The 56,528-nt window shown below is 51.2% G+C and carries 49 protein-coding genes and 1 rRNA gene; 21 read left to right on the top strand and 29 right to left on the bottom strand.

The window, feature by feature from the left end; all coding sequences use genetic code 11:
• Window positions 1–277: hypothetical protein (locus VNQ80_RS03690; RefSeq protein WP_325636101.1), on the top strand; the 277-nt coding region annotated here is incomplete at its 5' end.
• Window positions 278–300: 23 nt separating this feature from the next.
• On the opposite strand, the gene recG is transcribed toward VNQ80_RS03690, so the two are convergent.
• The 12 genes from recG to VNQ80_RS03630 all read right to left on the bottom strand — a co-directional run bounded on the left by recG (window position 301) and on the right by VNQ80_RS03630 (window position 13,165).
• Window positions 301–2,409, bottom strand: coding sequence for an ATP-dependent DNA helicase RecG (gene recG, locus VNQ80_RS03685; RefSeq protein ID WP_325636100.1), 2,109 nt, complete (start codon window positions 2,407–2,409; stop codon window positions 301–303).
• Between the two features lie 23 nt (window positions 2,410–2,432).
• Window positions 2,433–3,332: an EamA family transporter gene (locus VNQ80_RS03680; protein WP_325636099.1), complete on the bottom strand. Its 900-nt coding sequence runs from the start codon at window positions 3,330–3,332 to the stop codon at window positions 2,433–2,435.
• On the bottom strand, window positions 3,333–3,722 hold the full coding sequence (locus VNQ80_RS03675) for a RidA family protein (RefSeq protein WP_325636098.1): 390 nt from the start codon (window positions 3,720–3,722) through the stop codon (window positions 3,333–3,335). It lies immediately after the preceding gene.
• Window positions 3,723–3,739: 17 nt separating this feature from the next.
• Window positions 3,740–3,880, bottom strand: a complete 141-nt coding sequence (locus VNQ80_RS03670; RefSeq protein WP_325636097.1) for a DUF6728 family protein — start codon at window positions 3,878–3,880, stop codon at window positions 3,740–3,742.
• A gap of 7 nt (window positions 3,881–3,887) precedes the next feature.
• Window positions 3,888–4,757, bottom strand: a complete 870-nt coding sequence (locus tag VNQ80_RS03665) for a cupin-like domain-containing protein (protein ID WP_325636096.1) — start codon at window positions 4,755–4,757, stop codon at window positions 3,888–3,890.
• A gap of 168 nt (window positions 4,758–4,925) precedes the next feature.
• On the bottom strand, window positions 4,926–5,900 hold the full coding sequence (locus tag VNQ80_RS03660) for a gliding motility protein GldN (protein ID WP_325636095.1): 975 nt from the start codon (window positions 5,898–5,900) through the stop codon (window positions 4,926–4,928).
• Window positions 5,901–5,909: 9 nt separating this feature from the next.
• Complete coding sequence (gene gldM, locus VNQ80_RS03655) at window positions 5,910–7,445, bottom strand: gliding motility protein GldM (RefSeq protein ID WP_325636094.1); 1,536 nt, start codon at window positions 7,443–7,445, stop codon at window positions 5,910–5,912.
• 40 nt (window positions 7,446–7,485) lie between these two features.
• The gene (gldL, locus tag VNQ80_RS03650) at window positions 7,486–8,283 is read right to left on the bottom strand and encodes a gliding motility protein GldL (RefSeq protein ID WP_325636093.1); all 798 of its coding nucleotides are present in this window, start codon (window positions 8,281–8,283) and stop codon (window positions 7,486–7,488) included.
• A gap of 36 nt (window positions 8,284–8,319) precedes the next feature.
• Entirely contained in the window at window positions 8,320–9,627 is a 1,308-nt protein-coding gene (locus tag VNQ80_RS03645; protein ID WP_325636092.1) for an SUMF1/EgtB/PvdO family nonheme iron enzyme, read from the bottom strand.
• A gap of 347 nt (window positions 9,628–9,974) precedes the next feature.
• Window positions 9,975–10,748, bottom strand: coding sequence for a uroporphyrinogen-III synthase (locus VNQ80_RS03640; protein WP_325636091.1), 774 nt, complete (start codon window positions 10,746–10,748; stop codon window positions 9,975–9,977).
• Between the two features lie 10 nt (window positions 10,749–10,758).
• Window positions 10,759–11,733, bottom strand: coding sequence for a DUF4271 domain-containing protein (locus tag VNQ80_RS03635; RefSeq protein ID WP_325636090.1), 975 nt, complete (start codon window positions 11,731–11,733; stop codon window positions 10,759–10,761).
• A 43-nt stretch (window positions 11,734–11,776) separates the two neighbouring features.
• Entirely contained in the window at window positions 11,777–13,165 is a 1,389-nt protein-coding gene (locus VNQ80_RS03630; RefSeq protein ID WP_325636089.1) for a DUF1080 domain-containing protein, read from the bottom strand.
• A 373-nt stretch (window positions 13,166–13,538) separates the two neighbouring features.
• Between VNQ80_RS03630 and VNQ80_RS03625 the strand changes: the two genes are divergently transcribed.
• Window positions 13,539–13,883, top strand: coding sequence for an MGMT family protein (locus tag VNQ80_RS03625; RefSeq protein ID WP_325636088.1), 345 nt, complete (start codon window positions 13,539–13,541; stop codon window positions 13,881–13,883).
• A 3-nt stretch (window positions 13,884–13,886) separates the two neighbouring features.
• Here the strand turns inward: VNQ80_RS03625 and VNQ80_RS03620 are convergent, their stop codons facing one another.
• The 3 genes from VNQ80_RS03620 to VNQ80_RS03610 form a co-directional block, all read right to left on the bottom strand.
• Entirely contained in the window at window positions 13,887–14,306 is a 420-nt protein-coding gene (locus VNQ80_RS03620; protein WP_325636087.1) for an HPP family protein, read from the bottom strand.
• Window positions 14,307–14,444: 138 nt separating this feature from the next.
• Window positions 14,445–14,990, bottom strand: a complete 546-nt coding sequence (locus VNQ80_RS03615; protein WP_325636086.1) for a phosphoribosyltransferase — start codon at window positions 14,988–14,990, stop codon at window positions 14,445–14,447.
• Between the two features lie 7 nt (window positions 14,991–14,997).
• The gene (locus tag VNQ80_RS03610) at window positions 14,998–17,073 is read right to left on the bottom strand and encodes a transglycosylase domain-containing protein (protein WP_325636085.1); all 2,076 of its coding nucleotides are present in this window, start codon (window positions 17,071–17,073) and stop codon (window positions 14,998–15,000) included.
• A gap of 129 nt (window positions 17,074–17,202) precedes the next feature.
• Here VNQ80_RS03610 and VNQ80_RS03605 point away from each other — a divergent pair, with 129 nt between their 5' ends.
• Entirely contained in the window at window positions 17,203–18,264 is a 1,062-nt protein-coding gene (locus tag VNQ80_RS03605) for an Mrp/NBP35 family ATP-binding protein (RefSeq protein WP_325636084.1), read from the top strand.
• A gap of 14 nt (window positions 18,265–18,278) precedes the next feature.
• On the top strand, window positions 18,279–18,608 hold the full coding sequence (locus VNQ80_RS03600) for a SelT/SelW/SelH family protein (protein WP_325636083.1): 330 nt from the start codon (window positions 18,279–18,281) through the stop codon (window positions 18,606–18,608).
• A 134-nt stretch (window positions 18,609–18,742) separates the two neighbouring features.
• Here the strand turns inward: VNQ80_RS03600 and VNQ80_RS03595 are convergent, their stop codons facing one another.
• Window positions 18,743–19,636 carry a hydroxypyruvate isomerase family protein gene (locus VNQ80_RS03595; protein WP_325636082.1) on the bottom strand — a complete coding sequence of 298 codons (894 nt, stop codon included), beginning with the start codon at window positions 19,634–19,636 and terminating at the stop codon, window positions 18,743–18,745.
• 257 nt (window positions 19,637–19,893) lie between these two features.
• Here VNQ80_RS03595 and VNQ80_RS03590 point away from each other — a divergent pair, with 257 nt between their 5' ends.
• The 7 genes from VNQ80_RS03590 to pgl all read left to right on the top strand — a co-directional run bounded on the left by VNQ80_RS03590 (window position 19,894) and on the right by pgl (window position 30,835).
• Window positions 19,894–23,196: a UvrD-helicase domain-containing protein gene (locus VNQ80_RS03590; protein WP_325636081.1), complete on the top strand. Its 3,303-nt coding sequence runs from the start codon at window positions 19,894–19,896 to the stop codon at window positions 23,194–23,196.
• Window positions 23,193–26,093, top strand: a complete 2,901-nt coding sequence (locus tag VNQ80_RS03585; protein WP_325636080.1) for a PD-(D/E)XK nuclease family protein — start codon at window positions 23,193–23,195, stop codon at window positions 26,091–26,093. Before VNQ80_RS03590 ends, VNQ80_RS03585 begins: the two co-directional genes overlap by 4 nt.
• Before the next feature lie 81 nt (window positions 26,094–26,174).
• On the top strand, window positions 26,175–27,167 hold the full coding sequence (locus VNQ80_RS03580) for a sugar kinase (protein ID WP_325636079.1): 993 nt from the start codon (window positions 26,175–26,177) through the stop codon (window positions 27,165–27,167).
• Between the two features lie 44 nt (window positions 27,168–27,211).
• Window positions 27,212–27,853 (top strand): bifunctional 4-hydroxy-2-oxoglutarate aldolase/2-dehydro-3-deoxy-phosphogluconate aldolase, encoded by a 642-nt coding sequence (locus VNQ80_RS03575; RefSeq protein WP_325636078.1) that lies wholly within the window; start codon window positions 27,212–27,214, stop codon window positions 27,851–27,853.
• Between the two features lie 170 nt (window positions 27,854–28,023).
• Window positions 28,024–28,512, top strand: a complete 489-nt coding sequence (locus VNQ80_RS03570) for an RpiB/LacA/LacB family sugar-phosphate isomerase (RefSeq protein WP_325636077.1) — start codon at window positions 28,024–28,026, stop codon at window positions 28,510–28,512.
• Window positions 28,513–28,533: 21 nt separating this feature from the next.
• Window positions 28,534–30,036 (top strand): glucose-6-phosphate dehydrogenase, encoded by a 1,503-nt coding sequence (gene zwf, locus VNQ80_RS03565; protein WP_325636076.1) that lies wholly within the window; start codon window positions 28,534–28,536, stop codon window positions 30,034–30,036.
• Between the two features lie 82 nt (window positions 30,037–30,118).
• Entirely contained in the window at window positions 30,119–30,835 is a 717-nt protein-coding gene (pgl, locus tag VNQ80_RS03560) for a 6-phosphogluconolactonase (RefSeq protein ID WP_325636075.1), read from the top strand.
• A 31-nt stretch (window positions 30,836–30,866) separates the two neighbouring features.
• On the opposite strand, the gene VNQ80_RS03555 is transcribed toward pgl, so the two are convergent.
• Window positions 30,867–34,253, bottom strand: coding sequence for a DUF7133 domain-containing protein (locus VNQ80_RS03555; protein WP_325636074.1), 3,387 nt, complete (start codon window positions 34,251–34,253; stop codon window positions 30,867–30,869).
• Between the two features lie 214 nt (window positions 34,254–34,467).
• On the opposite strand from VNQ80_RS03555, the gene VNQ80_RS03550 reads away from it, so the two are divergent.
• Window positions 34,468–34,596 carry a twin-arginine translocation signal domain-containing protein gene (locus VNQ80_RS03550; protein ID WP_325636073.1) on the top strand — a complete coding sequence of 43 codons (129 nt, stop codon included), beginning with the start codon at window positions 34,468–34,470 and terminating at the stop codon, window positions 34,594–34,596.
• Here VNQ80_RS03550 and VNQ80_RS03545 read toward each other — a convergent pair.
• Genes VNQ80_RS03545 through VNQ80_RS03535 form a run of 3 tightly spaced genes read right to left on the bottom strand, consistent with a single transcriptional unit; the run spans window position 34,574 to window position 35,842 of the window.
• Window positions 34,574–35,065, bottom strand: a complete 492-nt coding sequence (locus tag VNQ80_RS03545; protein ID WP_325636072.1) for a hypothetical protein — start codon at window positions 35,063–35,065, stop codon at window positions 34,574–34,576. The two genes, VNQ80_RS03550 and VNQ80_RS03545, sit on opposite strands and share 23 nt — an antisense overlap.
• Window positions 35,066–35,075: 10 nt before the next feature.
• Complete coding sequence (locus tag VNQ80_RS03540; RefSeq protein ID WP_325636071.1) at window positions 35,076–35,423, bottom strand: DUF488 domain-containing protein; 348 nt, start codon at window positions 35,421–35,423, stop codon at window positions 35,076–35,078.
• Between the two features lie 23 nt (window positions 35,424–35,446).
• Window positions 35,447–35,842: a group III truncated hemoglobin gene (locus VNQ80_RS03535; protein WP_325636070.1), complete on the bottom strand. Its 396-nt coding sequence runs from the start codon at window positions 35,840–35,842 to the stop codon at window positions 35,447–35,449.
• Between the two features lie 304 nt (window positions 35,843–36,146).
• Between VNQ80_RS03535 and hflX the strand changes: the two genes are divergently transcribed.
• Together hflX and lipB are read left to right on the top strand one after the other, a co-directional pair.
• On the top strand, window positions 36,147–37,358 hold the full coding sequence (hflX, locus tag VNQ80_RS03530) for a GTPase HflX (protein ID WP_325636069.1): 1,212 nt from the start codon (window positions 36,147–36,149) through the stop codon (window positions 37,356–37,358).
• Window positions 37,358–38,062: a lipoyl(octanoyl) transferase LipB gene (gene lipB, locus VNQ80_RS03525; RefSeq protein WP_325636068.1), complete on the top strand. Its 705-nt coding sequence runs from the start codon at window positions 37,358–37,360 to the stop codon at window positions 38,060–38,062. Before hflX ends, lipB begins: the two co-directional genes overlap by 1 nt.
• Here lipB and VNQ80_RS03520 read toward each other — a convergent pair.
• The 3 genes from VNQ80_RS03520 to VNQ80_RS03510 form a co-directional block, all read right to left on the bottom strand.
• A complete protein-coding gene (locus tag VNQ80_RS03520; protein ID WP_325636067.1) occupies window positions 38,052–39,488 on the bottom strand; it encodes a S41 family peptidase in 1,437 nt (478 codons plus the stop codon). The two genes, lipB and VNQ80_RS03520, sit on opposite strands and share 11 nt — an antisense overlap.
• 123 nt (window positions 39,489–39,611) lie before the next feature.
• Window positions 39,612–40,451: an MBL fold metallo-hydrolase gene (locus VNQ80_RS03515; RefSeq protein WP_325636066.1), complete on the bottom strand. Its 840-nt coding sequence runs from the start codon at window positions 40,449–40,451 to the stop codon at window positions 39,612–39,614.
• 67 nt (window positions 40,452–40,518) lie between these two features.
• Window positions 40,519–41,946 (bottom strand): L-serine ammonia-lyase, encoded by a 1,428-nt coding sequence (locus tag VNQ80_RS03510; protein WP_325636102.1) that lies wholly within the window; start codon window positions 41,944–41,946, stop codon window positions 40,519–40,521.
• A 190-nt stretch (window positions 41,947–42,136) separates the two neighbouring features.
• Between VNQ80_RS03510 and VNQ80_RS03505 the strand changes: the two genes are divergently transcribed.
• From VNQ80_RS03505 to VNQ80_RS03495, 3 genes are read left to right on the top strand one after another with little or no spacing between them, the layout of a single operon-like run.
• Complete coding sequence (locus tag VNQ80_RS03505; RefSeq protein ID WP_325636065.1) at window positions 42,137–42,634, top strand: DUF5684 domain-containing protein; 498 nt, start codon at window positions 42,137–42,139, stop codon at window positions 42,632–42,634.
• On the top strand, window positions 42,597–42,980 hold the full coding sequence (locus tag VNQ80_RS03500; RefSeq protein WP_325636064.1) for a DUF2752 domain-containing protein: 384 nt from the start codon (window positions 42,597–42,599) through the stop codon (window positions 42,978–42,980). Before VNQ80_RS03505 ends, VNQ80_RS03500 begins: the two co-directional genes overlap by 38 nt.
• Before the next feature lie 54 nt (window positions 42,981–43,034).
• Window positions 43,035–44,594, top strand: coding sequence for a glycoside hydrolase family 10 protein (locus tag VNQ80_RS03495; RefSeq protein WP_325636063.1), 1,560 nt, complete (start codon window positions 43,035–43,037; stop codon window positions 44,592–44,594).
• 4 nt (window positions 44,595–44,598) lie between these two features.
• Here VNQ80_RS03495 and VNQ80_RS03490 read toward each other — a convergent pair whose 3' ends face one another.
• Together VNQ80_RS03490 and VNQ80_RS03485 are read right to left on the bottom strand one after the other, a co-directional pair.
• Window positions 44,599–46,281, bottom strand: a complete 1,683-nt coding sequence (locus VNQ80_RS03490) for a glycoside hydrolase family 3 protein (protein WP_325636062.1) — start codon at window positions 46,279–46,281, stop codon at window positions 44,599–44,601.
• Between the two features lie 136 nt (window positions 46,282–46,417).
• The gene (locus VNQ80_RS03485; protein ID WP_325636061.1) at window positions 46,418–46,972 is read right to left on the bottom strand and encodes a TetR/AcrR family transcriptional regulator; all 555 of its coding nucleotides are present in this window, start codon (window positions 46,970–46,972) and stop codon (window positions 46,418–46,420) included.
• 190 nt (window positions 46,973–47,162) lie between these two features.
• On the opposite strand from VNQ80_RS03485, the gene VNQ80_RS03480 reads away from it, so the two are divergent.
• Window positions 47,163–49,982: an outer membrane beta-barrel protein gene (locus tag VNQ80_RS03480; RefSeq protein WP_325636060.1), complete on the top strand. Its 2,820-nt coding sequence runs from the start codon at window positions 47,163–47,165 to the stop codon at window positions 49,980–49,982.
• Here VNQ80_RS03480 and pncA read toward each other — a convergent pair.
• The 3 genes from pncA to VNQ80_RS03465 all read right to left on the bottom strand — a co-directional run bounded on the left by pncA (window position 49,979) and on the right by VNQ80_RS03465 (window position 52,743).
• Window positions 49,979–50,575, bottom strand: coding sequence for a bifunctional nicotinamidase/pyrazinamidase (pncA, locus tag VNQ80_RS03475; protein ID WP_325636059.1), 597 nt, complete (start codon window positions 50,573–50,575; stop codon window positions 49,979–49,981). The two genes, VNQ80_RS03480 and pncA, sit on opposite strands and share 4 nt — an antisense overlap.
• 43 nt (window positions 50,576–50,618) lie before the next feature.
• Window positions 50,619–51,626, bottom strand: coding sequence for a hypothetical protein (locus VNQ80_RS03470; protein WP_325636058.1), 1,008 nt, complete (start codon window positions 51,624–51,626; stop codon window positions 50,619–50,621).
• Window positions 51,627–51,753: 127 nt separating this feature from the next.
• Window positions 51,754–52,743: an aspartate-semialdehyde dehydrogenase gene (locus tag VNQ80_RS03465; RefSeq protein ID WP_325636057.1), complete on the bottom strand. Its 990-nt coding sequence runs from the start codon at window positions 52,741–52,743 to the stop codon at window positions 51,754–51,756.
• 148 nt (window positions 52,744–52,891) lie between these two features.
• Between VNQ80_RS03465 and VNQ80_RS03460 the strand changes: the two genes are divergently transcribed.
• The 3 genes from VNQ80_RS03460 (at window position 52,892) to VNQ80_RS03450 (ending at window position 56,204) form a co-directional block, all read left to right on the top strand.
• A complete protein-coding gene (locus VNQ80_RS03460) occupies window positions 52,892–54,493 on the top strand; it encodes a lamin tail domain-containing protein (protein ID WP_325636056.1) in 1,602 nt (533 codons plus the stop codon).
• Between the two features lie 116 nt (window positions 54,494–54,609).
• Window positions 54,610–55,335, top strand: coding sequence for a YebC/PmpR family DNA-binding transcriptional regulator (locus VNQ80_RS03455; RefSeq protein ID WP_325636055.1), 726 nt, complete (start codon window positions 54,610–54,612; stop codon window positions 55,333–55,335).
• Window positions 55,335–56,204, top strand: a complete 870-nt coding sequence (locus tag VNQ80_RS03450) for a hypothetical protein (RefSeq protein ID WP_325636054.1) — start codon at window positions 55,335–55,337, stop codon at window positions 56,202–56,204. The genes VNQ80_RS03455 and VNQ80_RS03450 overlap by 1 nt, the downstream gene beginning before the upstream one ends.
• Before the next feature lie 211 nt (window positions 56,205–56,415).
• Here VNQ80_RS03450 and rrf read toward each other — a convergent pair.
• Window positions 56,416–56,527: ribosomal RNA gene (gene rrf, locus VNQ80_RS03445) — 5S ribosomal RNA — on the bottom strand.
• Between the last annotated feature and the right edge of the window lies 1 nt (window position 56,528).

Genomic DNA, 56,528 nt, shown 5'->3' with positions numbered 1-56,528 from the left:
GGCGATCACCGAGATCGAAGCATTGTATGTGAAGAAGCACGAGGCGCGCGACGCGTATGAAGCGGCGAAACTTGCCAAGTTGCAGGGACAGCTGCGGGCCGAATTGAAACGGGAGCAGAAGCAATTTAAGAAAGCCAAACGCAAGTATGCCGGCGTTGTAAACGGAGAGACCCTTCCGTTGTTGCAAAGTGTGGAACAGTATTTCTCGAAGGCGATAGACCAAGCCGAGAACGCCGACGCGGACCACATGACAATCGCCTCACGGTACCAACGGTAGCCAAAGGATGCCGCTCCGGGGGGTTAGGATATCTTCTGCCAACCAATGCCGGGTTCGGTCTGCGTGAGGTAGTCGCGGAGCCGGCTGTTTTCGGGCTTGGCGAGCCGAGGGTCTGCCTCGAAGATAGCGATCACCGTGTTGCGTACGGTGGTAAGCAGTGCTTGGTCGGTGGTGAGGTCGGCCAGCTTGAGGTCGAGTACGCCGCTTTGCTGTGTGCCCGCCAGATCGCCGGGGCCGCGCAGCTGAAGGTCTACCTCGGCGATTTCGAACCCATCATTGGTACGTACCATGGTTTCCAGCCGGAGCTTACTGTCCTTGCCGAGCTTGCTGCCCGATAGGAGGATGCAATATGACTGATCGGCGCCCCGCCCTACGCGCCCCCGCAGCTGATGCAGTTGCGATAAGCCGAAACGCTCGGCATTCTCGATCACCATTACCGACGCATTGGGCACGTCGACTCCCACCTCGATTACCGTGGTGGCTACCATGATCTGCGTCTCGCCCTTGATAAACCGGCGCATCTCGAAGTCCTTGTCTTTTGCGGGCATTTTGCCATGTACGATGCTGATGCGATACTGCGGTAGCGGAAATTCCTTTTGCAGCGTTTCCAGGCCAGCTTCGAGGTACAGGAGATCCATCTTTTCGCTCTCCTTGATGAGGGGATAAACGATGTATACCTGGCGGCCCTTGCCGATTTCCTCTTTCATGAATCCGAACATGCGCAGCCGGCTGCTTTCGTAGAGGTGCATCGTTTTAATGGGTTTACGGCCGGCGGGCAGTTCATCGATAACGGATATATCCAGATCACCGTAGAGTGTCATGGCGAGGGTACGCGGTATGGGGGTGGCAGTCATCACCAGCATGTGGGGCGGGATACGGTTTTTGCGCCATAACTTGGCCCGCTGTTCCACGCCGAAGCGGTGCTGCTCATCGATAACGACAAACCCCAGGTTATGGAAACGCACGGCATCTTCGATGAGGGCATGGGTACCCACGAGGATATCGAGCGTGCCGTCTTCGAGCTGGCTGTGGATGATCCGGCGATCTTTTTTGGGCACGGATCCGGTGAGCAGCTGTACGGATACCATGCCACTGCCCAGCAGCTTGCTGATGCTGTGGTAATGCTGCTGCGCGAGGATTTCGGTAGGCGCCATCAGGCATGCTTGGAAGCCGTTGTCGATGGCCAGCAGCATGGCCATCAGGGCCACTACGGTTTTGCCGCTGCCTACGTCGCCCTGCACCAACCGGTTGAGCTGCGCCCCCGACGCGGTGTCCCGCCGGATTTCCTTGATGACCCGTTTCTGCGCATTGGTAAGGGCGAAGGGGAGCCGCTCGTTATAAAAGGTGTTGAATGTATCGCCTACCGTGTCAAACCGATGGCCCTGGAACTTCTGGGTGTTCAGCAATTTGTTTTTGAGAAGCTTCAGCTGGATAAAAAAAAGCTCGTCGAATTTCAGTCGATGGATGGCTTGCGCCAGCGCTCCGCTATCACGCGGGAAATGGATGGCTGCCAATGCTTGCGGCAACGGCATAAGCCGGTGCTGCAGCATGACGTGCTCGGGTAGTGTTTCGCCCAATTGCGGGGCGATGCTTTCCAGCAGGGCGGCCTGGAGTTTTTGGATACCCTTGCTATCGAGTGCGAATTTGCGCAGTTTCTCAGTGGTGTTGTATACAGGCTGCAGGCTGAGGTCGCCCTGCTGCTGGGGGCTACCTGGTTTGTATACTTCCATCTCCGGGTGCGTCATGGAGAGCTGGTTGCTGAATACGCTCGGCTTGCCATAGATGATGTAGGCTGCGCCAACCTGCAGTGCTTTTTTGAGCCAACCGATGCTTTGGAACCATACCAGTTCCATGGTGCCTGTATCGTCCCTGAAGTGACCAACGAGCCGCCTGCCTCGGCGTTCGCCCAGCTCTTCGATGTGCACGAGCCGTCCGATAACCTGTGCAGCGGCCATATCGGCGTGGAGCTGCTTGATTTTATGGAACTGTGTACGGTCGATATAGCGAAAGGGGTAATGCCTCAGGAGGTCGCCGAACGTATGGATACCCAACTCATTTTTAAGCACCTCGGCACGGGCAGGCCCCACACCTTTGAGGTATTCAATGGGGGTTATGGTACTGAGTGGCGCCACAGGGGATTTCTACATTCAACGGGTTATGCGAATTTATGGAAAACTTTCTGAAGTGCACCCCAGTTGAACAGGAATACGGCGAGGAATAATACCAGGTAAGCCAGCAATTGGTAGGTATAGACGGGCTCGTTGAAATACACAACGGCTACTGCAAACGCAATGATGGGATTGATATAAATGAGCACGCCTACGGTGGTAGATGAGATGCCGTTGAGCGCGTATAGGCTCATATACAGTGGGATGATGGTAAAGATAACCGCGATCACGGTGATATTGATCCAGAAGGTGGTGTCGGTGGGCAGTGGGTGGTGCTGCCAGAGCAGGAGCGGCAGGATGAGCAGGCTGCACAGCGTGAGCTGCACCGCCAGTACAACCAACCGGTCTACGTGTTGGATAATGCGCTGGGCCACCAGGTACAGTGCATAGCACGAAGCGATGCCCACCGACCAGATGACGTCATGCAGGGAGCCGCGGGCCAAAAGGATGACGCTGGCCAACGCAATGGCGATGGCGACTTTTTTGATGCCTGTTAACCGTTCCTTAAGGATGAGGAATGCCGCCAGGGTAGTAAGTAGCGGACATACAAGGTAGGCAAATGCGGCCGATTGGATGCTCACGTAGTTTACCGCGTAAATGAAGGTAAACCAATTGCCCATGATAAGCAGCGAAGCGATCACGGTAAGCGCGATGAGTCGCTTGCGAAGGGCTGGCGGTGCGGATTGCAGGTAACGGACGGACGCGGATAGTTTCTTATGGCGGAACAGGAAGATAAACGGCCATATCAAAACGGTCGACACAAAAATCCGGTAATAAAGAATGTCTTCAGCGGGCCACTCCTGGATGGCACGGAGCGGGAAGGCCATGAAGCCCCAGAGCACGGCTGCAAAAAACGCCGCCGAGAAGTATTTCAAACGGCCTTGCATTTATGCTTTCCACGCTATGGCGGAAATTTCGACGTTAACATTTTTCGGCAGTCCGGCCACGGCCACGGTTTCGCGTGCGGGGGCCTGCCCGGTGAAGTAAGTGCCATATATGTCATTCACGGCGGCGAAGTCGCCCATGTCGCGAAGGAAAATCGTCGTTTTCACCACATCGGTGAACGTATAGCCCGCTTCGGACAGGATGGCCGAGAGGTTATCAAGCACTTGGCGGGCCTCTTCGGCTATCGAGCCATCAACCAGCTCGCCCGTTTCGGGCGATAGGGCAATCTGCCCCGATATATACAACGTATGACCCGCCTTTATGGCCTGGTTATACGGGCCAATGGGTGCGGGTGCCTTGGTGGTATTGATGATTTCCTTCGTTGTAGACATAACGTATGGATGTAAACTTAATTGAAAAAGAGCCAATCGACAATTTTGTAAAGTATGGCCAGCAGAAATAAAATGATGGCCGTCGCATTGATGATATGCATCACCCGCAAGTTAAAGCTGGTGGGTCTATTGGGATCCTTTTTCCGGAAAAAATACATGATGCCCCTACCTCGCGACTCGCTTCAATGCCCGTTCAGCACGCTTGTTCGCCGCATTTATTTTGTAATTAAACCAGCGGTCTCTGAAGATTTTGCGCATGGTATTGTCGAAGTGACGCGTGATGACCAGGTTGCGGAAACCACGCCACTTGTCGTAAACCTTGGAGGGCAATGCCCGTACGCTGATGGAATAACCTTCGGTGACATATTGGATGTAATGCCACCAACCCGACGGCATAAACAACGTCTCTCCCGGGTGTATCTCCGCTTCGTACCCATCGAGGTACTTCAATGCAGGGAACTTTTCGTAATCGGGGTTCTTGATGTTGGCGATGCTATGGAAATTGTAGGGCAGTTTATACATCAGGTCCGACTGCTCCAACGGGAATAGCCAGATTTTCTTAACGCCTTTGTATTGGGTGATAAAGACATGCGACATATCGATGTCGAAGTGGTTGCGTGTGCTGGACCCCTCGCCACCGAAAAAGAGGTAGGGGAGCCACTGCAATACCTTGCCGCCCGTTACGTCGTTATAGACCAGGTCATGATTGAGTTCGGGCTTCAGCTTCATGAGGTTGAACAGGAAGATCCGCAGATCGGTCGGCTCACGCTCGATCATGTCCAGGTATTCGCTGAATTTCATTTTCGCAACAGGAGCGCTCGCTGCGCGATCGTTCGATGCGTCTTCCCGCCCGTGTAAGGAAATGATGCTATCTCCGGCTATTTCCTTGAGATAGTCATAGTTCCATTTGGTCCATGCTGGACTGTCTTTGGCCACGAAATCATCCATAACTACCGGGATCCCCTTGTTGAGGTAGTCTTTGATGAAGTCAGCCGAGCTGATTCCGGAGATTTTGTTAACTTTTTTGAGTTGCACGACTTAATAGCTTGAACTGTTAATTATGCTTATGCAAACTTACGTAATCTTCGTATGTGCCCACACGATGTCAACCAATTTTACATTTGCATTATAAATAGGCCTACAACGATTTACGTGCCAAAATAGCAAAATTTTCGGCGACCTGACGAAAATCATTTTTTGTGGCTAGTATGACCACAGATCCTGCTCGAAGTCGATGAGGGTTTTTTTGATACGTTGGGCTTCATACAGGCGATCTAGTCCGTTGTCTACGTAGTCCCGGATACGGAGGTCTTCAGGATTGGACTGCTTGACAATGTAGCTGGAAAACAGTCGCTTGATGAAAAGGTCATCATAACTCAGCCCGGTAGCATCGTTGTGCCGTGAAGCGACTTCCTTGTTGACAAAGATGTGCCTGGCTTCGGGAAAATAAATCCAGAACGCCGGGTAGGCGTCGGCCGCGACGGATGGGGTACTGCCCGCCAGATCGAGCCCGGCGATATCCTCTACAGCATCCATCCCGTCCATGTCGACCGGTGCATCACCCGTAATTTCGTCCATCTGGGGGGTCACCAAGGGAGCTATACCGATGATGCGCGGCTCGAATACGGAACGTTGCTTGTCGAAAATCCAGTCCTCTTTGATACGGAAACGAACCACATCATTCGGGTTGAACGCGGTGGCTTCGAAGTGCGACGCGATGACGTTGCCTTCGTCGTCATATTCTTCCACCAAGGTGCTGTCTGAGCCGAACCGGCCCAGTACTTGGTCGGGCGATAGGCGGGTTTTGAAGCTGTCGCCCGTAGGGTCATCTTCCGTGGGCGTGGGGTCATATGCCGTGAGTTCGCCGGCCAGCACGGCTTCCATGATGACGTCGATGAGGCGCGATTTGGGCGAAGCGTATATGTCATTCAGTTTCTCGCGCACGTCAAACTCCCGCCAGATGCGCTTCACATAGGCCACATCAGTAGGCCGGATATTCGCGTAGGGCACGACTTCGCGGTCCAATATATCGGATTTGACGTAGTAACCGTCTATCGGCGGTTCTTCAATAGGAATTGGCGTAGTGCTGTTGGACAGGTTGCCTTCCTGGGCATACGCCGACAGTCCAAGTGCCATCGCGACTAAAAATCCATACGCTTTCATCGTTACCTCCTTCATCGTTATCAATTAATCGATCCGGAACGAAATCGGATCCAGTTCTTGCTGCAGGCCATCCGGGCCTACGGCGACAATATTGTAGAAAAATACAAACGACCCCGGCGACACGGCGCCAAGCGCATTCTGCATAGGCCCGGAGAAGGTGCCGTTTGTGCCCTGGTAAGGGCCCATGGGATCTACCCGGGGTTTCTGTATCAACATCGAGAAACGCGAAATGTTGAATTTGGCATCAAACTCGAAATCTTCCAATGCGGCAAAGATGCGGTTTTGCCCGCGGATCTGCGCGGCAGCAACACTGCCGCCTGAACGGCCTGCCACGCGGGCTTGCGGCTTCGGGATCCGTTTCACCCGGAACTCGGTGGAGCTAAGTGACTGCGTCTGCTCGCCCACACGGGCCGATACGTGGATACTGGCAGTGCCGGGTTGGGTTACCCGTGCCACATACTTGCCACCCGACCCGGAAATGGTTACGCCCTGGCCGCTCACTTGGAGGCTTTCTTTGGGGATACCCGGCGCAGATACCGAAATGGGGTTGTCCACGCCGATGTACAGCACGTTCATGGCATCGGGCGAAACAACGGCCGAGGGCCGCGCTACCTGGTAGGTCTGCGGCTCGGTGACGTATTCCTTGACGGTGCCGTCGGTCTGTTTAACGCGGATGGTCCCTGTCCAGTTGAATACCCCCTCGCTGGACGTATTGACCGAATAGGTGGCCTGCCCGTCGGTGACGGGTAACGTGTTACCCCCAACGGATATTTCTGGGGTGGATTTGGAATCGTAGGCGGTAAGGAATACCTTGGCCGTATAGGGCTGTCCCTGGATGACGTAAGACGACGGGGCCACGGCTACGGCGGCAAACCGGTCAAGATTGACCACAGCCATATCCATCTCTCCGAAAATATGTTTCACCACCACGGCCTCAGCATTCTTCACGTCGGCCTTGATTTTTTCTAATGCGGTGATCGAGGCGGTCAGCGGGATGCCGTCGCCGAAGTTGGCCTGTTCCCAGGTTTTCTTAATGCCGCCACGGCTGGGTGGGTCTTGGGCCTCTAACGAGAAGGACACCTGGTTGTTTGCCAGCGCCAACAGTTGTTCGCGCGTACTATTGATGCGGCTTCGCAAATGCTCCGCCCGGCTCACGCCATCATCCTTCTGTCTGATCATGATGCGCGGGCTGATGCTGAGGTTATCACGCTTGCGGACATCGCCCGTAGTCTCATTCTGCCCGCCGCCCTCGGCTTCAAGTACACTTTGGAGGGAGTCGATATATCCCGATAGGCTACCGGCCAATAGACTCGCTTGTTCGGCACGGTCTAATATGGGTTGGGCCCGTTCGGGCTCATCTTTCAATTTGGTTGCGCGGAAAGCATTGAACATATTGTCTATACCTTCCTGGGTATTTTGGGTAGACGTATTGAGGCTTGTTGCTAAGTTCTTGAAGGCGTCGAGCACGGAATCACTCACGTTCAATGCCACCAATCCCAACAACACCAGGTATAAAATACCCATCATACGTTGCCTCGGGGTCTGTTTTCCTGCTGCCATGCTGTAATGTTATTCGTTAAGGTATCTTAAAAAAATAAAATTACACGCGCGGCTGGTTCATGGCAGCCAGCATGTTTCCGTATACCGCATTAAGCGATGCCAGGTTTTTATTGAGGTGGGCCACCTGATCTTTGAACTGTTGGGTATCCACTACCGAGTCGTTGAAATTCTGCAGGGTTTGGGCAATGCTGTTGTAATGTTGGGAAATCGTTTGTAGCTTTTTGCCGGTATCCTGCAATTCAAGCTCGTATACGGCATTAAGGTGCTGCAGGTTGTTGGCAAGTTTGTGCACCTGTTCGTGGTAGGCGGTTACGTCGCCACCACTTGCACTAATACCGGCGAGGTCACTGGAGGCCTTCTCAAAAGCCGCATTGAGTTTGTCGACGCTGCCCGTAGCACCCTTTACCCGCTCGGTGAACTGCGTGGTGGCCAGGGAGGCATCCGATACATTAGATATGGCAGCTACCTTATCGCCGAAGGTACGGAGGCCGTCGCCGAGGTTGCCGATCAATTCCGGACTGATACGGGCATCGGCCAGCATCTTGTCGAGCGCAGCCGTGCTGCCCGTATTGGTGGTCGGCCGGACGGTGGCTTTTGGCAGTTCGCCCTCGTATTCGGCGGCCAATTCCGGATACACCCGGGTCCAATCGACGTCTTTCTCTTCCGTTTGGAAACCAAGGAGGAGAAAGAGCAGTGCTTCCGTGCCGAGACCTAAAATGATAAGCCAATCACCCGCCGGCCAGTGCTGTAGCTTGGCCATTAACCCGATGATGACGACGGTGGCCCCCCAGGAGACAATGTTGTTGATGCCGATTTTGAATTTGCGTTTTCCTGCCATGATATTGCTTTGTTGTGTAGATTGCGTAATTGTATGTTAATTATTCATAGGGTCGACACCGGGGTAGGCGGATACACTCCGGAAACCGATGTATGACTTAGACGTATCCTGATATTCGTAAGCGCGGGCACCATTCTGTAAAAAATAGCCGATATCTTTCCAAGAGCCGCCACGCACCACTTTGCGTTTCAATGATTGCGGGTCGCCCGCCGCAGCATCGTAGCGGTAGGTGGGGTTCATATCGTGTACGAAAGACGATGCCGACTCGTTGAACGAGGATGAGGTCCATTCCGCCACATTGCCGGCCATGTTGTAAAGGCCGAAGTCGTTGGGGAAATACGAATACACGGGAGCGGTATAGGCGGCCCCGTCATCGATATAGTTACCGCGGCCAGGTTTGAAATTAGCCATTAAGCAACCTTTCGCGTTGCGTGCGGATGGGCCACCCCAAGGGTATTGGGTGCCCACCCGGCCGCCACGGGCGGCATATTCCCATTCGGCTTCTGAAGGTAGCATATAGGGCTGTCGTATCTCGCGGCCGTTTGCTTTCCGGCTGCGCTGGTGATTTTCAAATAGGCGCGAACGCCACGTATTGAACGCCTGTGCCTGCCGCCAGGTGACGCCAACCACGGGGTATTCATCAAACGATGGATGCGAGAAATAGCCTTCGACCATCGGTTCGTTCTGGGCATAGCTGAAATCGTTGAGCCACACGGTTGTGTCCGGGTATACCAGAATGGTGTCGCGCCGGATGAAGTCTGAACGTGTTTTGGTGGGGTCGCTCTTTGCGGCCGTGGCGGCACGCAGGTCGTACCATTCGTAGTGGTACCGCAATAAGCGTACATCGAGCTCATCCTTGCCGAAAATACGGTCCTCACCCTGGTAATACATCTGACGTGTCCGCTCGCGCACCTGTTGGTCTTTGGAGTTCCATAGCGACCGCCTGCTGCCATTTACCTTAGTCCAATCGATGTATCGCTCACCGGATCCTTCCACTTCTACGAAATAGCTATCGTCTTGCAGGTAATTGTATATCAGAATGGAGTCGCGCACCCAATTGACAAACTGCCGGTATTCGCTGTTCGAGATCTCGGTTTCGTCCATGTAGAACGATGAAATGGTAACCTGCCTGTTTTGGGCCACTTGCGAAAAAGTAATGTCTTCATCAGACTGGCCCATGATGAAGGTGCCCCCAGGCACCAGCACCATGCCGTGCGGAACCCGGTTGGTTTTGAGGTGTGCCCGCTTGACACCAACCAGCTCGCCGCCACCGGACTTGGAGCAGCCCGACAAGAATACCGAAGATATACAAACCAATATTATAGGTAAATAAGCTCTATTCATTTAGTTCTATCTTTGGCTAGCAACGCCCGCGCAACGAGACTTATCCGCTGTGTGTACATTTGCGACACGCCCATTGTGTTTCGTTAAAGCCCGTGATTAATAACCCGTTACGGCAGCAAATTTCAGACCAAAAGTCTTTCTCGGTACCATGCATACGGACAGCAAACTTAATAATTATCTGTTACAACTATCTAAAACATCGCTTTTCGGTGGTAGATGGCTCGCGTGGAACACGCCCACTGCCGTGAAAGCGGCCCTAAAATTATTAAAAGAAACAGTAATTTATTAAAAAAGGGACGGAAATTTAAAAAAATATACTTGCCTCGCCCAGCGGGTTAACCAAACCGCTATTTATTTACCGCCTTGATATACTGTTCAACCGCCATGGTCATACTTGGTGCCTCGGGTGTTGGGGCAGCGATATCGAGCAGTAAACCACGGTCTAGCACGGCTTGATGGGTCGTGGGGCCGAACGCCGCAAGCCGCGTGTCGTTTTGTTTGAAATCCGGAAAATTCTCAAAAAGAGATTGTACGCTTGAGGGGCTGAAAAAGACGATGATGTCGTAAAAAACATCTTTCAGGTCAGACAGGTCGCTCACCACTGTACGGAAAAGCACTGCGGGCGTAACGTTGTAGCCATTGTCTTGCAGCCAGTTGTACGTCTCTTCGTTGGCCACGTCCGAACACGGGTACAGGAACTTCTCCTTGGCATGTTTTTTCAATACATCAGAAAGATCTTGCGCCGTCTGCTTGCCGAAGAAAATTTTCCGCTTGCGGTACTGGATATATTTTTGAAGGTATAATGCTATAGTTTCTGAAAGGCAGAAGTATTTTAGGTCTGCCGGCACCTCATAGCGCATTTCCTCACACACACGGAAGAAGTGGTCGGCCGCATTGCGACTGGTGAAAATCACCGCTGTGAAGTCTGCGAGGTTGATCCGTTGCTCTTTGCGAACATCGCGCCCCGATACGCCTTCCACATGGATAAAGGCTCTGAAATCGAGTTTGAGATTGTACTTCTGGGCCAAAGCGAAGTAAGGGGACTTTTCGTTCTCTGGTTTAGGCAACGTGACTAATATGCTTTTTACTTTCTTTGCTCTATCTGCTTCTGGCACCTGCATGTTTCTTACGTTAATTACCCAATACTTTTACCAAGATAAGTATGGGTGCGATTTCGAGGCAGCAAAGATACGTAAATAAATAAAATTTTGAAAATGGGTAATTGGTGAGTAGACTGCGGGCAGTCTTCGCAAAACGGAAAACGAATAAGCAGAGCACGACAATGAGTGCCACAGGTACGATCCAAACCACGTAATCCCCGGGCACCAAACTCAGCACCAGTATGATGGGAAGGAATACCAACGCCGCGTTGAAGTAGCTGAGGTATAGAATCGATACGTATTCGCGTACGATGCGTTGAAGGTCGAATATAAAGCCGAGTAACCGGGTGGCAATGATCTTAAGGATGAACAGGAGCATCACAACCAGCGAAATGGCGAGAAACCGCTCAACACCGAGGTAATTGCCACCTGTATAGTACGCGTTGCAAAGGTAAATGAATAGCCCGACCGCGAAGCCGAATAGGATGTAAAGGAAAACAAAAGGCCACGAGCTGTAAAGGGTGTCTTCCTTGTTGACCTGGAGCAGCATGCGGTCGTTGTAGAAGGCTTGGATGATGGATAGCACCTCGTTGGGGAAGGACACACGGACGACGCCCAGGAAGAGCAGTAACAGCCCGATGGCACCGAGTACCCACGGCTGGCGACTGGGTCGTTCGTTATCGGTTTCCATTTCTTGCGCCAGGCGGTTGGCGAATGCCAGCCATGTCATGAAATCGCCGTTTTGCACGATAACGTGGCGACGAAGGCTGTCGGCAAACGCGTTGGGCCGATCAGGATCGGGTAGGCCGATGTATTGCATGGCCAATGAATCGCCCACCCGCTTGAGCGAGTCGGCCAGCCGAATTTCTGCAGCCAGCTGCGCTTGCCTAAGCGAGTCTTGGGCAGCGCGATAGCGGGGCTGTTGCATGGACCCACCCGAGGGAGCCGCACTTACGGCGGCAACCCCCAACAATATCCCGGCCAATAGGAACCCCCAATACTTCATTTGCCTACTCAATGAGCCGGCAAAGTTAGGCAAAATCACATGGTTATAGGGGCTTAATTTTCAGGTTGCGGAAACTGACGCGATCACCATGGTCTTGCAGCAAGATATGCCCGCTTTCGGCCTGGCCGAAGTTGTCCCAGTCTTTATATTTGCTTTCGCTCACCAGCTGCTTGTAGACTTCCGAACCGCGCTCATACTGCAATACCTTTTCGCCGTTGAGGTAATGGGTTACGGTATTATCGGGTTGCACAACGAGCCGTCCCTTGTTCCATTCGCCTATTTTGCGTTGTGCGCGATTGGTTTTGTTGGCCGTAATGAGGTCATAAAGTGAGGCGAGCGTGCGGTTGCCATCTCTGCCCATCTTCGCGTCGGGGTGTTGCTTGTCATCCAATACCTGGTACTCCAGTCCGATGGCCGATCCGGTGTTGTTCTCGGAGAGTGTAACGAAATACTTCACACCACTATTTGCGCCTTCGGTGAGCTTAAACTCGAAGGACAGGTCGAAGGCACTGTACTCGCCGGTCGTTACTATATCGCCGCCGTTGGTCGATTCACCGCCATCGGAAGGAAGTACGGTGATGGAGCCGTCTTTGATTTCCCACCCTTGGGCAGGGAATGTGTCTTTGTAGGCGCCTACCCAGCCAGTATTGCTTTGGCCATCGAAGAGCAGTTTATAACCGCTTTTCTCCTCATATGCGGAGAGGCTGTTTGGCGTAAGGTTTACCGGATAAATGCCGGCCGGAAATTCTTGCGGTTGCAGATTTTCGGTTTGGATGCGGATGTTTTTGAAATATACTTTTTTGCCGGCGAGCGCTTCGTCACCGATACTGTGCACCTGCAACCCGATGAAACCTGCGGCATCGATCGTGTCGACCACATAAGCTGTGGGAGTGCCGTTTACCCAGGTTTTGGTTTCATTGCCGATGGCCTCGATGCGGATGTGGTTAAAGTCTTCTTTTTTATAGGCCGTTTTGGCCTGCTCGTTGAGGTCGAGCGGATAAAGCCAGCCACGGCGCGCCTCGTCGTAAATGCCGCCTGTCCATGCGCGTCCGGAAGGATCGATCTCTACCTGCCGCCCGTAAACGCGGCCGCGGCCTTCATTAGCCGATGCGTCGAGGTGGCTTCGTGTTTGGATACCCGAATTGGTCGTTTCGCCCTCCAACTTCACATCCAGCTCGAGAATGAAGTCGCCGTATTCTTGCTCGGTGATCAGGAAGGAGTTGGGGGTGCCCGCGGTCATGGTGCCCACGATGGCGCCGTCTTCGATGGTGTAGGGTGCCTCGCCGCCCACGATTTTCCACCCGTCCAGCGTTTCTCCATCGAACAGCGGTTGCCAATGGTTTGCCGTGCCGGTGCCGCAAGAGCTGACGGCGATGCCGATGAGTAATACCGCTAAAGGCAAGCGGGATGTGATTGTTGTACGTGTTTTCATTCGAAAATAATTATTGATTTTATTGTCCGTCTTTAGCAGCATCAATGCATGCTTCGCAGTTTATTCTTTAATGGCCTCATGGAACCTGCATTTTCATTGCATCCTTTGTTTTCAGCGGTAATGAGAAGCTTGCGATTAGTGCCTGGTGTAATTAACGATTGCCCAGTGTGGGAATGTTATTTATACCTCGGTTTCATCATACTGTCGTTGGCAGACACGCCGCGAAACAAGTTAGTTGGCGATTTTCCATCCGAAACCGTTAGCTTTGTGTCATTGATTATAAATGATTTTGCACCCAATTATACGGCTTTTTATAGGGATTAGGTATTGATTTTGGGTTCTTTTTTTACGAAAACGATGTCGTAAGACAGCTATGGCAACAGAGAAAAGCGACAATTTTTTTGAACAGGTGTACCGTATTGTCCGGCAGATCCCCGAAGGGCGGGTAACTTCTTACGGCGCGATAGCGCGCGCGTTGGGTGCGGGCGGATCATCGCGTATGGTGGGCTACGCCATGCGGGCGGCAGGGGGCGTATACCCACCGGTGCCGGCCCACCGTGTGGTGAACCGCATAGGACTGCTCACCGGCAAAAGGGCATTTGGAAGTCCGACGATGATGGCCCAATTGCTCGCAAATGAAGGGGTGGACGTTGCCGAAGACCGGGTCGTCGACTTCGAACGGGTATTTTGGGACCCACAGCTTGTGGTGGGCGATTGACCGTTAGCATGTCTTCTTTAAGAGGAAAAGCACAATGTCGTTGATATCAACGATGCCCACCGGCTTTCCTTCATGCACCGTGGGCAAAGCGATGAACGCACCTTTGGCCATCAATTCGGCAACTTCTTCGATCGTGGCCGACAATGCGATTTGCGGGGTGTCGCGCTCCATAACCTGATTGGCCTGTAACATATCGAATATCCCCGTTTCGACATCATCGAGGTTGCCGAATTCATATCCGAACCCCAGTTGCTTGATGGCCTTGCGGCTGATGATACCTACGATTTTGTTTTCTTCGAGAACGGTGACATGCGCGAGGGATTGGCTTTTCATGAGCCGATACACCTTGCTGATACGGTCGGTTGACTGCACCGTGAGGGCGATTTTGCTCGCGATTTCGGTGACGGGGCGGTTTTTGCTCATTGCGCTAATTCGTATTGGTGAGGGAATGCAATATTTATTCCATTTTTCTGGCTAACCGTAGTTTATAAACTCTTCGCAAAGGAACGGAACCAAATCCAAGAGCAGGATGATGTTTGGCAGCCAAGAAAATGATTTAAATCACCCGGCGGGGGGAATCTCCCGATAGATATCCGGCAAGGTGCGGCCCACGCCTTGGTAATCCAAACCATATCCAACCACGAATTCGTTATCGATTTCGAAACCCACGTATGCAATGTTGTCGAAGGTATATTGCAGCGCCTTCGGTTTGAGCAATAGCGCACATACGGCTACCGACGCCGGTTTTTGGGCGTAAACGGCATCGAGTGTGTGTTTCAATGAATGGCCGGTATCGACAATATCTTCAACGATGACGACCTCCCGCCCCTCGAGGTTGCAGTCGAGGCCGATGAGCTCGTTTATCTCATTGCGCCGGGTGCTGCCCTCGTAAGACGAGAGTTTGACGAAGGAGATCTCGCTCGCGATGTGGATTTGTTTCATCAAGTCTGCCATGACCATGAAGCAGCCGTTGAGTACACCGATGAAGATGGGATGCTGGTTTTCGTAGGCCACATTGAGCTGTATCCCGATAAGCCGGATGCGCTTCTTGATTTGATTGTAATCAATGATGCGCTCAAACTGTTTTTGATTGATTGTTATCTTCATCCGTTTGCTAAGGGGTTTCTGGATTTGACGTGTTGAAGATACGGTCTAATAAGCCGCGCACCTGCTCCAAATCCTTTTCGAAATCGGTGGGTGGCAGCTCCAGCCGCAACGTATCGGTGGCCGGCCGGTCGGGACGAAGCGATTCGCGCAGACTCACGGCGTAAAACCCGTAGCTGCCCGACGAATCGGCCGGTGCCAGCCCACGGCGGGCCATAATATTGCCGATATAGTTGAAATAAGAGGCGATGTAAGGCTTGAGTTGACCTTCGTAATTGAATGAATACAGCCCTGTCTTCGGGCGGGGCACAATGCTGGCCAGGTAGATGCTTTCGCCAAGGGTGAGCTGCGAAGGATGTTTGCCGAAGTAATAGTGGGCGGCTTCGGAAACGCCGTATACATTACGGCCCCATTCGATGATGTTGAGGTATACCTCATACATCCGGTCTTTGCTGACGGCATCTGTGCTCTCCATGAGCCATACGATGATGATTTCTTCCAGTTTGCGGACAATGGTCTTGTTGCGGTTGAGGAACACGTTCTTGACCAGTTGCATGGAGATGGTACTCCCTCCTCGCTTGAAGGCTTTTTCTTTGAAGTTGATAGCGATAGACGACCGGATTGCCTCTTCAACAAAACCTTCATGGCTGAAAAATGAGGGGTCTTCGGTGGTGAGGATCGCGTTTTTGAGGTAGGGTGATATCTGCGGCAGCGGTATGAAATTCGGGTTTTCCGGACCCACCACGATGTCGCGTACGGGCTCCTCATCTTCATAGGGGGTGTAAGTAAACGTGGTGTTGATTTTGGGGACGTTAACATCCCCCCAAGCATTGACCTTAAAATCGTGCTGCTCCATGCGTGAGTTGAACTGCACGCTATCGGGGTTTGCAGTATCCAGAAATGCATCGAGCTTATATTTGATGCGGCCCGATACCCGTATCCCTTCGAGCGACTCGAACAGCCCCTTTGGAAAGGCGTTAAACAAATCCTGGGCCTCCATTTCGGGTGTCTCTAAACCCAGGGCATAGGTTTTGTGGGGTTGGGTGGTATAGCGGACGAACGGATGTACTTCCAGGTTCTCGACGGTAACCGTGGATGCGTTGGACAATTCCACATGGTTGTCGCCCACAACGACTTCCGCATCGATATGTGCATCGGGAACCGCCACATCCTTCGGGGCAATGCGCCAGTGGTTGATATGGAGGTTTTTGACCGCCCATTCCCCTTTGATATGCAATAGCTCGTTGTGGGTCCAGTAGACCTCCCGCAGGCGCGTCTCGATGGTGTCGAAGCTGAGCTGCAGACCAAACTTGCGTTCCAGCAGGGGCAAGGCAATCCGTTGGCCATTGGCATGTACCTTGATATAGAGCTGGCGTCTATCGGGGTTGAGCTTGCCCGTTACCTGCCAGGCGGCCTCGTTGTCGTTGAGAAAAACAGCAGCGGTAAGGTTGCCATTGTCGATATCGGCCTGGGGGACGTTGATTCGCTGCTCAGTGCTGTCATCGCGATAGGTGAGAATGAAATCGCGGAGATCCATGTCTTCCGGGATTTTATAGAGCACATTGTTGAGCATGCTGTTTGCTGCCTGTGCCATGTTGATCGTTGGTCCGTCGGGCGGCTCGTTGGGTGCTGCGGGAGTGGCCTGCAGCGTATCGACACCCCGGAAGAGAAAGTCGTAATTGCTGACGCTGTCTTTTTTGATGAGTTGTACCTGGGCATTGTGTCCATGGAGCCGCCCGAAACGGACATCGCCGGTGAGCAGTGGGAAAAGCCGGATGCTAACGGACAGTTCTTCGATACTGGCCAGCTGGTCGCGGCCATGGGGTACAACAGCTACATTTTCGAACATTACCGTGGTCAGTCCAGAGAAATAAGCGTCGCCCACTTCGAGGTCGAGTTGGTACTCCTTGGCCAGCTTGGATTGGATACGTGCCATCGTGGCAGCAAGCAATGCTTCGCGCTTATGGTAGGCGATGGTACAGACGACGATGCCTACAATCACCAACGCACCAATGACCGAGCCCCCAATGACAAGCTGTCTCCGGGTAATCTTATCCAAAAATTGCCTAACTATACCAATTGCCACAAAAAACTAATTTACTTGGAACCTAAATAAGGGATAATTATGATTAAAAACAAAGATATGACAAGTTTGTGTTTCGCTTTCGCTAGTTTTGTAACAGTATAATATATAGTATATCTAGTGAAAGGAGCGATGATTACGAAAGAACAAGTGCTGCATGCACTGAGCCATGTGGATGATCCCGACCTCAAAAAAGACTTAGTAACCCTCAATATGATTAAGAACGTGGAAATTACCCCATCGGCCATCCGGTTTGATGTGGTGCTTACCACGCCTGCTTGCCCCTTGAAAGGACACATCGAGCATGCATGCCGCAATGCCATTGCACTGTTTATCGATAAAGACATTGCCGTAGATATCAATATGACCTCTCGGGTGGTCGGAATGCAGAGTAACCAATTGCCCAACATCAAAAACATCATCCTTGTCGCTTCCGGTAAAGGGGGCGTGGGCAAGTCTACAGTAGCGGCCAATCTGGCACTGGCGTTGCAAGCCAACGGTGCCAAGACCGGTCTGATTGATGCAGATATATACGGGCCTTCGGTACCCATTATGTTTGGGGTGGAAGGTGCGCGACCCAGGGCCTCCAAAACCGAAACAGGTAAAACAAAAATCGAACCGATAGAGAAATATGGGCTGAAATTGCTGTCCATAGGTTTTTTTACGGACCCCAACCAGCCAGTGCCCTGGCGCGGCCCCATGGTGAGTACGGCCGTGAAACAGTTGTTTAACGATGCGAATTGGGGCGAATTGGACTATCTGGTGGTGGATTTGCCGCCGGGCACAGGTGATGTGCATATCACCGTGGCACAAGGCTTTCCCATCTCGGGCGCGGTTGTGGTCACCACCCCACAGAATGTAGCGCTTTCCGATGCGGTGCGCGGCATCGGTATGTTCCTCATGGACTCCATCAACATCCCGCTGCTGGGCGTAGTAGAAAATATGGCTTACTTCACACCGGCTGAATTGCCCGACAATAAGTACTATATTTTCGGTAAGGATGGAGGCAAGCGCTTGGCCGAGCGGTTCGAAGCGCCGTTCCTCGGCGAGATCCCCTTGGTGAAAAGCATCAGTGATTCGGGCGACAATGGGCTGCCCGTGATGATGGATGAGGATAATCCGGCACGTGCCGCGTTCCTCGAGATAGCTGGCAAGGTGGCCCAACAGCTCGCCATCAACCAGGCAGTGGTATAAAAAATGAACCCGACATGATGAAGCCGACCATCACGATAACTTATTGCCCGAAGTGCGGCTGGTTGCTGCGATCGTCTTATTTGGCATCCGAACTGCTCACTACATTTGCCGACGAACTCAACGGTGTGCTGCTGAAACCTGCAGAGACAGCGGGCGAATTCCGAATTTCTATCGACGGCGAGCTTGTGGTGGACCGGAAAGCGGATGGAGGATTTCCCGAAATTACGGCACTGAAGCGGCTGGTGCGCGATCGCATTGCGCCACATAAATCGTTGGGGCACTCGGATAGGGTACAGGGACAGCTGGGTTCGGAAAGAAGTGAAGAAAAAAAAATGAAGAAATAATTTGCATAGTGTAATAAATACACTATATTTGTCTCATCATAATTTAGGTTTATAATTGGTTAGTAAAGGTTTCCATTCTCCCCGTTTGGAAACCTTTCTTTTTTATGGGAAATTTTTCGCTTGCCACGCCTCACTTATACATCGCAGATACTGATGGCTTGAGCCAATGATTTGAGGGGTTCCGGTTGCTTGGGAATAAACTCCTGTGCAACATATCCCTTGAAGCCGGTTTCAACAATGGCACTCATGATGGCCGGGTAATGGAGTTCCTGGGTTTCGTCGATTTCATTTCGGCCGGGTACCCCGCCGGTATGGTAATGGGCGATATATGAGTGGTATTTGCGGATGGTGGCAATGATATCGCCTTCCATGATTTGCATGTGGTAGATATCGTAAAGTAGTTTAAACCGATCCGATCCCACGGCATCACATAGTGCGGCGCCCCACGCGGTATGGTCGCATTGGTAATCGGGATGATCCACTTTGCTGTTGAGTAATTCCATGACCAACGTAACGCCGTGCTGCTCGGCGGTGCCCATGAGGCGTTTCAGGCCAGTGGCACAATGGAGGATGCCCTCCTCGTCGTCTAACCCCCGGCGATTGCCCGAAAAGCAGATGAGTTGATCGTAGCCGGCTGCGGCAACCTGCGGAATGAGATTTTCATAACTTGCCACCAGCTCGTCATGTAGGGTGGGATCGTTGAATCCCTGTGAAATCCCTTTGCCTGCCCCGTGGGACATCGCAGCATGCAGACCATATTGTTTCAGCACGGCCCATTCATCAGGTCCGACCAGGTCGATCGCCGTGATACCGATCTCCTTGGCGGCCTCGCAGAGTGATGCCAGGGGGATGGAAGGATAACACCAACGGCAAACCGAATGGTTGATTCGTCCCTTCAAGGGCTCCGCTGCTGCTTTTTCCGCGGCAGCGGCATGCTTGAACAGGTCTGTCGCCATCACGGCGCCGGTGCCGGCAGCCATGGCTTTCAATGCGCTTCTTCTTGAGAAAAGTTGGGGGGTGGGTTTCATGCTGGGTATCTTGTTAGTCATATAAGCTAATGCCGGTATAAACCTACATAAAATCGACGAAACCACAAGATGGAGGGATGCCGTTTCCCTTCCCGAACAAAAAAACAAAAAAAAATTTGTATAGTGTAATAAATACACTATCTTTGTCTCATCATAATTTAGGTTTATAATTGGTTAGTAAAGGTCTCCATTCTCCCCGTTTGGAGATCTTTTTTTTTGCTGGAAAAATACCTATCTTCACCCCTGAAAACACAGTTATGCCCCCGGTTCCTCCATTAAAGATTCTTAAAGCCTCCGCCGGGTCTGGCAAGACCTTCAGCCTCACGGCACATTACCTCGCGCTGCTGTTTGCAGGTGAAAGTAAATACCGGGAGATACTGGCCATCACGTTTACGAATAAAGCGACGGCTGAAATGAAACACCGCATACTGGCTGTGTTGGAGATGTTGGCCATGCGCGACGGCCGCACGAAGGATCTGGCCAGCGGGTACCGCGAAACCTTGCTGGCTGCCTACCCCCAATGGGATGCTACGGCATTGCAGCAACGTGCTGTGGAGACCTACCGCAGGATACTGCACGACTATAGCCGCTTTGCCGTGAGTACCATCGACGGCTTCACCCAGAAGATTATCCGTGGCTTTACATTTGAACTGGGTATCGACGCGGGATATAAACTGGAAATGAATATCCGTAAGGTGAAAGCCGATCTGGTACTGCGCCTCAATCGGATGCTCGACGAGCGGCCCGACCTGCTGCAATGGATCATGGACTATGCCCAGGTAAAAATTGACCGTGATGAGAATTGGAATTACCGCTGGGCACTGAGTGAATTGGCCGCTGAGATTTTCAGGGAGGATTTCCAGGACTTTGACAAGGCGGTTTCAGGCATCCCCGGGCAAGCGCTCTTTGTAAACCTCGACCGTTACTGTAAAGCGGCTATTCAGCAGTTTGAGGAGTCCTTTGAACAATTGCTGAAGGCCGCCGCCGATACATTTCGCATTTCGGGCGTAGATGCGATGGACTTGGCCGGGAAATCGCGCAACCACCTGGGTAAACTGGATAGCTTCTCCGCCCAGAATCCCGCGGATGTGATCAAAAAGCTGCAAAAATACATCCAAGCACCGGATGAATGGCAAAAGGGCGGGCTAACCGGTGGCATGGCGGTGCTTTATGGAGCATTGAACCCGCTGCTTGAACAGCTGAACGAATTGTATAATGGACAGAGCCCGGATTATTACCTGGCCAAAGCCATCGACGACAACCTGTACTACCTGCGCCTGCTTAAGGAGATGAGCGCGCTGCTGGCTGAATGGCGGCGGGATAACACCGCGCAACTCATCAGCGATGCACAGATCCTGCTCACCAGTATCGGCACAAACGAGTTGGGCGATCCCACATTTATATGGGAGAAAACAGGCAGCCGGTTCCGGCATTTCCTCTTCGATGAGTTTCAAGATACTTCGAAAAGGCAATGGGATAACCTGCGCCCATTGCTGATCAACGCGATGGGCAATGCCGCAGGTAAGCACCACGAACATCTTGTGGTGGGCGATGTGAAGCAGAGCATCTACAGGTGGCGCAGCGGCGACTGGCGTATCCTGTTGGACCGCGCCGAGCAGCAAATCGGCCGGGCATTCAACGTGGCCGATACGACGGCGCTCATCACGCAGGAGACACTAGGTACCAATTACCGGAGCGATGAGCGCATTGTGGTCTTCAATAACTTGATTTTTGAACATGCACCGGCGTGGTTGCAGCAGCGTTTGAACGACCGCGTTTTGAAGGAACTGGGTGAAGAACGGTATGAGCAATGGTGGAAGCCATCGGGAAATCACGATACCATCATCCGTGCGTACCACGACAGCACGCAGCAGTTGCCCCCGGATGTCGATCGGGCGGGCGGTGCTGTGCAGGTAGACTTCATTGAAGTAGCTAGCAACAACCACCGTCCAAACGCGGTGAAGGAGGAAGCGCTGGTGCGTATGGCCGACACGTTGATGGGATGGGTGGCCGGCGGGACGTATAAGCCGGGGCAAATCGGGATACTGGTACGCACCAATAATGAGGCCCGCGAGATCATCCAGTACCTGCTCGATCGGCAGCGTGGGGCAGCAACTTCGTTCGATGTGATCTCGGGTGACGCGTTAACATTGGCCAATAACGCCGCGATACGGCTGCTCGTCGATACGCTGCGTGCATTGGTTGGCGGCGTTGCGGATGCGGCGTTGTACCGGGCCAACTGTGTGTTGCTATACAATCAACTGCATGGAAAACATATCGCCCCGGATCGTTGGCTCCGTATCTGCGAAGGGGAGCTGGACCGGCTGAGGGGGCTGTTGCCCGAACTGCTATGCCATCACCGCCGGGCGTGGGCGCAGTTGCCGCTGGTGGAACTTATCGAAACCTTGGTTGATGCCTACGGGTTGCATAAGCTAACCGAGCACTTACCTTATATCTTTGCGTTCCGCGATATCATTGCAGGATTTTCGGCCAACGGCGAACGCGGTATACCGGCATTTTTAACCTACTGGGAAGAGGAGGGGATCGACAGGGCGCTTCCGGCCAGTGCCGACGCCAATGCCGTCGAGGTGATTACGATCCATAAATCAAAAGGACTAGCGTTTGACGTGGTGATGATTCCTTTTTGTGGGTGGCCGGTGGATGGAATGCCCAACAGCAATTTCTGGGTAGACACAGCGGACACACCGTATGCCCTGCTGAACAAAACACCGGTAAAATACAAAAGTGACCTCGGGAAGTCTTCCTTGTACAAGGCGTACTTTGAAGAAATGCTTTTCAACTACATGGATGCGCTCAATACGCTGTATGTGGCCGCCACCCGCGCACGGAAACACCTGTATATAAGCGCACCCGATATAAAGGGTACAGATGAAGTCAGCACGGTGCTGGCGGGCGACCTGCTACTGGAAGTGTTGCGGCACCACGCCGGCGAATTGGGATTGGCGTTTGAGCGCGGGATACGTTTCGGAGAACCAAGTGCCACATATCCCCACGGCGGCGAGGAAAGTCCGGCCGGGGGTTTTTCATTTGATCACTACCCCACATCGGGTAGGCTTAAAGCAGAGCTGGTTCGACCCGAAATGCGTGCGGAGTTGGACTATGTGCGGCTTGAGGCGGCCAGGCGCCATGGGCAGCTCCTGCATGAGCTGATGGCTACCGTTACCGGTGCAGACAGGCTGGATGCAGCGCTGGACAATCTCCAGGCCCTGGGCCTGGTGCAAGGCGGCGAACGGGAGGAGCTTCGGGCGCTGGCCCTAGCCACTTGGGCACACCCGCAATTGAAGGAGTGGCTCGGGGGTGACTACCAGCATTGGAATGAGCGCAGTATAATTTTACCCAACGGGCGTACCCTGCGGCCGGACAAGGTTCTGGTAGGTAATGACGAAACCATCGTGATCGATTTCAAATTCACACAGCAGGTAGACGATGCGCACCTTAAACAGGTGTCTGATTACCAGTTGGTGCTCCGCCAGTTGGGGATGCCCAACGTAAGGGGATACGTATATTATGGTACATTGAATAAACTTGTGGCCGTATGAACACGATGCCATTCCTCCGACAAGTAGCCGCGGATCTGTTGTCGCGGTTTGGCGATGACCTGAAGGATGTGGCCGTGGTGTTGACCAACAAGCGGCCCATCGTATTCCTAAGTAAGCACTTGGCCGACCTCTCGGGCAAACCGATTTGGAGCCCGTGCTTTTTCACGGTACAAGAATTTTTCGCCCAATCGTCACCGTTGCCGCAAAGCAATACGCTTGCCCAGTTTTTTGTGCTGCACCGGTTGCATAACCGGCTGCTCCGCGATGACGGCCTACCTGAGGAAACGCCAGACGAGTTCTATCCGCTGGCGGAGACCATCCTCGCCGATTTCGCGCAACTGGACTATGACCTGGTAGACCCCGGTGAGGTGTATGCCGAATTGCGCGACATCGCGCTACTCCAACAACGGTTTCCCCACCTATCCGCCGATCAGCAGCGTTTCATGCAGCAATTCTGGGAGTCGTTTTCCGTGGGGAAGCAGACTGCCATACAGCAGAAATTCTTGCAGCTATGGGGGCGCCTGCCGCGACTGTACAAGCAATTTAAAGAGGAGTTAGCCCGGCAAGGGCTCACCACACAGGCGATTACTTATCGCGACCTCGCCGAAGGACGTGCGGCCAACCCCCAATTTATCGATGGGTATAAACAGGTGGCATTTGTTGGCTTCAATGCCCTCAGTCGTTGTGAGATAAGGCTGTTTTCGCAATGGCAGGACGAAGATAAAGCACTTTTCTATTTTGATGGCGATCGCTATTACCTGGACGACGATCTGCAGGAAGCGGGGCTTTTCATGCGTAGGAATATCGGACAGTATGGACTGAAAAATGCGCTTGGTGAATTTCCATCCGTGCTGGCGACAAAGACCAACCACATCGATTTAATTGCGGCGTCGGGAACCGTAGCGCAGGCAAAAATGCTGTCCTCGTTGTTGCCCGCCAAAGCCGTGGATGCGGCGCTATCGACAAAGGTTGCCATCATCTTGGCCGACGAGAGCTTATTGATACCCTTATTACAGAGTTTGCCGGAAGGAGTCGAATTCAACGTGACGGTAGGCTACCCGTTGGTGCAGTCGACGCTCTTCGGTTTCATTGACCTATGGCTGCGTATACAGCAATACCTGTGCAACCACGGTGGCGGTAGCGCACATCACCTCGATGTAGAAGCTGCCCTGGCCCACCCGATGAGTGGGGTAGCAGACGAAGAACGAAGGAACATCCTACAGCAAATACATGCAAACCAATGGCTGGAAGTTCCGGTCAGTGAACTGTTGCTTACCACGGCCAGTTATCCGGCTTTTTTTGCCGAGCGGAAGAACAGCGAGGCCCTGCTCCAAGCGTTACATGGGTTGCTCGGAGACGTGCTGGAGCGGCGCCAGCGCGATCACGCATTACAGCATATTGAAGCAGCGCTCATCGTGGCAGCAAAGAAGGCCGTTAACCTATTACACGAGGGGCTTGCCGGCCATACCGACCTCTCGGTAGGGTTCGCTTGCTCGCTTATTCAGAAGGCACTTCAGGGCGTTAGCGCACCGATTGAGGGCGAGCCGCTGAATGGCATCCAGATCATGGGCTTGCTCGAAAGCCGTTGCCTCGATTTCGATGACGTATTCGTTATCGGGGCCAATGAGGGCGCACTGCCGAAAATCACCGCGGCCCCAACATTCATCCCCGACTCCATCCGGCGTGCGCATGGCCTACCGGTGCTAGAAAACCAGGACGCTTTATCAGCCTATCTCTTCTACCGTCTGTTGCAGTATCCTGAACGGGTTACCGTGGTTTACAATCAGGTGGTCGACGAGCGCAACAGTGGCGAGGTGAGCCGGTTTGTTAGGCAGCTGGAGTTCGAAAGCGGATTTGCGTGGCGCCGCCACGTGCAGCGGCAACAGGTACGTACCGTGCCGTCACCGGAGCCGGTTGCGGTAGCCAAAACCGGTGCCGTGTGGCAAAAGATGCTGCGCTATGTTGATGTGGACGCTCCCAACCGCCTCCGGCTTTCGGCCTCTGGCCTCACAACGTACCTGCAGTCGCCGTTATTGTTCTTCCTCAAGTATATTGCTGAAATCAAAGAACCCCCGAAGCTCTCGGAAGAGTTTGAGCTGAACAGGTTAGGTTCTGTTGTGCACGGTGCCATGCAAACGGTCTACGAACGGTTACGCACACAGCACGAAACCATCGAAGCTGCCCATATCCGGCAACTGATACCTCAATTGCCACAGCTATGCCTCGATGCACTTGCCAAGGAGCTGGAAGTGCCTGCTGGTAAGTTTTTGGCACCCAACAGCATGCACCGTATTTTACTGAAGATTGCGACGGAATACGCGGCTGTATTTCTACACCACGATGCAAGCGAAGTGGCGCCACTTCGCATCGTGGAGCTGGAGAATGAACGAGATTACGCTATTGAGTTTCCAATTATGGTGGCTGGTGAAAAGAAGACCGTCTGCTTGTACGGCATCATAGACCGGGTGGATGTGGTTGCCGGAGTAACGCGGATTGTCGACTACAAAACCGGACGCGACGAGCTGAAATTCAATGGCTATGAGACCTTGTTTGCCCCGGCATCGGCCAAAAGCAATAAGGCAATGATCCAGACGTTGTTTTATACACTGTTGTATGAGCAGGTAACGGGTACGAGCGGTGTAGAGCCCAACCTTTATGTAGCCCGGAAGCTCCGTAATGAGGGTTCCCTGTTTTATTTGGGGGGCCGGAGCGGATTCGTGGCAGAAGGGGCTGCACTGGAAGACCTCAAGATGCAGTTTGTGGAATTTCTGCGCCATACGCTGGAAGAATTGTTCGACCCGGATATCCCTTTCCGCCATAATGGCGATACGGTGTTATACCCGGACGATCCTTACCGTGAGTTTCTTGGCCAACACGAGGCACCCGACGAAGCGTAACGAAAACGTATGCGTAGATTGTAAGCCGTATTTTGTACGCTGCGTTTCATGTTTCGTACTTTAAATGCTATTTTGCACCCCATGAGTAAACACCATATCCTTTCTTTCGGCGAGTTGATGTTGCGGCTTAGCTCAACCGGAGCGTCTTTTTTGGAAAAAGACAGCCCAGTGGTTGTTTTCCCCGCCGGTTCTGAAGCCAATGTTGTTGCGTCATTGGCACAATGGGGCGTGCCGTGCAGCTACATGAGCCGGATGCCCGACAATGAACTCACGGCACAGGCATTGTCCGTATTGAAAGGACTAGGTGTAGACGTATCGCCCACAATAGTTGAAGGGGATAGGCTGGGCTTATACTTCCTGCTGTCGGCAAACGGCCTTACCAAAGGCGAGGTAATATATGATCGGAAATATTCGGCATTTAGCAAGTTGCAGCCGGGTGCCGTGGATTGGGACCGGATACTCGATGGCTACACGTGGTTCCATTGGAGCGCGCTAACGCCCGCCCTCAACGAATCGCTCGCTGCGGTATGCAAAGAAGCATTGGAAGCGGCGCGGCGAAAAGGGATGGTGGTATCGGTAGACCTCAACTACCGCAATAAATTGTGGAATTACGGTAAGCAGCCGATTGAGGTGATGCCCGATTTGCTTCCTTATTGCGACGTGGTGATGGGCAATATCTGGGCGGCAAACAAAATGCTGGGAACGACGGTGCTTGAAACGTTGGGTCGCGACACGCCGCCCGACATGTATTTCGAACAGGCCAAGGAATCAGCACGTGAGGTTTTCGAACGGTTACCCCAGTGTAAACACGTGGCTTATACCTTCCGCTTCATGGATTCGGCTACCCACAACCTGCTGTATGGTACGTACCATACCCGTAGTGGCGATTTTATGTCGGCCATACAGGAAACCAATGAGGTGGTAGACCGCATTGGCAGCGGCGATGCATTCATGGCGGGACTGATTTATGCACTGGCATCGGAAAAGGATGGACAGGACGTGGTGGAGACGGCAACGGCTGCGGGGTTCAAAAAATTGTTTGTGAAAGGGGATTTCGGTAACGGGGATTTGTAAAAGGGAGACGTTAGACACTAGACATTAGACGATAGGCATTAAAAATGAAAAACACACTTGACCATATATTGAAATATCCGGTGCTCCCGGTTTATTATAACGATGATATTCAAACCTGCATGGAGGTAGTAAATGCCTGCTACTCGGGTGGTATACGGGTTTTTGAGTTTGTAAATCGTGGCGAGCGGGCGCCGGAGAACTTTTCGCGGCTACTGGCGTACCAGCGGGAGCATTGGCCCGATCTACTGTTGGGAATCGGCACGATTAAAACGGCTGCCATGGCGACGGCCTACATCGAGATGGGCGCGGAATTCATCGTGAGTCCCGTGGTAAAGCCTGCGATTGCTGAGGTAACGCTGGCACGCGACATCCTTTGGGTACCTGGCTGCATGACGCCCACCGAAATTAGTATGGCCGAAGATCTGGGAGCACCCCTAGTGAAACTCTTTCCCGGCGACACGTTGGGAACCGGGTTCCTCAAATCAATAAAACCACTGTTTCCGGATATGCGATTCATGCCAACCGGTGGGGTAAATCCGACGGAGGAGAGTATTTCTGGATGGTTCGAGGCAGGGGTAAGTGCGGTGGGACTGGGCTCCAAGCTATTTGCCAAGCCCGAAGGGGCTACCGGATCTGACTGGCTCGCCGAGCGCAGTCGCGCGTTAATGGGTTGGGTGAATGGCTAGTGCCGCATCGGGTACATTTTGCCGAAAATGATGACGACTCACCTTACATCATTGTCATTTTTAAAATAAAAAGGCAGGTTTGCTATCAAAAATTGATTTTTTGGCTATCTTCATCGCCTGTTTCGCAAGTTGTAAACGGTGCTGGCGACAGCTTAACATTTTACCCGTTGATGATGACAGTAGGTATCGCAGCAGATCACGCTGGTTTTGAACAGAAAGAACAACTGATGGCCAAGTTGGTGGAAGCAGGGTATGACGTTCGTGATTACGGTGCAACGGCATATGACCCCACGGACGACTACCCCGACATTATTGTGCCTTTGGCACGTGCCGTGGCCAGCAATGAAGTGGCTCGTGGTATAGCCGTATGCGGCAGCGGCGTGGGCGTATCGGTGGCTGCCAACAAGATACCGGGTGTGCGTGCGGCATTGATTACCGAAACCTACTCGGCCCGCCAAGGCGTGGAACACGACGATATGAATCTGCTTTGCCTGGGTGGACGGGTTATTGGGCCGATGCTTATCTGGGAACTGGCGACGGTTTTTCTGCAGGCGGAGTACGATGGTGGGGCGCGTTTTGAACGACGCCTACAGAAAGTTCTTGCCCTGGAAAAGCAGGCAATGCAACCGGGCGACGGCGAGAAAGACAACTACAAATAAATAAGGTGTATTTAAATCAACATGAAGTCAAATAAAAAACTGGCTCCCACGATTATTGTCATTTTCGGTGGCACGGGAGACCTTACTAAAAGAAAATTAATTCCGGCGTTTTACAACCTGTATATTGATGGGTGGATGCCCGAGAAATTTGCAATCATTGGGCTGGGACGTACTAAGCTTGACGACGATACCTACCGGGAGCACCTGCATGACGGATTGGTGGAATTTTCGCGGAAGGGCAAACCGGACGAGGCGCAGTGGAACCAATTTAAGACGACTATTTCGTATTTTGAATCGAACATCAATGATCCCGCCGCATACGAAGGCCTGGCGGCTAAGGTCGAGGCGTTCGACACGGAATGGGGAGTGCGGGCCAATCGGTTATTCTACTTGTCTATCGCACCGCAGTTCATTGAATCGGCGACCATAAATATCAGCAAGTATAAACTTGCCGACGTGCCGGAGGCTGACCGCATCGTTGTCGAAAAGCCTTTTGGGTATAATAAGGAAACTGCAGTGGCCCTCAATGAACTATTGGGGCGGACATTCCAGGAAGAGCAGATTTATCGCATTGATCACTACCTCGGGAAAGAAACGGTACAGAATATCCTGGCTTTCCGTTTTGCCAATGCCCTGTTTGAGCCGTTGTGGAACCGCAATTACATCGATTACATCCAGATTACCGTAGCTGAGCAAGTGGGCGTAGAAGACCGCGGTAGCTACTTCGAAAACTCGGGCGCCCTGCGTGACATGATACAGAACCACCTGTTGCAAGTGCTCTGCATGGTTGCTATGGAACCGCCGATTTCATTCCAGGCCGAAGAGATACGGAACCGTAAAGTAGATGTGATGCGGGCTATCCGGCGGCTGAAGCCCGAAGAGGTGCATAAATATGCCGTACGGGGACAATACGGCCCCGGATGGATTGCCGGTAAGAAGGTGCCCGGTTATCGGGAGGAAGCTGGGGTTGATCCTAAATCGAATGTCGAAACGTATGCGGCTGTGCAATTGTTCATCGACAACTGGCGGTGGCAAGGTGTTCCTTTTTACCTGCGCACAGGCAAACGCATGCAGGAGAAGACGTCTTCCATTACTATTCAATTCCGGCCGGTACCGCACTCCACGTTTTCAGCGTCGCAAGCGGGAAACCTGATGCCCAACCGGCTAACGATCAATATCCAGCCCACCATGGATATCAGGCTACGCTTCACGGCCAAGAAGCAGGGGTTGGAGATGAGCCTCAATCCGGCAGAAATGGTTTTCGATTACGATACATGCTCCACACAGACCCCCGAAGCCTACGAAACACTTCTCTTAGACGCCATGAGGGGAGATACCACACTGTATATGCGGTCTGACCAGGTGGAAGAAGCGTGGGATGTGATTACCCCGATACTGGAAACATGGGAAAGCCGTGATTCATTGGATTTCCCCAATTACGCAGCCGGGGCGTGGGGTCCCGAAAGCGCAGAAGCATTGATTGCCCGGCAAGGGCATATCTGGGCGTTGAACTTGCATACGTAGTGGAATGTGTTTTGCCGACTAGCCCGGATCCGCCGGTTTGGCGATCGGAGCAAATAGCAAAAAAGCAAATAGCAAAAAGAACATGGTAAAGAAATTCAACGATTTGGGGCAGCTCAATGAGGAGGCTGCTCAACTATTCATACAGACAGCTCGCGAAGCGATTGAGAAGAACGGACGGTTTACCGTGGCCTTAACGGGTGGTTCGTCGCCGGTTGAACTTTATAAATTGCTGGCCACGACTTATCGCGATGCGGTGCAATGGGAAAAAGTGTTCGTGTTTTGGGGTGATGAGCGATGGGTACCTTTAACGGACGATCGGAGCAACGCACGGATGGCGTTCGAGACATTTCTCAACCATGTGCCTATTCCCAAGGGGCAGATTTTCCCGATGTGGGCAGATCATAAGTCGCCAGCGGAGTTTGCAGCTGAATATGAGGAGATACTGCGCAGTCAGCTCCAGCCTGCCGGACGCTTTGACCTGGTACTGTTGGGTATGGGAGCCGATGGCCACACAGCATCTTGGTTCCCAAATACGGGCGTACTCCATGAATACGACAAGTGGGTAGCTGCCTATTTCTTGGACGCCCAAGATATGTACCGCATTACGCTAACCATACCGTTGGTCAACCAAGCGGCCAAGGTGGCGGTAATCACCTACGGATCCGGCAAGGCAGAGGCCTTGTACGAAGTATTGCGCGGTAAGCGCAATACCGAACAATACCCTGCACAGCTTATCGATGGAACGGAGGATGGCCGGGTGACTTGGTTTGTTGACGAAGCAGCGGCACAACGGCTGTGAACGCTGTTGTGCCGTTGCCCGTCGCCTTCTACTAGCTGTCTTCTTTCAGCGTAGCCAGAAAAGCAACCACATCCCTGATTTCGCGTTTGGAAAGGATACCTTTCATATCCAGCATGCTTGATGGTGAGAAGGTCTTTTCCTTGATATTGCTATGGGGGATGACCCGATCGGGCTCTTGCCCTTTCCGGATTTTTACGCCACTCTCGTCCTCGCCCTGGAAAATGCCCGATAGCTGTTCGCCATCGTTCAGCACGAGCATCACAATGCCGTAACCGGGAGCGATGCGTTTGCTGGGATCGATAACCGATTCGAGCAGCTGTTCGCGGGAGAGTCGATTGGCTATGCCGTTAAGCTGCGGCCCGGCATTGCCGCCGCGATCGTCATAAGCATGGCACCTCATACACTGGGCCTGCTGGTGTTGGAAGAAGACCCTGCGGCCCCGTCCGACATCTCCACCCTGGAGGCTACTGGCGTAGGATGCCATGAGCTGGTCGGCTGAGAAATGCTGGGTGATCGCCTGGTAACGTGCCATCAATGGCTCGGCGTGGGTGCTGTCGATCGCCTCTCCCAGTTCGAGATAGACCTCTGGACTTAAGCGGTCTGCTTCCATTTCGTCGAGCAGCTTATTGAAAAGCACTTCGGAGTGCTCCACGGGTATTTTACCCAATGTAATGATGGCTGCTTGTTTTTCTTCGGTGGTTTTGGAGTCGATGACGTCCGCAAGCAAACCGACCATCACCGGTTTGGGAATAGCCATGTTTTCCAGAAGGTCGAGCGCCGCTACGCGCAGCGACTTTTCGCGGTCGGCCAATGCGAACTTAATGGCTTCCTCTTGCTGTGGTGCTTCGAGAGCAACGATCGCCGATAGGCAAGCTACGCGCATGGCCGTTTCCTTATCGCCCTTCAAGCTCGCCAATAAGGCAGGAGCGGCTTGCTGGATGCCTAGTTTGCTGATGGCTTTGGCGGCACTGATGCGTACAGGAAGCTCCCGGTCGCTTAGTAGGCGGATGTGTGCATCGGCAGTTTGGCTTTTCAGTGCGTCGACGTTGCGCTCCATGACGCCACGATACCTGCCGTCTACGCGATCAACAACGGAAGGCTTAGCCCACGTACTTAATGCGGCCAGTGCTTCGGCCCGCATAGCGGTGGGGTGGCTGCCGTCTTGCGCGTATTGGATGAGCTGGTGTAAGTTGCGTGCGCCACCCACACGGAGGTTGGCATTGATAACGCGGCGGATAAGTGCCTCGTTGGAGAACGGTGTTGTATTGAGTAGGTTGGCCAACGCGGGGAGTGCCTCTTCAATGGAGAGGTCATCATTGATGGCTCGGGCTGTTTCCGTGACGACAAATTCCTCTTGGTCGATGAGAAAACGGGAAATGTCCGGGTTGCCTATACGCCGTAAGGCCACCACTGCGGCGATACGCAGCGCCCGCGAGGGGTTGTCGGCTAGGGCTATCAGGGGCTCCGCCTTGCCAATACGCGCCAGTGCCAATGTGCCGGCATGCCGCAGATAAGCATCTTCATCGTTATTGGCTTCGAGCATGGCGATGATTGGGGCCACCGCAGGCTCATGTTGGATACGCCCTAATGCTTCGGCCGCGAAAAAGCGGGGGCGGCTCTCCGGGTCAGCCAACAACGGGATGAGGGTGTTGCCGGCTTCCTTATATCGGATGTCGCCAAGCCATTTGGCCGCCTGTGCCCGTATTTCTGGATCGGCATCTTGCAGTAAGGGCAGGAGCGTGGCAGCGTGCTGCTCATCCTTCCGCGCTAGCTGGCTGATTCCCCAGATGGCATGTACCCGTGCCAGCTGGTAGTCGGTTTGAGCGAGTGCCTGCTGGAAAATCTCCAGCCCTTTCTTACCCCGCTTCGCCAATGCGAACTGGGCCTTTTGGCGGATGCGCATGTCTTCGTGGCGAAGGAGGTCGCCCAACTCCGTTTCGCCTTTGTCGCTGAAATCGGCGGCGAGCAATTCCTTTACTTCTGTGCGGATAACTTGCGTTGCAGCGTCTGCATCATCCATTTTCCAGATACGGCCGTAATCGTGGGTGCCCCATCCATCTATCCAATCTGCCACATACAACGCACCGTCTGGGCCGAAGTCGAGACCGGTGGCCAAGATGCCGCCCAGTACTTTCTTATGCTCACCGAGCTCAAAGGTGGCGCCTTTGGGATTCAGCTTGAAGCTGTGTACGCCCGAGCTTGCGGGATTGCCCACAAACTCCGCTACGAAAAACGTCTGTTTATATTGAGGGCCCAGGGCGGTGCCCGGATTGTAAACTACGCCCGCGGGACCGCTTACGAAATTGCTGATGCAGGGCGTGATGTATGCCGCTTGGTCCTCGAAGCGCGGCAGATACATCTTCTCGTCCATCCATACTTTGTAGCTGTTATTGTCAGGGTCGCTGTATTTGCCGTATTGCCAATTGCTCCGCCAGCCGGCATCCGAGCCGTTAACGATGTATACCAGGCGTTCCTTTTCGCCGGCGTGGTCGCCATCATTGTCCTCACTGATGATGTTGCCATATTCATCGAATACAAACTGGTGGGTATTACGCAGACCATGGGCGAAGATTTCAAAATCGCTGCCATCCGGATTAGCCCGGGCAATGACACCCGAGTTGGGGTGTTCCCAGTTGGTGCCGTCGAGCCCCTTGCCATTGAAGCCGATATCGCCGATTTGCCAGTAAATGCGCCCATCGGGGCCCATTTTCACGCCGGACATACCGTGGCCGCTAAAGCCCACGTGAACCCCGTAACCGTGGGAAATCGATGTCTTTTTATCGGGGATCCCGTCGCCATCCGTGTCTGTTAGCCGCCAAAGGTCGGGGGCAACAGCCAGATAAATATCATCGCCATCGGCAAAGACCCCCCCGGCTACATCGGTAATCTCCTCGTGGAAGTCATCTACTATCAATTGAGAACGGTCGGCAACGCCATCGCCGGAAAGGTCTTCGACCCGATATACTTTTTCTTTTTCGATGGTGAGATCGCGCCAGTCGTGCGAGCCGTCTCCGTTGAGATCAGCCAACCACGTATTGCGGGCACTGTTTTCGGGAGATAGCTCTTCGCGCAGGAATGCCCGTCGGTCTTCCACAGTTTGGAAACCGATGGAGGGGATTTCCCAATCACGGTGGCCGCGGATGTCGAACTCGGAATTTTTCTGACGGTCTGTAGTGGTATAGAATAATCGTCCGTGGTCATCGACGTCGATGGCGATGGGTGAAATAACCAATGAATCGATACCCCACAGTTTGAGGGTGAGCCCGCTATCCAACTGTGCGCTTACCTGTCCTTCAATCGTGGCGGCGAGTTCAGCGGTTTTAGTGGGATCCATTTCCTTAGCCGGAAAGTTGGCTGTTTTTTGCTGGCAGCCCCACAGGAGGATGGTGCCGGCGATGGCAATAATTGTTTTGTTCATTTAAGTATATTTTCGGTGCCTTTTGCAAACCGTGGCTTGATAACCGTAAAACCAGTATTAATTAGGTTAGCCGAGCTAATATAAGAAGTATTGCGTAAGTTGTACGGTAAAAAATGCTTTTAGCTAGTATGTGATATAAGGGCAAAGCCAGAAAGTTGCTTTTTAGTTGAGCGGTACGGGAATATTTCGTTATTTCGTTTGCAAAATAGAAACCATGAAATCTAGACGATCATTCTTGAAAAAGGCAGCACTGCTGGCCGGTACGACCGCAGCAGCCAACGCGCTGCCCGATTCAATTCAGCGGTTGTTAAACGGGTTTGCTAGTTGCCTACCGGCGACGTAGGGCCAACCCAGAATTCGTCCTCCCAATCTTCGCAATGGGTGTCGTGATTATGGTGTTTGTCCACTAGTGCCAATTGCTCGGCCGTAGCTACTTTTTGCACTTCGTTGAATAATATCCGCTCTTCAAAGCGAATATGTTTATCCAGCTCTTCTTCAATCAGATTCAATGATCGCCAAACCTCGGTGTCGTCCGAAAACAACCGCTTTAGCCGGCGGTGTTCACTGCGTGCTCGTTTTACGAGCTCGTTTTCGTCTCCCAGAATGGAAAAGATGTATTTCTCCTCAATGGCAAAATGGTCGACGAGATGGGAGGTCCAAAACCAATCGGCGTATCGCTTGATGCGTTCTATATCGATATTCCGCTTGAAACCTTCTCTAATTTTCCAACAAAGCAACAGGCCGTGGTGATGGTCGCGGCTCACCGCCTTAAGGTGTGGGTCCCTTTTTAAGGGTTTGGCTTGATCTGTCATCGTGAAGCAGTTAAGATTCCAACACTTGTTTTAAAACCACGGCATGGTTGTTATGTTCATCTTTTGCAGCGTATAATAAGGTTACGCGCGTTGTTTTGGCGATTTCCCGCAGTCTGTCGAGATTGGCGGTCTTCGCCGTGAGTTCTTCGCGATATTGTGCCGAAAACGCATCAAAACGTGCTGGTTGGTGGGCAAACCATTTCCGCAGCGCCGGCGAAGGGGCAACGTCTTTATTCCATTCATCGAGTTGGGCGGCATCTTTCCCTTGGCCCCTGGGCCACAGCCGATCTACCAATATGCGGTAACCGTCTTCCTTGGAAGGCGCTTCATACACACGTTTTAGTCTGAACCGACTCATAAGCTATTGTTGATATACCGTAGTTATAACAAAGGCTTGGCAGCGTTATTCCGGTAATATTCGATTTTATAAAGAAACATTTCTGCCATCCGGTCGCCCTGCCACTTTGCCCGTTCGGCTTTTTCGCCCACAAAATACATGTCTACGGTTTCTACAAACAGCTTCATCCAACGGTCGAAATGGCTTTTTTCTACAGGTAACTCGGCATGCGGCACGAAGGGGCTGCCGAAATAAGTATGGTCGCCCAATAGCACGGTCTGCCAAAACCGGTACATCTTTTCCAGGTGTTCCGGCCAACGGTCCTGGATGACATTATTGAATATATCTTTTAGAAGGTCGTCTTTGCGTACTTTATCGTAGAAGCTGTCTACCAACAGCTTGATATCATCAAGATCTGATATGTTTTTTCTATTTTCCATTACATCGCTTTTGCCGTTTACTTACGGTCGTTCGCTCCAATCCGATTTTCAAAGATACGAAAGCTTCCTATTTAAGACAAATTTGTCTTAAATAGGGTTGTCCTGTCCGATAGCGGTTAGCCTCAGGCGACCCACGGCAGCTGTTGTTTCAAGGAATTACGTGTTTTTCGCGAAAACCTTTACCTTTGCACTTTGTTAATTACCGAAAAGCCATGTAATACACCACTGCATCACCGTGTTGTGTGAGGTGCTCCAGATGAGCGCCGAATGATTTTTATTTTCTTACTTTTATTTTTTTGACTACATGGCAAGACAAGAAATTTTTGACACCGCTATACAACCCGAGACTGCTATATTAGTTGGCATCATCCTGCCCCAAGACAGTGAGGAGAAGGAACAGGAGTACTTGGAGGAGTTGGCATTTTTGGTGGATACCGCTGGTGGCATTGTGAAAGAGGTATTTACACAGAAACTGCCCCATCCCGAGCGGGCTACGTTCGTAGGTTCGGGCAAGCTGGATGAAATAAAGGCATACGTAGAGGCGGAGGAAATAGATATCGTAGTTTTTGACGACGAGCTGACGCCCTCGCAGTTGCGCAACATCGAAAAGGAGTTGAAGGTGAAGATCCTCGACCGCAGCAACCTCATCCTCGATATATTCGCGCGGCGCGCCAAGACGGCGCAGGCGAAAACGCAGGTGGAACTTGCCCAACTCCAATACCTGCTGCCGAGATTAACCCGGATGTGGACGCACTTGGAGCGCCAACGCGGCGGCATCGGTATGCGTGGGCCGGGTGAAAGTCAGATCGAAAGCGACCGCCGGATGATCCTCAATAAGATTTCCTTGTTGAAAGACCGCTTGAAAGCTATCGACAAACAAGCGGAGACGCAACGCAAAAACCGGGGGCAGCTGATCCGCGTGGCCTTGGTTGGTTATACGAACGTAGGTAAATCGACCATCATGAACATGATTTCGAAATCGGACGTATTTGCGGAAAACAAGCTTTTCGCTACGCTGGATACAACGGTGCGTAAAGTGGTCATCGAAAACCTGCCGTTCCTGCTTTCCGATACCGTTGGCTTCATCCGCAAACTTCCCCATCACTTGGTGGAATGCTTCAAATCGACGCTCGACGAGGTGCGTGAGGCGGATGTGCTGCTGCATGTGGTGGATATATCGCATCCGAGCTTCGAAGACCACATCCGCGCGGTGAATGAAACACTGGAGGAGCTGGGTGCATTGGACAAGCCTGTGATTACGGTATTCAACAAGATTGATGCTTATCGTGGCGAACCCGACGAGCGCCAGGAATCGGATGCTGCAATGGAGGAAAGGGAGCGCCGCCCGGTTTCGTTGGATGATTTTAAACGTAGTTGGATGGCCCGGCATAACAGTCCGGCAGTATTCATATCGGCTACCGACAAGACCAACGTGGATGAATTCCGGAAACTACTGTATGAGACCGTGGTTGATATGCATACGAAGCGGTATCCGTACGATAATTTGCTGTATTGATGAATCGGAACGTTGTTTTCGAGGATTGGGGGCTCGTTGACTACCAAGAGGCCTGGAATAGGCAGGAGGCACTGTTTGCCAGGGTGCTAGCGCAGAAGACGAGGAATAGGGTAGAAGGGACGGCGTTGCCTACGGACAACTACCTTGTTTTTACGGAACATCCACACGTTTACACGTTGGGAAAGAGCGGTAGCCCCGAAAACTTACTGTTGGATGAACGTGGCCTGCTTGAGCGGCAGGCCACGTTTTACAAGATAAACCGTGGCGGCGATATTACCTACCACGGCCCCGGGCAAATTGTGGGCTACCCCATTTTGGACCTCGACAATTTTTTTACGGATATACACCTGTATCTCCGCACGTTGGAAGAAGCTGTGATTCTCACATTAGCCGGGTATGGGATCGAAGCGGGCCGCTATCCGGGATATACGGGCGTATGGCTGGATGCAGATAACGATCGGGCACGGAAAATATGTGCATTGGGAGTGAGGGCTAGTCGTTGGGTAACCATGCATGGCTTTGCATTTAACGTCAATGCCGATTTGGATTATTTCGGCAATATCGTACCATGTGGTATAGATGACAAGGACGTAACCTCCATGCAACGTGAATTGGGCGCATTGCAGGATATCAACGCAGTGAAGATGCGGTTGAAAAGCCACATCGCCGAGTTGTTTGGGATGAAACTTATCGTTATCGATTAGTTTGTTTCATTCGTTGGCCGATATCTACAGGGACTGGACGATTGAGCCGATCTTCGAATCCAGCCATCGGTACGGCTTGTAGGGATTGAGCGGTATGAGCTTTAGTGCTCATAGTCTTAAGCGCAAGGGATTGGATGCTCGGATCGATTAAGCTTAATGCTTTGGCCAAGAGCGGGTCGTCCAGCGAGCCGATAGGTGCCCAAGGCAGGTAATCCCACTCATCTATTTTATACTCAGGGGTAAGCCCATCAGGATAGTCACCAAATCCGTCTTTGTTGGCCAATTTAACAACTATTGGTTGGATACCCCATTCGACTTTGGGTGGGTTTCGTTCGTCGACAATGGTGATGGAACCTTCGTTCTTGCCCACTGTGGTTTCCCCTATATGGATTACATTCGCATCCTGCAGAAATGGACGAAGGTTGTTGATGACAAGCTCGCTGGCCGATGCGGAATAGTTGGTTGCAATGATGAATACCCTCGATAAGTTGAGATTAAACGCTTTGATGTCGCCAACAACCTGATTGGCAGACGCTACTTCTTCTGGATCTTTGGAAGCACCACCAAATACTTCATAGTAGGTTTCTGTATAGTCATTATAATTACTATTCCATTTATAGTGGATAAAAGGCTCGCTCTCGTTGAAGTGAGCCTGAATCAATCCAGACATGATTGCCGCGATCCAAATGCCACCACCCCCATTATATCGCAGGTCAAGAACCAGATCGCTGATATTTTCCGTTTTGAATTTATCAAAAGCAGCAAGCAGTTCATCGGGCTGATTGTTTAAGAAGCGGTTGTAAAACAAATAACCGACCTTTTTACCGCTGGGTGTGATAATTACAGAATCTAGATGAATGGCATGCTCCTGAAAATTTTGCACAGGGGTGAGCTCGATTTCGCCATCACGTACGATTTGATCATTTTCATTGATGTGAGCTAATTGGACAGTAAAGGTAGCTGAACCGTAGTACGCATCCAATACTTCATTGTAATTGTTGACCATCATCTCCCGGCCATTGATTTCGGTGATAATGTCGCCGCGTTTAATCCCAGCTTTGTCGGCAGGCGATTTTGGCAGAACATAGCGAACGGAAATAATTACATTGCCCGCTTGATTTACCTGTACTAGCCCAATGCCCAGCCCCACGGTGGTAGCGACGCCGGATAGGTTATCTTCAAGGTCTTTGGCTAATTGAATCCAGGAGAACCGATCATCACGATGTAAGATGGTTTTAAAGAAATCTTCGGGGCCTAGGCTGAAATTGAGATTACGGTCTTGTGGAATGGACGTATTCCAATAATAGACGTCGCGCATATTCTCAACCACCCATTTATTGGTTGTTTCGTTTTCGGAAGCCACTTTTGGCTCTCCTTTGTTTTCTTTTTTGCAGGCGGTGGCAAGAAAGAAAACCAATACTAGCATCAGTGTCGTGCTTGTTCGCTGTTGCCTTTTTAAAGACGTCGTGTGCATACGATTGAAGTAAAGTCAATCAAACATAGTTAAAAATCTCAAAAAACAGCGGGATTACCAATTTTGTTTTTTGGGTTATCCTGAAATGTATTGGTAGCTTTGGGTGATTTCAAACTCAATACGGCTTTCTTCCACAATACGTGACGACTTGCTGCCAATCTCATACACCCCCGTTTCTGAATAGCGGCTGGCAATCACGATTTCGGTATTGCCGCGATGTTGGTGAAACAGTTGGTATGCCAAGTCGGGATCGTTGTTGTCACGGGATAGATGCGAAAGGAACAGGTGGCTAAGCTTTGGTGCCCGGTGCATGATGAATAGTTCCAGCGCCTCAGCATTAGACAGGTGCCCGTAGCCGCCGCGGATACGGTTTTTGAGAAAAATAGGATAACGCCCCTGCATCAGCATATCCGCGTCGTAATTAGTTTCTAGAAAAACCGCATCGCACCGGCTAAAGAAATTGATTACCTGGCCGCAGACCCGGCCGATGTCAGTAAAGACACCGACGGCATGGCCATCGCCCTCGATAAGAAAACTGTGCGGGTCCGCCGCATCATGATATTTGCGGAACGAGGTAACCGCTAAGCCACCTATCGAAACTTGCTGTAAATCGCAAAGGGGATGCAATAATCGGTCGGGTATAGCCAGCTTACAGCCCCGCCGCGTGCCGTTAGTGAGAAAAACAGGTAGCTGATACTTGTTGGCCAGTACGCTGAGCCCTTTCACGTGGTCCGAATGCTCATGCGAGACGAAGATAGCCTTAACGTTTTGCATGGATAATCCCTGCTTCGCCATGCGCTTCTCGATTTGGCGGCAGGATATGCCAGCATCTACCAGCACAGCCTCGTGGCCATTGCCTACGTAATAACAATTGCCATTGCTGCCTGATGCGATTGAACTGATGAAAAGCGGCATGGTACAAAGTACGGTTAAAAAAGAAGGAAGTGCAAAAAAAAAATGTGCTGCTGCGTTGATATTACGTTCAGCACTCCGGCAAGCTGAGCGGAATGTTGACCGCCAACCCCCCATCTGCCGTCTCTTTGTATTTGACATTCATGTCCTTGGCAGTCTCCCACATGGTTTTTACCACGGCATCGAGGCTTACCTTAGCTTTATCGGGGTTGGATTGCAGTGCGAGCTGCGCTGCGGTAATGGCCTTAATGGCTCCCATGGTGTTGCGCTCAATGCAAGGTACTTGGACCAAACCGCCTATGGGGTCGCACGTGAGGCCGAGGTGATGTTCCATGGCTATTTCGGCAGCCATCAGCACCTGCCGCTGTGACCCACCTAGGCTTTCGGTAAGGGCACCGGCAGCCATGGCTGAGGAAACCCCGATTTCTGCCTGGCAACCGCCCATAGCGGCTGATATTGTAGCGCCTTTCTTGAAAATGCTGCCAATTTCGGAAGATGTAGCGATAAACCGGATAATCTTGTCTTCATGCAAACCATCATGGAACACAATGTAGTATTGCAGTACTGCGGGTATGACCCCTGCAGCGCCGTTGGTCGGTGCCGTGACCACACGGCCGAATGAAGCGTTTTCTTCGTTGACAGCTAAAGCCCAACAGCTCACCCAATCTAGTGTGTATTGAAAATGATCGCCACCAGCTCGGATGGCTGCTACCCAACTGTGGTAGTCGGTATAGGCGCGCCCCGCGATCAGTTTCTTGTTGAGTTTGTATGCCCTCCGGTCCACCTGCAACCCGCCGGGCAGCATGCCGGTGGTATGGCACCCGCGGTAGATGCAATCGCGTATTGTGGTGAATAGTTGGCGGATGCCGATGGTCGTCTCCTCTTCCGTGCGCCAAGCCTGTTCGTTTTCCAGTACCAGTTCGGAAACCTTTAATCCGGTATTCATGCACCATACCAACAGGTCGTTTGCCGTTTGTACGGGGAAAGCAAGATCCAGTTGCTCTCGTGCTCCACCATCATCGCCCTCTTGTACTACAAAACCGCCCCCGATGGAATAGTAGGTTTCGCTCACTGCCGTTCCGTCGTTGAGGAGCGCCTGGAACGTGACCGCGTTGGGATGGAAGGGGAGGCTTTCACTATAAAGAAACAGCAAGTCGTCCGTATAACGGAAGGGGATTGGGTGCGTACCACCCAATAGCAGGCGTTGTTGTTGTTTAATCTGGGCAACCTTTTTTGGCACTTCATCAACCGCGATGGTGACCGGGTCGGCACCGCTCAGCCCCAGCAATACCGCCACATCTGTGCCGTGACCAATACCGGTCTTGGCTAGTGAGCCATAGAGTAAAACCTTGATAGCTCCGGTCTTTTCGATCAAGTCATCGGCGGCGAGGCGTTGCATAAAACGTTGTGCGGCACGCCAGGGGCCGAGGGTATGCGAGCTCGAGGGGCCAATGCCAATCTTAAACATATCGAAAACCGAAATCTGCTCCTTGATTATCATAATTTGGATTAAAGACGCGGTTACAAAGATACCGCTTTATTTGGGCTTTGGCAGTATGGGTATGGATAGTGACAACTTCCTGTCACAAGCGTGTTGCATTTTTAAAAATAACCTTTATCTTTGATTGAAATACAGACAAATACCAATTGAATAACTGTTTCACTGATAACTTCAAATTTTAAAAACCATGGACAATTACGGAAATTATGATGCCGTTGGTGGTGGCTTGCTCGCGGGTATGGGGGTTGGAACTGTGATCTTCTACTTAGCGATTATTGTTTTGTATATCGCGGGTTTGTGGAAAATCTTCGAGAAAGCCGGTAAACCGGGTTGGGCAGCTATTATCCCCATTTACAACATGATTATTATTGCCGAAATTGTGGGGAAACCCATTTGGTGGGGTATTGTTGCCGCGTTGGTGCCTTGTGTCAATATCGTGTTCAGTATATGGCTAATGAATTTGCTGATGAAAAGCTTCGGTAAAGAGGTGCCACTTTGGACCATCTTGACTTTATTCTTCGGTTTTGTTACCATCCCCGTTATCGGCTTTGGCAGCGATAAGTATATCGGCCCAACGGCCGCCGAAGCTATGGGCGGAGACTCTTTCAGTAATCTGAAGCGGGACCTGGACAACTTTAAAGATTCGATTGACGACAAAAACAACCCGCAGAATCCCCCTGTATAGTTTGAACAATGCCAGCGGGTGGCTATTGGCAGTGTGCAGTCTGGAAGGTGTTTCCTCCGTGCAGAACTGGCTATTACCCTGCCCGATTAAGGTTGTGACGGGCATCGATTGCCCAGGTTGTGGTTTTCAACGCTCATTATTGGCGCTATTACAAGGCCATTGGTACGAAAGCTACCAGTACTACCCGCCCACCGTGCCGCTGCTCGTGCTTCTGCTGTATGTATTGTTGAAAAACGCATTCCGTTTTGATCGGCGGGATATCCTGATGAAAGTGCTTGCCGTAGCGTGCGGGTGGTTTGTGCTTGGCGTATACGTTATGAAGTTGTGGAATGGCTCTCACCCGTAGCTGGCCCTTCTGAAACATTTTATTTTTATCTTTACCGCGGACAATGACATTGAGATGAGTTATACCCGCGTGTGGTTCGGTTGTATTACTGGTTTTTTCTTACTACTTATTGGTTCCGCAGGGTATTGCGGTCCGACTGCTCTTGGCCATGAGCTTCCCAAACGGGAGTTTAGAGGTGCCTGGATTGCCACGGTGGTCAATATCGACTGGCCATCAGCAAGCAACTTGAGCACAGCCGCGCAGAAAGAAGAACTTATACGGCACCTAGATAACCATCAACGTGCCGGTATCAATGCTATTCTCTTGCAAATAAGACCTGCAGCAGATGCATTTTTCGCCAAAAGCAGCGAACCGTGGAGCCGTTTCCTAACCGGTAAACCGGGGCTGGCGCCCACACCGTTTTACGATCCGCTGGAATTTGCCATCGAGGAGGCCCATAAACGCGGTATGGAATTGCACGCTTGGATTAACCCTTATCGGGCCACGTTTGACTTGGTAGCCGAGAATACTACGAGTGACCATATTACGCGGCTCAAACCGGATTGGTTTTTTGTATATGGCGGAAAGAAACTCTTCAACCCCGGCATTCCCGAAGTAAGGCAATACATCGTCGGCATTGTTACCGATGTGGTGCGGAACTATGACATCGACGGTGTCCATTTTGATGATTACTTCTATCCGTATCCGGTTAGTGGTAGGCCCATCCCCGATACGGAGACGTTCAGGAAATATCCAAATGGATATAACAATATCGCCGACTGGCGTAGGAATAACGTTAACTTGCTCATCCAAATGGTTGCGGAGAGCATACATCGCGAAAAAAAATACATCAAATTTGGCATAAGCCCGTTCGGCATTTGGGACAATAAGAAGGACCACCCGGATGGTTCTGCATCATCTGGCCTCAGCGGGTACCGCCAGCTTTATGCAGATGCGTTGAAGTGGCTGGAAGAAGGCTGGGTTGATTATATTAATCCACAGATTTATTTTCCTTTTGGCCATACGGCTGCACCTTATGAGGTGCTGGCCGACTGGTGGAGCAAGCGTACGCATGGGCGTCATTTCTATATAGGTCATGCTGCCTACCGGGCTAACGAGAACGGTGCGGGCTGGCGCGATCGTAGCCAAATCCCGAATCAGGTGCGTTACGCCCGGCGGCAAGCTGGGGCTCAAGGGAGTATTTATTACAGTGCCAAGCACATTACTAATAATGTTGTAGGCCTTCGCGACTCGCTACAATATAACCTATATCGTTATAAATCGCTTCCGCCTACAATGCCTTGGCTAGATAGTATAGCGCCTCAGCCGCCTTTTGGCTTATTGGCACAGGTGGCTGAGAATGGAACTTCAGTTATTTTGCAGTGGCAGCAGGGTGCACCGGCGGCCGATGGTGAGGAACCCTATGGCTATGTGGTGTATCGCTTTAATGAGGGCGAGCCGCTGGATGTGGAAAATCCACAAAATATCCTACATATTACCTACGATCGTACACAGACCCAATATACCGATAACATGACCCGAAAAAACGGGCACTACCGTTATGTGGTCACTACCATAGACCGCTTGAAAAATGAGAGCCAGCCCTCTAATACACGGGAATTATACATCGAGTAATACACTAATTGCCGTCGCCATACCGGAAAAATGCGTTGACGGTGATAGGAAGCCGCCCAGTGGGGGTGAGCCTTTTTAGGATAACCTTTGCTGCTGCACGTTGCATAATGTCGTCATTTTGATAACAAACGAGAATAGACTTTGCCTGCTCGATACCGGGAAGTCCTGCAAGACCATAGGGATTGGCAAAGACGCAAAAGACCGCATTCTGGTGGGCTAATTCGTTTATGAAAAGCCGAACTGTGCTGTTGTAATTGTAGGTACTCCGGGGGCGGGGGCGGTTGTCATGAAGGGCTACGATGACCTGGCTGTACCGCCGCAGTTCAGTTGCTACAGCAGCGACATCATCAGCGGTAGCATTTGCAGACAATACATAATGCATGTGGTTGTCAAAACGCCATTCCAACATACGCTGGAACTCTGACAGTTCAGATAATCCTACACTGATAATTGCCGTGCGCCGGTTATAGTTAATCGATCGGATTAGGCTGTCGCCTTGGAGTAAAGTAACAGATGCATCCGCTAACCGCTGGTTAAGTGCCTCGGTTTGTGAACGGTTTATTTCATGGTATAGATTGGTGAACGCTACGGGCTGGATGTTAGCTAAACCGAGCCAATATTTCGTTGCCAATATCTTCTTCACACGGGAGTCGATATCCTGTTGTGCTATTCGCCCCTGCTTGACGGCCTTTAGTACCATATCTATGGCGCGCGCGCTATTCTGCGAGAGTTCGAGCAGGTCGTTGCCAGCAATGATGGCCCGTACGTCGGCTTCCCCATTTGGAAAGTGTTTCACAACGCCTTTCATGTCCATAGCATCCGTAAAGGTAAGCCCTTTGAACCCAAACCTGTTCTTAAGAATGTCGGTAATAATGCGTTTGGACAGCGAGGAGGGCAAGTTTGGGGTGTTGTCAAGGCTGGGGATATTCATGTGTGCTACCATGACGCCGGAGGCCCCCGCTTGGATCAATTCACGGAACGGGTACATTTCCAGTGAATCAAGGTGGCCTGCTGTGAAGTTAAGTTGCGGCAGGTCATAATGAGAGTCAACGTCGGTGTCACCGTGCCCGGGAAAATGCTTCAGCGATGTCACGATCCCTCCATCCATCATGCCCCGCATGTACGCCAGTCCCTTACTCGTTACGTTATACTTATTTTCGCCAAACGATCGGAAATTAATGACCGGATTGCGGGGATTGTTGTTGATATCAACAACCGGTGCAAAATTTACATTCATCCCGAGACGCCTGAAATCCCGGGCAATTTCGCGGCCCATCTGATAGATTAACGCCTCGTTTTGCACTGCGCCCAGTGCCATCTGATAGGGGAATGAGATGGTTGAATCAGCTAACCGCATGCCGAGCCCCCATTCACCATCGAATGCCACGAGCAGGGGTATTTTTGAAAGTTGCTGGTAACGGTTGATTACTTGGGCATGGCGGACAGGACCACCTTGGAAAAGAACGATGCCACCGAGTTGCTCCCGTTGTACAACGCCGGCCACCGAGTCGATATACCGTTGTCCCAAATTGCTGTGGGCGCGTACCATGAAAAGCTGAGCCACTTTATCCCGGGCGCTTAGCGTTCGAAAAATAGAGTCGACCCACGCGTGTTCGCTATTGATGAAGGGAATGAAAGGCTCCCGCTGCTGCGCAACGGCACCCCAACACAAAGACGCAACTAGCATGGATATGCAAACAGTTTTTTTTAGCATAATAGCTTAGTATACAATAACAATACCGATAATGCACCACCGGAATCACCTCCAATATTAAGCATATTTTTTTGCATGTTAATGCGTGTTGATGGCCAACGACGCGTTTTTATGCGTTTTTAGATTTGATTTCGTACTTGCCTTCTAGTATTTTCGCTAGTTCTGCCGATTCGCGGAGCTCACCATTAGCTTCCTTCTTCCACAATATTTCGATAATCAATAAAAGTAGTTGCGTTTCCAGTTCTGGGCTTTCGTACCCCAGTTCAGTAAAAGCACGCTTGATGGCGGGATAAACCGGCTTGATAAACAGCTCATGTTGTTGTTTTGAAAACCCGTGGTGGGACAACCGTTCCTGCATTTTCCAGAATATCGGATCCTCATTGACCAGTTCCTTTGGGAGGTTGATCATGTTCTGCAGGAAACTCTTGGCATCCCGGTAGGTCATCATGCCCCGGTGGTGTTGCAGTACTCGTCTATATCCGGACTTGATTAGATGCGACAACAAGTTGTCCTTGTTTCCAAAATGCTTGAAAATAAGTGCTTCGGATACGCCTGCTTGTTGAGCAATGATTTTAGTCGATGTATCGATATAGCCCTTTTCAGCAAACAGCAATAGGGCCTCCCTCATTATCTTCTCCTTTCTGCTCTCTGCCTTCTGTCTCATCGTAGTCCATACAAAATGAAATGCAAACTTAGATAAATTCCCTTATAATTGTAAGCAACGAACGCTTTTTGATAAAAGCGTGACGACGGCTTGTTCGAGTGCTATCCCGATGTAATATTATCTTTACATTTAAACGAACGGGCTTTTATTCTATCTTAAGCAAATAAGATACTAACACAGTTACTAACACATGCAAGATCTTTATAAGACCTTCCTATTATTTGTTTGCGTTTTCTTAGCCGTCGCGGCGGTGGCCCAGCAGCCCATTCGTGGCAGGGTGGTAGACAGTGCGGCTAACACCGGGCTTCAAGGGGCAAACCTAAGGCTGCTTACAGCCAAAGATTCGTTGGTGGACCAGCGCAGTGCTTCCGCCGATGGGAAATTCCAGATGAAACAGGTGCCGGCTGGACAATATCGACTTCAGATCAATTACCTTGGTTATCGGTCGACCGTCCTCCAAGTCAACGTCCCGGCTAAATCCGATTCGCCGCAACTCACCATTCCGTTACTCCCAGAATACCGTACTTTGGAAGAAGTGGCCGTCGTTGCTGCACCGCCCGTGGCTGTATTGAAAGGCGATACTACCGAGTTTGATGCTACGGCATTTAGTACGGAACCTTATGCCGATGCTGATGCGTTGGTGATGCAAATTCCGGGTGTGGAGATCGATGAGGAAGGGCGGGTGAAAGCACAAGGAGAGGATGTACAGCGCATCATTGTGGATGGTAAAGAGTTTTTTAGTACAGATCCGCGTATCGCGTTGAAAACCCTTCCTGCCGATATCATCGCGAAAATACAGATTATCGACGAGCAGAGTGAACAAGCACAGTTCAGCGGGTTTGATGATGGGCAGCGTCGCAAGGTAATTAATATCGTTACCCGCCCGGATCGCCGTAAAGGTTATTTCGGCAAAGCAGCGGCAGGTTATGGGGCCAATGCACGATATAATGCCGGTGGAAACATCAATAGCTTTGATGGAGACCGTAGGATTACGGTATTCGCGGTGTCCAACAATGTAAATCAATCGGATTTCTCCATGGCCGGTATCGCAGGTGGCGAACAGGAAGGTGGACGCAATAATCGGGGAAGGCAGAGTCGAAGCAATTCGGGTGGTGGACGGGGCCTTAACAATACGCACAGCGTGTCTACCAATTTCAACAACGAGTGGTTGGATGAGCGGCTTGACGTGAATGCTAACTATGCGTATAGTTCTACAAACAACGAGACCAGCAGCCTCACCAATCGGGAATATCTCATCGGCGCAAATGCCAATCAGTTTAATGTCCAGCGCCAGGAATCCGGGAGTGTGAATTACAGCCATCGGGCTAACGTGCGTATACGGTTCGACATTGATTCAAACCAGCGTATAGATTTTAGACCCAATCTGTCATTCCAGCAACACAACCGAAACACCTTTTCGGACAACAACACCGCCTTAGCAAATAATAATCCGGTGAATGCGTCGGTACGTAATAACGACAATGAAAATTCAAACTTCAATTTCAGCGGAAGTTTAGACTATCGTCTCCGATTGGGGAAACCGGGTAGAACGGTCTCGCTCAGTGCCAACGGATCGGCCAACAGTGATAAAGGGTTGGCCCGTACCCATTCACTCAATGAGTTTTTTGAAGAGCAGACAATAAACCGTACAGACACAGTAAGCAACCGGAGTTTCGCTGATGGGTATGGGAATGGCATAACGGGTAGGTTGGCTTATACCGAGCCGTTAGGACAGCATAGCCGGGTGCAGGCTAATTATAGCATACGCAACACCGCAAGCTATTCCAACAGAGAAACGTTTGAGTTTTTGGCGGAAACCGGTCAGCTAGGGGAACTCGATCGCCAGCTGTCTAACGAGTTCAGAAACGACTATACCTACCACAGTGGCGGGCTTTCTGTCCAAGTAGCCAAGCGTGATTCGTTCCGCGTCGCGGTGGGTATAGATTTCCAGGATGCCCGTATCCGCAACGACCGTACATTTCCGGATAAGGTCGAAACAGGAAGCCATTTTGCTAGCTATTTGCCCAATGCCGAGCTTTCCTATAATTTTTCACGTGATAAAAAAATTGATATCAACTATCGGGCGGCGACAAATGCACCCTCCATCAATCAACTTCAGGACGTAATCAACAACCAGAATCCGCTAAATATACGTACTGGCAACGCGGATTTGAAACAGGAATATGGCCACAGTTTAGGCTTGCGGTTTAACAGCGTGGAGCGTGAGACCGGTAGTAATTTCTCCGCAAGTGTTAATGCCAACTTTACCAACAACCGTATTGTCAACTCCACGTTTATTGCCACTGCAGATACCCTGATTGCGCCCGACGTGTTGCTTGGTGCGGGCGGACAATTCAGCCGGCCGGAGAATGTTAGCGGCTACTACAGCATTCGGGGCGATGCAACTTATGGGACACCGATCAAGCCGTGGAAAATCAATATCAATCTGCGCAGTGCTGTTTACCATAACCATGATATAGGCCTAACAAACGAAGCGGAAACGTATTCTAATTCTTACGGTGTTAACCAACGGGTAGGGATAAACAGTCGCTTCGGTTCTCACTTAGTGGTGGGATTGAGCTACACGGGCAACTATAGCGTGGTACGTAACAACACCAATAGCGAATTGAGTTATAACTCGTATAATCAAATCATACGCAATGACGTGGCCTATACCTTTTGGAAGGGGATACGTATAGCGTCTTCACTGTATTACAATTATAACCAAGGGTTGTCTGACGGGTATAATCAGCAATTTATTCTGTGGAATGCATCACTAGGGAAAAAGCTCATGCAACGGCAGGAAGCTGAAATTACCCTTTCTGCCTTCGATTTGCTCAACCGTAATACGAATGTAAACCGGAGCATCAACGAACGGTATATCCAAGATTCTCAAAACAATGCACTTCAACGTTATTTCTTGTTGAGCTTTACTTATAACCTACGCCACTTTGGCGGGGGTGGGGCCGGGGGAGGAATGAGAGGTGGCGGCCGGCGTTTCGGTGATTAACCGATAACGATCTGGCCTCCTTGTTTAATAAATGCTTCCTGCTTTTCAGCATAGGCTAAAGCATCAATCGGCCGCACGGCATCTCCGAGAATGCAGGCTTCAAAACCCAGTTGCAGTGCATCCATTGCCGTGAAGTACACACAATAGTCAGCAGCGAGGCCACATACCGATACGGCGGTAACGTCACGGTCTCGCAGATACCCTGCTAAACCTGTTCGTTTACGTTTTCCATTATCAAAGAAGCCACTATAGCTATCGATGGTGGGATTGGTACCCTTGCGGAATACAGCCTCGATATGTTTGGTATCTAGTTGATTGCTTAGCCTAGCTCCCTCGGTACCCCGTATACAATGGTCAGGCCATAACACTTGGTCCAACCCATTTAGATCGATGGTTGCAAACGGTTTATGGTCCGGGTGGGAGGACGCAAAGCTATGGTGGCCTGCCGGATGCCAGTCCTGCGTAGCCACCACTAGCTCATAATCTCCCTGAATATGGTTGATAACGGGGATAACAGCATCGCCATCAGCTACCGCTAAGGCACCCCCGGGGAGGAAGTCATATTGGATATCGACAATAATCAGTGCATGCATGATAATAATTGTTTGCCTTGCAGCAAACTTACCTAATAAGGTGTTAAAGTGAAAATTGTAGACCTAAGATTCCACCGATATAAAAGCCGTTGGATAAATCATCTCCGTTCGATTGCCATAAGTACCGGCCATTTCGGATATCGATTTGGTCGTTGTCGAAAAGGAGATGGTTAAACGTGGGGCCGGCAATTAATTCGACGTAAGGTGTAATGTGCCAGCCACCGAGTGCACGGAGGCTTTGTTTTCCGTATACGCCATCTTCAAAGTTTGTCATGGCAGCACTAACCAGCTCGGTGCTCATACGAAATGCCTTGGTAGCGATGAGGTGTGCGCCTATACCTCCCTCCAACTGATAGCGGGCCTCATGGTGCTTAAATTGGTAGCCCAAGCCGATAATGCCGTATAATACATTCCCACCGCTACGAAATGCCAGGATGGAACCTCCCGCCTCATCCACCGTAATACCCAATGATAGCTCGCCGTCTTGAATGATATTAAGCAATCCGATCGGATAATCACTTTGTTCGGCAATATTGATAAGGCCGGCCACTTGAACCCCTTTAACGCGCTTGGCGATGTTAATTAGTCCGGCCACCTGCGTGTGTGCATCGCCCGACTTGTTGATTAGCCCCGCAGCCTGGAACCCTGCGGATTGCGCCGTGATGTTAGTTAACCCGGCAAGCTGGATTCCACGGGCATCCTGTTTGACCTGGTTTAGCACACCAGCTGCCAGCACACCAGCCGAGTTGCCACCAACACGGTTGTATACACCAGAAATCATCGTTCCATAGGCAGTTCCTTTTACCACTCCCGCTACGCCGGCTAGGAGAAAGTTGTTTTCTTGTTGTGAAATACCTGAAATCAGATGCAGCGATAGGTTGTTCGTGTCTGCCGGTGCGGTTTTACCGTTGGTGCTGAGTGGATAAATGAGACCCACGTGTGCTTGGTTGGTTTTTCCTTCTTGGGCCGTCGCGGTATTGCCACAGGCTATTATCAGCGCTATGCAGACCGCTGTCTGGTACATCTTTTTGGTAGTCGTTTTTTTGTCCATTAGCTATGTTTTGAGCATAAGACAACGGCGCTGGCGGATACCCCTACTCTTCGGCCGCATTAAAACGAAAAAAGCACCCGCTTGTTTACGGGTGCTTCTATGTATCATACGTGGATGGGAATTGCGGTTACAATAGTCCTTTTTCAACCAACTTTTCGGCAATCTGGACAGTATTCGTTGCCGCACCTTTACGCAGGTTATCGGCAACTACCCACAGGTTGAGGGTTTTGGGCTGGCTTTCATCCCTGCGGATGCGCCCCACAAATACCTCGTCTTTACCGTGGGCATCTTTAGGCATGGGATATTCTTGGTTGGCAGGATTATCCACCACGACAACACCGGGCTGCTTCGCTAATAATGCCCGTACTTCATCCAAGTCGAATTCATTGGCGAACTCGATATTCACAGATTCCGAGTGTCCCCCCATAACGGGAATACGCACGGTTGTTGCAGTAACCCGGATGCTGTCATCACCGATGATCTTGTTGGTCTCCTTGATCATTTTCATCTCTTCCTTGGTGTATCCGTTATCTTGAAATACATCGATCTGTGGGATAACATTCAGGTCGATTTGGTAAGGATATGCTTTCTCACCGACGACGCCTGCACGTTCGTCGTTGAGTTGCTGCACCGCTTTTACACCGGTTCCCGTGACGGATTGGTAAGTTGAGACGACCACCCTTTTGATAACGTATTGTTCATGCAATGGTTTCAGCACGACCACCATTTGTATTGTCGAGCAATTTGGGTTGGCAATGATCTTGTCTTCTGCAGTTAATACTTCGCCGTTTACTTCTGGCACCACCAGTTTTTTTGTTGGGTCCATTCGCCATGCAGATGAATTGTCAATAACGGTGATGCCGGCCTCTGCAAATTTCGGAGCATAGGTCAACGATGTATCTCCCCCTGCCGAAAAAAGTGCCACATCAGGTTTAAGGGCAATAGCTTCGTCGGGTGTAACCACCTTATACTGTTTTCCCTTGAATTGTATTTCCTTACCCTTGCTACGTTCCGAAGCAACGGGAATCAATTCTGTTACGGGAAAATTGCGCGCTGCTAACACCGTTAACATCTCCGAACCCACAAGTCCAGTTGCGCCGACTACTGCCACTTTCATTTTTTTGTCTTGTTGATTTTGTGAATTAATTTATACTGTTTAACTTTATTTTCTTGAAGAAGCCAAACATACGAAATTTGGCTTAATTTGAGTGTAACGAATATTAAAAACCTGTTGACCAAAAGGCTGTTTGTCAGTCTAGGAACCGATGAGAAGTAATTCAGTCCTTTTACGGGTGGTAGCGGCGCTCTTCCCTTTGTTTCTTCATGGTAATACGTGGCGTCTTGAAGGCGTAGTTTTGCCGGAACGGACAGTGGTGCCGGACGACACTATAGGAGCGATATTCTATGATGATTTCAGCAGGGGATATCCAAGGCAATGGCTTGGCGATACCGCCTCTTTCGAGGTGGTAAACGGGTTGCTTGGCCTAGTAGAATCCACGCGGCCACCGGTATCCATCGCTATCCCATCCACACAGCTACAAGATATGGTATGGGAGATGGGAGTCACCGCTTCGGGTGGTTTTTCGCCTTCCAATTACATCAGGTTGTACCTTGCTGCGACTACACCCTTGCTCCAAGAGCCCCAATGGGGATACTATTTGCAAATTGATGGAAGCGAGGCGGATCATGTGTACCGACTTTGGCGGCAAAACGGCGTAACGCGTACCGCTGTTTTCGAGAGTGGCCCCATGTCCAGTCCGGCAACTACCTTCCATGCACGTGTTCGGGTAACCCATACCCTCGACGGATATTGGCAAGTGGCAGTGGATGAATATGGCAACGGTACTTTTGAGGTGCTCGCTAATAAATCAAATGAAACATCCGTCGAGGATAAAACGTATCAATTCGGTGGTTACAGTGGGTACGCTGTCAGCTTTTCGCCAGCCAGGTGGCGCGATTTCAAACTCGATTATTTACTTATCAGAAGATTGGATTCATCTGCAGGTCCGGATGGCACGAACTCGCCGGGTGTCGGGGATGTTTTAATCAATGAAGTATTGTCTAACCCAAAGCCGGGAGGGGTTGACTTTTTAGAGATTTATAATTATTCGGCCAAGACCATCGACCTTTCGGGGATCAGCATAGCACGCGTCACTACCAACGGCACTGTAGGAAGCCCGAAAGTGATCAGCGATCACCCACTGTTTATCTATCCAAATGAATACAAAGTTTTAACACGTCGGCCGAACGTGGTACAGCAGCATTATCCGGGTGCGGTTTTAGCGACATTCATCAAAATGGAATCCCTGCCAGACTTCAACAATGGGACCGGAGGCGTGGTAATCTACGGTCAGCAAGGGATGATTGACAGCCTCTTTTATGTTCCTACGATGCAGTCACCGTTTATGGTCAGCAATCAGGGTGTTTCACTAGAACGCCAGCATTTTGCGGTACCAACCCACGCTCCCGGCAACTTTCATTCGGCAGCGGTTATCACGGGTGGCGCTACTCCAGGGTACCAGAATTCGCATTATGCCGGCGAGGTGGCAAGAGACTATGTTTTTTTGACGTCTAAGACCTTTTCGCCAGATAGCGATGGCTTTGAGGATAGGTTGGCGATCAATTATCGTTTGCCTGAAGGCGCGTTTATGGCAAATGTCGATATTTATACGGACCAAGGCCGGCTAGTCAAACGGTTGGTACGCAACCAGAGTATGGCGACCGAAGGAACGGTCTTTTGGGATGGTTTATCCGATGCGAACGCCCGGCTTCCCATTGGGATGTACATTGCCGTAGTAGAAATTTATAACGCGGATGGCATACGAAAAGTATACCGTAAAGGCTTCGTATTGGCGGGTAGACTGTGATGGCGATTGAAAATTTGCTAAGTTTGCATTCGAGACGGGCGGACAATTATTATCGGGGCGGATGGCCGGGCCGAATCATGATTCAGGTCGTAAAGAAAAATAGATATCAATAGACGATGGGAAGAGCTTTTGAATTCAGGAAGGAAAGAAAATTTAAACGCTGGGCCAAGATGGCTGTTCAGTTTACCCGCTTGGGGAAAGAAATTGCTATGGCCGTTAAGGAGGGCGGGCCAAACCCCGAGAGCAATTCACGCCTGCGCACGGCTATCCAGAATGGAAAGGCTGTAAACATGCCGAAGGATCGTATTGAAGCGGCTATCAAAAGAGCGTCAGATAAGGACGCTAAAGGGTATGAAGAACACGTGTATGAAGGTTATGGGCCGCACGGAGTGCCCATTCTCATCGAAACAGCCACGGACAATACCAACCGAACTGTCGCCAATATCCGCAGTTATTTCAGTAAAGCGGGGGGGGCACTGGGTAAGACAGGCTCGCTTGATTTTATTTTTCAGCGCAAGTCGGTTTTTAGGTTTACCGTGGCAGACGACGTAGATTTGGAGGAGCTGGAATTCAGGCTTATCGACGGCGGTCTGGAAGAACTTTATGTGGAAGCCGACGAGGAAGGGAACGATGTGGTTGTAGCCCAGACGTCGTTCGAGGATTTTGGTAACATGCAGCGGCTATTGGAAGAAAGCGGAATCGAAGTGAAAAGTGCTAAGCTCGAAAGAATTGCGTTGTCGCATACGGAGGTCTCTGAAGATGATGCCGCGGAAGTGCTTAAACTCGTTGACAAAATCGAGGAGGACGATGATGTTCAAGCGGTGTACCACAACATGAGCTAATGACGTTTGAGGAATTTTTCACGAAGAAGAGAATTGATTTGACACGGTTGCGGCATGCCAAACCGGATCTTTTTGAAGAGTTTCGTGACCATTACGCCCAAATGAGCGAAAAGAGTTTTGATCACACGAAGAAATATTGGTTTAACCGACTTCGTAAAGATTTTTTGCTTGAGGTTGCCGAAACACCAAAAACCGTTGCCGAAAAAACAGACACGGTTAACGTAACGGGAACCCCGATACCTGACACGGTAACGAAGCCTGCTGGATTATCTTCGACGAGTCCTTCAGGGTTTAAGCCCCGATTTAAATCCAACGTAGTGAAGTCTTCTACTGCTGACACACCGGAAGGCCTGCAGGACGATGCCGTAAAACCGGAAAAGACAGCGATGGATGGTACGCGTCCGGTGGGATTTAAGCCGCGCTTCAAGGCGAGTAGCCCAGCTATTGCTTCAAAAAAGGTGGAAAATCTCACTCAAGATATTAAGCCGGCCGAACCGCCAAGTAATGCGCCCACCACCGATAAAAAGCCTGCTGGATTATCTTCCACTAGCTCTCCGGGGTTTAAGCCTCGATTTAAGCCGGGGTTAACTGGTGCCAAGATAGAGAAAGCCTCTGAGTTGCCGCAGTCGGACCATGATAGTGATAAGCAGCCTGCCCAGTCTGTGGCACAGGCGAAACCATTAGGTTTCAAACCCCGCTTTAAGGCAGGCGTAACTCCGGTAAAGCAATCGGACGGTGATGAAGAACCTAAACAGGAGACATCCGAACCAAAATCCGAACCGCCTAAGGAAACAACACCTGAGCCGCTAGGCTTCAAACCCCGTTTTAAGGCAGGAAAGACGGCCAACAAAAAGGATGATGATACTTAAATACGGAATCTTTCTGTTTGAATTCGCATAAGTTATCGGCAGCCAATAAATTGCTTTTCCTAAAGTTGTTATTGTTCGTTGACGGGGGACTGTGAATACCTATCGGGTATATTTAATATGATTTCGAATGACTTCTATCTTTCCATTGGTGTTTAGGTATTGGTCAAAAAAAAAGCCCCTGTGGACTGTTGTCCCGGGGGCTTTTGAAGGGTTTTGGCGCCGACCTACTCTCACGCCTTTTACGGCAATACCATCGGCTCTGGCGGGCTTAACTGCTCTGTTCGGTAAGGGAAGAGGTGATCACCGCCGATATAGGCACCAGGA

The organism is Parapedobacter sp. (assembly GCF_035556095.1).
Taxonomy (GTDB): domain Bacteria; phylum Bacteroidota; class Bacteroidia; order Sphingobacteriales; family Sphingobacteriaceae; genus Parapedobacter.
This window is presented reverse-complemented; position numbering and strand designations above follow the sequence as displayed.

Bases quoted from the DNA above. Each gene is read 5' to 3' on its own strand.
- VNQ80_RS03645 (WP_325636092.1), bottom strand. From the start codon at position 9,627: ATGAATAGAGCTTATTTACCTATAATATTGGTTTGTATATCTTCGGTA.
- hflX (WP_325636069.1), top strand. From the start codon at position 36,147: ATGGCAAGACAAGAAATTTTTGACACCGCTATACAACCCGAGACTGCT.
- VNQ80_RS03660 (WP_325636095.1), bottom strand. From the start codon at position 5,900: ATGAAGGAGGTAACGATGAAAGCGTATGGATTTTTAGTCGCGATGGCA.
- gldL (WP_325636093.1), bottom strand. From the start codon at position 8,283: ATGGCAGGAAAACGCAAATTCAAAATCGGCATCAACAACATTGTCTCC.
- VNQ80_RS03455 (WP_325636055.1), top strand. From the start codon at position 54,610: ATGGGAAGAGCTTTTGAATTCAGGAAGGAAAGAAAATTTAAACGCTGG.
- zwf (WP_325636076.1), top strand. From the start codon at position 28,534: ATGAAGTCAAATAAAAAACTGGCTCCCACGATTATTGTCATTTTCGGT.
- VNQ80_RS03625 (WP_325636088.1), top strand. From the start codon at position 13,539: ATGGCAACAGAGAAAAGCGACAATTTTTTTGAACAGGTGTACCGTATT.
- VNQ80_RS03600 (WP_325636083.1), top strand. From the start codon at position 18,279: ATGATGAAGCCGACCATCACGATAACTTATTGCCCGAAGTGCGGCTGG.
- VNQ80_RS03615 (WP_325636086.1), bottom strand. From the start codon at position 14,990: ATGAAGATAACAATCAATCAAAAACAGTTTGAGCGCATCATTGATTAC.
- VNQ80_RS03495 (WP_325636063.1), top strand. From the start codon at position 43,035: ATGAGTTATACCCGCGTGTGGTTCGGTTGTATTACTGGTTTTTTCTTA.
- VNQ80_RS03505 (WP_325636065.1), top strand. From the start codon at position 42,137: ATGGACAATTACGGAAATTATGATGCCGTTGGTGGTGGCTTGCTCGCG.
- VNQ80_RS03490 (WP_325636062.1), bottom strand. From the start codon at position 46,281: ATGCTAGTTGCGTCTTTGTGTTGGGGTGCCGTTGCGCAGCAGCGGGAG.
- VNQ80_RS03680 (WP_325636099.1), bottom strand. From the start codon at position 3,332: ATGCAAGGCCGTTTGAAATACTTCTCGGCGGCGTTTTTTGCAGCCGTG.
- pgl (WP_325636075.1), top strand. From the start codon at position 30,119: ATGGTAAAGAAATTCAACGATTTGGGGCAGCTCAATGAGGAGGCTGCT.
- VNQ80_RS03545 (WP_325636072.1), bottom strand. From the start codon at position 35,065: ATGACAGATCAAGCCAAACCCTTAAAAAGGGACCCACACCTTAAGGCG.
- VNQ80_RS03570 (WP_325636077.1), top strand. From the start codon at position 28,024: ATGATGACAGTAGGTATCGCAGCAGATCACGCTGGTTTTGAACAGAAA.
- pncA (WP_325636059.1), bottom strand. From the start codon at position 50,575: ATGCATGCACTGATTATTGTCGATATCCAATATGACTTCCTCCCCGGG.
- gldM (WP_325636094.1), bottom strand. From the start codon at position 7,445: ATGGCAGCAGGAAAACAGACCCCGAGGCAACGTATGATGGGTATTTTA.
- VNQ80_RS03675 (WP_325636098.1), bottom strand. From the start codon at position 3,722: ATGTCTACAACGAAGGAAATCATCAATACCACCAAGGCACCCGCACCC.
- VNQ80_RS03555 (WP_325636074.1), bottom strand. From the start codon at position 34,253: ATGAACAAAACAATTATTGCCATCGCCGGCACCATCCTCCTGTGGGGC.
- VNQ80_RS03580 (WP_325636079.1), top strand. From the start codon at position 26,175: ATGAGTAAACACCATATCCTTTCTTTCGGCGAGTTGATGTTGCGGCTT.
- VNQ80_RS03595 (WP_325636082.1), bottom strand. From the start codon at position 19,636: ATGAAACCCACCCCCCAACTTTTCTCAAGAAGAAGCGCATTGAAAGCC.
- VNQ80_RS03635 (WP_325636090.1), bottom strand. From the start codon at position 11,733: ATGAAGTATTGGGGGTTCCTATTGGCCGGGATATTGTTGGGGGTTGCC.
- VNQ80_RS03470 (WP_325636058.1), bottom strand. From the start codon at position 51,626: ATGGACAAAAAAACGACTACCAAAAAGATGTACCAGACAGCGGTCTGC.
- VNQ80_RS03485 (WP_325636061.1), bottom strand. From the start codon at position 46,972: ATGAGACAGAAGGCAGAGAGCAGAAAGGAGAAGATAATGAGGGAGGCC.
- VNQ80_RS03670 (WP_325636097.1), bottom strand. From the start codon at position 3,880: ATGTATTTTTTCCGGAAAAAGGATCCCAATAGACCCACCAGCTTTAAC.
- VNQ80_RS03480 (WP_325636060.1), top strand. From the start codon at position 47,163: ATGCAAGATCTTTATAAGACCTTCCTATTATTTGTTTGCGTTTTCTTA.
- VNQ80_RS03540 (WP_325636071.1), bottom strand. From the start codon at position 35,423: ATGAGTCGGTTCAGACTAAAACGTGTGTATGAAGCGCCTTCCAAGGAA.
- VNQ80_RS03575 (WP_325636078.1), top strand. From the start codon at position 27,212: ATGAAAAACACACTTGACCATATATTGAAATATCCGGTGCTCCCGGTT.
- VNQ80_RS03620 (WP_325636087.1), bottom strand. From the start codon at position 14,306: ATGAGCAAAAACCGCCCCGTCACCGAAATCGCGAGCAAAATCGCCCTC.
- VNQ80_RS03465 (WP_325636057.1), bottom strand. From the start codon at position 52,743: ATGAAAGTGGCAGTAGTCGGCGCAACTGGACTTGTGGGTTCGGAGATG.
- VNQ80_RS03605 (WP_325636084.1), top strand. From the start codon at position 17,203: ATGATTACGAAAGAACAAGTGCTGCATGCACTGAGCCATGTGGATGAT.
- VNQ80_RS03520 (WP_325636067.1), bottom strand. From the start codon at position 39,488: ATGCTAGTATTGGTTTTCTTTCTTGCCACCGCCTGCAAAAAAGAAAAC.
- VNQ80_RS03630 (WP_325636089.1), bottom strand. From the start codon at position 13,165: ATGAAAACACGTACAACAATCACATCCCGCTTGCCTTTAGCGGTATTA.
- VNQ80_RS03535 (WP_325636070.1), bottom strand. From the start codon at position 35,842: ATGGAAAATAGAAAAAACATATCAGATCTTGATGATATCAAGCTGTTG.
- VNQ80_RS03585 (WP_325636080.1), top strand. From the start codon at position 23,193: ATGAACACGATGCCATTCCTCCGACAAGTAGCCGCGGATCTGTTGTCG.
- VNQ80_RS03460 (WP_325636056.1), top strand. From the start codon at position 52,892: ATGAGAAGTAATTCAGTCCTTTTACGGGTGGTAGCGGCGCTCTTCCCT.
- VNQ80_RS03640 (WP_325636091.1), bottom strand. From the start codon at position 10,748: ATGCAGGTGCCAGAAGCAGATAGAGCAAAGAAAGTAAAAAGCATATTA.
- VNQ80_RS03550 (WP_325636073.1), top strand. From the start codon at position 34,468: ATGAAATCTAGACGATCATTCTTGAAAAAGGCAGCACTGCTGGCCGGT.
- VNQ80_RS03450 (WP_325636054.1), top strand. From the start codon at position 55,335: ATGACGTTTGAGGAATTTTTCACGAAGAAGAGAATTGATTTGACACGG.
- VNQ80_RS03590 (WP_325636081.1), top strand. From the start codon at position 19,894: ATGCCCCCGGTTCCTCCATTAAAGATTCTTAAAGCCTCCGCCGGGTCT.
- lipB (WP_325636068.1), top strand. From the start codon at position 37,358: ATGAATCGGAACGTTGTTTTCGAGGATTGGGGGCTCGTTGACTACCAA.
- VNQ80_RS03515 (WP_325636066.1), bottom strand. From the start codon at position 40,451: ATGCCGCTTTTCATCAGTTCAATCGCATCAGGCAGCAATGGCAATTGT.